At 70.9% G+C, this 43,149-nt stretch carries 41 protein-coding genes, 1 tRNA gene and 1 pseudogene; 23 read left to right on the top strand and 20 right to left on the bottom strand.

Going from position 1 to position 43,149, the window contains the following annotated elements:
* A partial coding sequence (locus tag IM725_RS10000) for a hypothetical protein (protein ID WP_193780442.1) occupies positions 1-200 on the top strand: 200 nt, incomplete at its 5' end.
* Between the two features lie 18 nt (positions 201-218).
* Here the strand turns inward: IM725_RS10000 and IM725_RS09995 are convergent.
* Together IM725_RS09995 and IM725_RS09990 are read right to left on the bottom strand one after the other, a co-directional pair.
* Entirely contained in the window at positions 219-947 is a 729-nt protein-coding gene (locus IM725_RS09995; RefSeq protein WP_227753727.1) for a pseudouridine synthase, read from the bottom strand.
* Positions 948-1,212: 265 nt separating this feature from the next.
* Positions 1,213-1,950, bottom strand: coding sequence for a Crp/Fnr family transcriptional regulator (locus IM725_RS09990; protein ID WP_193780440.1), 738 nt, complete (start codon positions 1,948-1,950; stop codon positions 1,213-1,215).
* Positions 1,951-2,083: 133 nt separating this feature from the next.
* Between IM725_RS09990 and IM725_RS09985 the strand changes: the two genes are divergently transcribed.
* The 8 genes from IM725_RS09985 (at position 2,084) to IM725_RS09950 (ending at position 11,551) form a co-directional block, all read left to right on the top strand.
* Positions 2,084-4,030, top strand: a complete 1,947-nt coding sequence (locus tag IM725_RS09985; protein WP_193780439.1) for an AMP-dependent synthetase/ligase — start codon at positions 2,084-2,086, stop codon at positions 4,028-4,030.
* Positions 4,027-4,860 (top strand): ABC transporter ATP-binding protein, encoded by an 834-nt coding sequence (locus tag IM725_RS09980; protein ID WP_193780438.1) that lies wholly within the window; start codon positions 4,027-4,029, stop codon positions 4,858-4,860. Before IM725_RS09985 ends, IM725_RS09980 begins: the two co-directional genes overlap by 4 nt.
* Positions 4,860-5,789, top strand: coding sequence for a branched-chain amino acid ABC transporter permease (locus IM725_RS09975; RefSeq protein WP_193780437.1), 930 nt, complete (start codon positions 4,860-4,862; stop codon positions 5,787-5,789). Before IM725_RS09980 ends, IM725_RS09975 begins: the two co-directional genes overlap by 1 nt.
* Positions 5,790-5,796: 7 nt before the next feature.
* Positions 5,797-6,873, top strand: a complete 1,077-nt coding sequence (locus IM725_RS09970) for a branched-chain amino acid ABC transporter permease (protein WP_193780436.1) — start codon at positions 5,797-5,799, stop codon at positions 6,871-6,873.
* Between the two features lie 46 nt (positions 6,874-6,919).
* Positions 6,920-8,251, top strand: a complete 1,332-nt coding sequence (locus IM725_RS09965) for an ABC transporter substrate-binding protein (RefSeq protein ID WP_193780435.1) — start codon at positions 6,920-6,922, stop codon at positions 8,249-8,251.
* A 111-nt stretch (positions 8,252-8,362) separates the two neighbouring features.
* Positions 8,363-9,169 carry an ABC transporter ATP-binding protein gene (locus IM725_RS09960; RefSeq protein WP_193780434.1) on the top strand — a complete coding sequence of 269 codons (807 nt, stop codon included), beginning with the start codon at positions 8,363-8,365 and terminating at the stop codon, positions 9,167-9,169.
* Positions 9,170-9,185: 16 nt separating this feature from the next.
* On the top strand, positions 9,186-10,433 hold the full coding sequence (locus tag IM725_RS09955) for a phenylacetate--CoA ligase family protein (protein ID WP_193780433.1): 1,248 nt from the start codon (positions 9,186-9,188) through the stop codon (positions 10,431-10,433).
* A 116-nt stretch (positions 10,434-10,549) separates the two neighbouring features.
* The gene (locus IM725_RS09950) at positions 10,550-11,551 is read left to right on the top strand and encodes a Bug family tripartite tricarboxylate transporter substrate binding protein (protein ID WP_193780432.1); all 1,002 of its coding nucleotides are present in this window, start codon (positions 10,550-10,552) and stop codon (positions 11,549-11,551) included.
* A 79-nt stretch (positions 11,552-11,630) separates the two neighbouring features.
* Here the strand turns inward: IM725_RS09950 and IM725_RS09945 are convergent, their stop codons facing one another.
* Genes IM725_RS09945 through IM725_RS09935 form a run of 3 tightly spaced genes read right to left on the bottom strand, consistent with a single transcriptional unit; the run spans position 11,631 to position 14,544 of the window.
* Complete coding sequence (locus tag IM725_RS09945; RefSeq protein WP_193780431.1) at positions 11,631-12,890, bottom strand: MFS transporter; 1,260 nt, start codon at positions 12,888-12,890, stop codon at positions 11,631-11,633.
* Positions 12,891-12,934: 44 nt separating this feature from the next.
* Positions 12,935-13,258, bottom strand: a complete 324-nt coding sequence (locus tag IM725_RS09940; RefSeq protein WP_193780430.1) for a DUF1840 domain-containing protein — start codon at positions 13,256-13,258, stop codon at positions 12,935-12,937.
* On the bottom strand, positions 13,258-14,544 hold the full coding sequence (locus IM725_RS09935) for a class I SAM-dependent methyltransferase (protein ID WP_193780429.1): 1,287 nt from the start codon (positions 14,542-14,544) through the stop codon (positions 13,258-13,260). The genes IM725_RS09940 and IM725_RS09935 overlap by 1 nt, the downstream gene beginning before the upstream one ends.
* Before the next feature lie 171 nt (positions 14,545-14,715).
* On the opposite strand from IM725_RS09935, the gene IM725_RS09930 reads away from it, so the two are divergent.
* Genes IM725_RS09930 through IM725_RS09900 form a run of 7 tightly spaced genes read left to right on the top strand, consistent with a single transcriptional unit; the run spans position 14,716 to position 22,218 of the window.
* Positions 14,716-15,201, top strand: a complete 486-nt coding sequence (locus tag IM725_RS09930) for a MarR family winged helix-turn-helix transcriptional regulator (RefSeq protein WP_193780428.1) — start codon at positions 14,716-14,718, stop codon at positions 15,199-15,201.
* Entirely contained in the window at positions 15,198-16,814 is a 1,617-nt protein-coding gene (locus tag IM725_RS09925; RefSeq protein WP_193780427.1) for an AMP-binding protein, read from the top strand. The genes IM725_RS09930 and IM725_RS09925 overlap by 4 nt, the downstream gene beginning before the upstream one ends.
* Positions 16,815-16,859: 45 nt before the next feature.
* Positions 16,860-18,080 (top strand): type II secretion system inner membrane protein GspF, encoded by a 1,221-nt coding sequence (gspF, locus tag IM725_RS09920; RefSeq protein ID WP_193780426.1) that lies wholly within the window; start codon positions 16,860-16,862, stop codon positions 18,078-18,080.
* A gap of 8 nt (positions 18,081-18,088) precedes the next feature.
* The gene (locus IM725_RS09915; RefSeq protein ID WP_193780425.1) at positions 18,089-18,994 is read left to right on the top strand and encodes a 5'-nucleotidase; all 906 of its coding nucleotides are present in this window, start codon (positions 18,089-18,091) and stop codon (positions 18,992-18,994) included.
* A gap of 40 nt (positions 18,995-19,034) precedes the next feature.
* Positions 19,035-20,678: an ABC transporter ATP-binding protein/permease gene (locus IM725_RS09910; RefSeq protein WP_193780424.1), complete on the top strand. Its 1,644-nt coding sequence runs from the start codon at positions 19,035-19,037 to the stop codon at positions 20,676-20,678.
* Positions 20,576-21,529, top strand: coding sequence for an SGNH/GDSL hydrolase family protein (locus IM725_RS09905; protein ID WP_193780423.1), 954 nt, complete (start codon positions 20,576-20,578; stop codon positions 21,527-21,529). The genes IM725_RS09910 and IM725_RS09905 overlap by 103 nt, the downstream gene beginning before the upstream one ends.
* A 23-nt stretch (positions 21,530-21,552) precedes the next feature.
* Complete coding sequence (locus IM725_RS09900; RefSeq protein WP_193780422.1) at positions 21,553-22,218, top strand: OmpW/AlkL family protein; 666 nt, start codon at positions 21,553-21,555, stop codon at positions 22,216-22,218.
* An 18-nt stretch (positions 22,219-22,236) separates the two neighbouring features.
* Here IM725_RS09900 and miaB read toward each other — a convergent pair whose 3' ends face one another.
* The 3 genes from miaB to IM725_RS09885 all read right to left on the bottom strand — a co-directional run bounded on the left by miaB (position 22,237) and on the right by IM725_RS09885 (position 24,627).
* Entirely contained in the window at positions 22,237-23,568 is a 1,332-nt protein-coding gene (gene miaB, locus IM725_RS09895; protein ID WP_193780421.1) for a tRNA (N6-isopentenyl adenosine(37)-C2)-methylthiotransferase MiaB, read from the bottom strand.
* A gap of 19 nt (positions 23,569-23,587) precedes the next feature.
* On the bottom strand, positions 23,588-23,986 hold the full coding sequence (locus IM725_RS09890; RefSeq protein WP_193780420.1) for a hypothetical protein: 399 nt from the start codon (positions 23,984-23,986) through the stop codon (positions 23,588-23,590).
* A 107-nt stretch (positions 23,987-24,093) separates the two neighbouring features.
* Positions 24,094-24,627 (bottom strand): fasciclin domain-containing protein, encoded by a 534-nt coding sequence (locus IM725_RS09885; protein WP_407692515.1) that lies wholly within the window; start codon positions 24,625-24,627, stop codon positions 24,094-24,096.
* 222 nt (positions 24,628-24,849) lie between these two features.
* Here IM725_RS09885 and IM725_RS09880 point away from each other — a divergent pair, with 222 nt between their 5' ends.
* Together IM725_RS09880 and IM725_RS09875 are read left to right on the top strand one after the other, a co-directional pair.
* Positions 24,850-25,344, top strand: coding sequence for a cupin domain-containing protein (locus IM725_RS09880; RefSeq protein WP_193780418.1), 495 nt, complete (start codon positions 24,850-24,852; stop codon positions 25,342-25,344).
* An 11-nt stretch (positions 25,345-25,355) separates the two neighbouring features.
* On the top strand, positions 25,356-25,802 hold the full coding sequence (locus tag IM725_RS09875) for a DsrE family protein (RefSeq protein WP_193780417.1): 447 nt from the start codon (positions 25,356-25,358) through the stop codon (positions 25,800-25,802).
* Between the two features lie 36 nt (positions 25,803-25,838).
* Here the strand turns inward: IM725_RS09875 and IM725_RS09870 are convergent, their stop codons facing one another.
* Genes IM725_RS09870 through IM725_RS09860 form a run of 3 tightly spaced genes read right to left on the bottom strand, consistent with a single transcriptional unit; the run spans position 25,839 to position 30,491 of the window.
* Positions 25,839-28,088 carry an ATP-binding protein gene (locus IM725_RS09870; RefSeq protein WP_193780416.1) on the bottom strand — a complete coding sequence of 750 codons (2,250 nt, stop codon included), beginning with the start codon at positions 28,086-28,088 and terminating at the stop codon, positions 25,839-25,841.
* Positions 28,085-28,630 carry a YfiR family protein gene (locus IM725_RS09865; protein WP_193780415.1) on the bottom strand — a complete coding sequence of 182 codons (546 nt, stop codon included), beginning with the start codon at positions 28,628-28,630 and terminating at the stop codon, positions 28,085-28,087. The genes IM725_RS09870 and IM725_RS09865 overlap by 4 nt, the downstream gene beginning before the upstream one ends.
* 7 nt (positions 28,631-28,637) lie before the next feature.
* Entirely contained in the window at positions 28,638-30,491 is a 1,854-nt protein-coding gene (locus IM725_RS09860) for a TonB-dependent receptor plug domain-containing protein (protein ID WP_193780414.1), read from the bottom strand.
* 219 nt (positions 30,492-30,710) lie between these two features.
* Between IM725_RS09860 and IM725_RS09855 the strand changes: the two genes are divergently transcribed.
* Entirely contained in the window at positions 30,711-31,496 is a 786-nt protein-coding gene (locus tag IM725_RS09855) for a COG4705 family protein (RefSeq protein WP_193780413.1), read from the top strand.
* A gap of 28 nt (positions 31,497-31,524) precedes the next feature.
* Here the strand turns inward: IM725_RS09855 and IM725_RS09850 are convergent, their stop codons facing one another.
* Positions 31,525-31,962: an RcnB family protein gene (locus tag IM725_RS09850; RefSeq protein ID WP_193780412.1), complete on the bottom strand. Its 438-nt coding sequence runs from the start codon at positions 31,960-31,962 to the stop codon at positions 31,525-31,527.
* Between the two features lie 195 nt (positions 31,963-32,157).
* On the opposite strand from IM725_RS09850, the gene IM725_RS09845 reads away from it, so the two are divergent.
* Positions 32,158-33,537 carry a class II 3-deoxy-7-phosphoheptulonate synthase gene (locus IM725_RS09845; RefSeq protein WP_193780411.1) on the top strand — a complete coding sequence of 460 codons (1,380 nt, stop codon included), beginning with the start codon at positions 32,158-32,160 and terminating at the stop codon, positions 33,535-33,537.
* A 7-nt stretch (positions 33,538-33,544) separates the two neighbouring features.
* On the opposite strand, the gene IM725_RS09840 is transcribed toward IM725_RS09845, so the two are convergent.
* The 6 genes from IM725_RS09840 to IM725_RS09815 form a co-directional block, all read right to left on the bottom strand.
* On the bottom strand, positions 33,545-34,300 hold the full coding sequence (locus IM725_RS09840; protein ID WP_193780410.1) for a bestrophin-like domain: 756 nt from the start codon (positions 34,298-34,300) through the stop codon (positions 33,545-33,547).
* A gap of 4 nt (positions 34,301-34,304) precedes the next feature.
* On the bottom strand, positions 34,305-36,194 hold the full coding sequence (locus IM725_RS09835) for a recombinase (RefSeq protein ID WP_193780409.1): 1,890 nt from the start codon (positions 36,192-36,194) through the stop codon (positions 34,305-34,307).
* Between the two features lie 142 nt (positions 36,195-36,336).
* Positions 36,337-37,599 carry an amidohydrolase gene (locus IM725_RS09830; protein WP_227753722.1) on the bottom strand — a complete coding sequence of 421 codons (1,263 nt, stop codon included), beginning with the start codon at positions 37,597-37,599 and terminating at the stop codon, positions 36,337-36,339.
* A 131-nt stretch (positions 37,600-37,730) separates the two neighbouring features.
* On the bottom strand, positions 37,731-38,531 hold the full coding sequence (locus IM725_RS09825; RefSeq protein WP_193780407.1) for a type IV pili methyl-accepting chemotaxis transducer N-terminal domain-containing protein: 801 nt from the start codon (positions 38,529-38,531) through the stop codon (positions 37,731-37,733).
* Between the two features lie 222 nt (positions 38,532-38,753).
* Positions 38,754-38,830, bottom strand: a tRNA-Met gene (locus IM725_RS09820).
* A gap of 46 nt (positions 38,831-38,876) precedes the next feature.
* Positions 38,877-39,656: an enoyl-CoA hydratase gene (locus IM725_RS09815; protein ID WP_193780406.1), complete on the bottom strand. Its 780-nt coding sequence runs from the start codon at positions 39,654-39,656 to the stop codon at positions 38,877-38,879.
* A gap of 103 nt (positions 39,657-39,759) precedes the next feature.
* On the opposite strand from IM725_RS09815, the gene IM725_RS09810 reads away from it, so the two are divergent.
* The 3 genes from IM725_RS09810 to paaK are packed head-to-tail and all read left to right on the top strand — an operon-like array spanning position 39,760 to position 42,285.
* Positions 39,760-40,557, top strand: coding sequence for an enoyl-CoA hydratase-related protein (locus IM725_RS09810; RefSeq protein ID WP_193780405.1), 798 nt, complete (start codon positions 39,760-39,762; stop codon positions 40,555-40,557).
* 2 nt (positions 40,558-40,559) lie between these two features.
* Positions 40,560-40,988 carry a hydroxyphenylacetyl-CoA thioesterase PaaI gene (gene paaI / locus IM725_RS09805; protein ID WP_193780404.1) on the top strand — a complete coding sequence of 143 codons (429 nt, stop codon included), beginning with the start codon at positions 40,560-40,562 and terminating at the stop codon, positions 40,986-40,988.
* Position 40,989: 1 nt separating this feature from the next.
* Positions 40,990-42,285: a phenylacetate--CoA ligase PaaK gene (paaK, locus tag IM725_RS09800; RefSeq protein ID WP_193780403.1), complete on the top strand. Its 1,296-nt coding sequence runs from the start codon at positions 40,990-40,992 to the stop codon at positions 42,283-42,285.
* Between the two features lie 37 nt (positions 42,286-42,322).
* On the opposite strand, the gene IM725_RS09795 is transcribed toward paaK, so the two are convergent.
* Together IM725_RS09795 and IM725_RS20400 are read right to left on the bottom strand one after the other, a co-directional pair.
* Positions 42,323-42,952 (bottom strand): DUF3108 domain-containing protein, encoded by a 630-nt coding sequence (locus IM725_RS09795; protein ID WP_193780402.1) that lies wholly within the window; start codon positions 42,950-42,952, stop codon positions 42,323-42,325.
* Between the two features lie 2 nt (positions 42,953-42,954).
* Positions 42,955-43,133: pseudogene (locus tag IM725_RS20400) on the bottom strand (FAD-dependent monooxygenase); the annotation flags it as partial.
* Positions 43,134-43,149 lie beyond the last annotated feature (16 nt).

Here is a 43,149-nt window from a genome sequence, read left to right as displayed (position 1 = left end):
TCTCCACCCTGCCCCCGGCGGGCCCCGCCGCCACGCCGGCCCCGGTCGCCCGGCTGACGCTGCCGGTCGCGGTGCCGGCCCGGGTTCACCAGGGCCTGGCGGGCCGCGTGAGCCTGCAGGCCAAGCCCCGGGTGACGGGCTGGGACCACGTGGCGGTCGCGCCGGCACCGGCCTGGGTCGGCGTGGTCAGCCTGCGCTGAACGCCGGCGCGGGCCCGGCTAGAAGCGCTCGTCCGGCGCCAGGTAGCGCCACTGGCCCTGGGGCAGGTTGCCCAGCATCACCTGGCCGATGCGGATGCGCTTGAGGCCCACCACCTGCAGCCCGACCAGCTCGCACATGCGGCGGATCTGCCGCTTGCGGCCTTCCTGCAGCACGAAGCGAAGTTGCTCGGGGTTCTGCCAGTCCACGCGGGCGGGCCGCAGCTCACGCCCATCCAGCGAGAGCCCGTGGCGCAGGCGGGCCAGTTCCCCGGCCGGGAAACGGGCCTGCACGTCGCGCTCCACGCCCTGCCAGGTGACGCGCACCAGGTATTCCTTCTCGACCTCGCTGTCCTCGCCGATGAGCTGGCGCGCCACGCGACCGTCCTGCGTGAGCACCAGCAGGCCGGTGGAATCGATGTCCAGCCGGCCCGCCGGCGCCAGCCCGCGCAGCTGCTGCGGCGAGAAGCGGGTCGCGCTGCGGTCCTCGCGCCAGCGGCTCGCGGCCTGCACCAGCGTGACCGCGGGCTGGTAGCCGTCCTCGGCCTGCCCGCTCACGAAACCCACCGGCTTGTGCAGCAGGATGGTGACCTGCTGGGCCTGGTGTCCCCGCGCTTGCGGGGCGATGTCGATGCGGGCCTGCGGCCCCACCTGCAGGCCCATGGTGGCCGGCTGGCCGTCCACCTGCACCCAGCCCCGGGCGATCCATTCGTCGGCCTCGCGCCGGGAGCACAGCCCCAGCTCGGCCATGCGCTTGTTGAGGCGGCTGGTGCCGGGGGCGGCCTGCGCCGGGGCGGTGCCAGCGTCGCGGGCCGACAGCGGGGACTGCGCCGGGCCGGGTCGTCGCACACCGGCGGGGGCCCGGGCGGGCCCGTTGGCCCTGGGATCCGGCGCGGGCCTGGACGGGGACGCCGGCCGGCCCTTCGCGGCGGCAGGGGCGGGAGCAGCGGCCGCGCGGCGCGGCGGCGGCGGTGCGGGCGTGCGCGCGGGCACGGACAGCACGCGGCGCGGAACTTCAGGCGGGGGCATGCGCCGATCCTACCCGCCGCACCTCGCCGCTGCGCAGCGAGGGCAGGTCCAGCACGCGCACGCCGCCGTACTCGACGCGGATGCTGCCTTGCGCCTCCAGCGCCGCCAGCGCCTCGTTCACGCGCTGGCGCGACAGGCCGACCAGGTAGGCCAGCTCCTGCTGGGTGATGCGCAGCACGTCGCCCACGCCGGGGTAGAGCACCGGGTTGACCAGGGCCGCGAGGTTGCGCGCCACGCGCAGGTCGGGGCTGGTGAGGCGGTCGATCTCGCGCGCCGCGATGAACTGCGCCAGCCGCTCGTTGAGCTGGTTCATCACGAAGCGGTTGAAGCCGATGGAGCTGTCCAGCAGCTGGTGGAAGGTGTCCACGGGCAGGCCGGCGACCACGCTCTTGCGCAGGGCCTGGATGTTGTAGCGGTAGCTCTCGCGCTTGAGCACCGTGCCCTCGCCGAACCAGCCGCCGGGCGTGAGGCCGCTGAAGGTCATGGTGCGGCCCTGCTCGCTGTCGCTGGACATCTTCAGCAAGCCTTCGACCACGCCGAACCAGTAGGTCACCGGCCGGCCGATGCGGCACACCAGGTCGCCAGGCATGGCGTCGCCCACCTTCAGGTCGGCCAGGGCCTGCTCGCGCTCCAGCGGCTTCAGCACTTTCAGCCAGGGGATGCCCGCGAGTTCCTCCGGCGCAGGGGCACGCCGGCGTTGGTGCAGGGTCAGCTCGTTCGCCATGGGAAAACCCCTTCAGGACTATCCCTAGGATTGTCATTACAAAGACAACCCGACGTCAAAGGCATTCCTAGCATTCCTTGAGTCCCCGCAAAGGGATGAGAAGCAGTTCCCGAGTTTTGCGTTCGAGGAGCCCATGGAGACGACCTTTCCGCGCCTGCTGATGAAGCACGCCGAACAGCGCCCTGGCGATGCCGCCATGCGCGAGAAGGAGTACGGCATCTGGCAGACCGTCACCTGGCAGCGCATGGCGGCCCTGGTGGAGGACATCGCCTGCGCCCTGCACGTGGCCGGGCTGCGCCGTGGCGAGCACATGGTCGTGGTGGGCACCAACCGCCCGCGCCTGTACGCCACCATGCTGGCCGCCCAGTCGCTGGGCGCCATCCCCGTCCCGCTGTACCAAGACGCGGTGGCCGCCGAGTGCGTGTTCCCGATCAACAACGCCGGCGTGCGCTTCGCCCTCGCCGAGGACCAGGAACAGGTCGACAAGCTGATCGAGGTGCGCGCCCAGTGCCCGCAACTCGAGTGCATCTTCTACGACGACCCGCGCGGCCTGCGCAACTACAGCGAGCCCGGCCTGCAGGCCCTGGACGCGCTGATCGCCGCCGGCACCGTGTTCGCGCGCGACAACCCCGATTTCTTCAAGTCCGAGGTGAACCACGGCACGGCGGACGACGTCGCCGCGATGTTCTTCACCTCTGGCACCACCGGCAACCCCAAGGGCGTGGTGCACACCCACCGCGGCCTGCTCGACCGCGCCCAGGCGGGCGCCGAGTTCGACCGCCTCACGCACCGCGAAGAGGTTCTGGCCTACCTGCCGCCGGCCTGGATCGGCCAGAACATCTTCAGCTACGCCCAGTGGCTGGCCTGCGGCTACGTGGTCAACTGCCCCGAGTCGGCGGGCACGGTGGCGATCGACCTCAAGGAGATCGGGCCCACCTACTACTTCGCGCCGCCGCGCGTGTTCGAGGGCCTGCTCACCTCGGTGATGATCCGCATGGAGGACGCCGGCTGGGTCAAGCGCACGCTGTTCCATGCCTGCATGTCGGTGGCCCGGCGCGTGGGCCCGGCCCTGCGCGACGGCAAGCCCGTCGGCGGCCTGGACCGCCTGAAGTACGCGCTGGGCGACCTGCTGGTCTACGGCCCGCTGCGCAACAACCTGGGCTTCTCGCGCGTGCGCGTGGCCTACACCGCGGGCGAGGCGATCGGCCCCGACCTGTTCACCTTCTACCGCTCCATCGGCATCAACCTCAAGCAGCTGTACGGCTCCACCGAGACCGCGGTGTTCGTGTGCCTGCAGCCCGACGACCAGGCCCGCGCCGACACCGTGGGCGTGCCGGTGCGCGGGGTGGAGATCAAGGTCGCCGAAAACGGCGAGATCTTGGTCAAGTCGCCCGGCCTGCTCAAGGAGTACTACAAGAACCCCGAGGCGACCGCCGAGGTCAAGACGGCGGACGGCTGGTACCACACCAGCGACGCCGGCTTCATCGACGCCCACGGCCACCTGAAGATCATCGACCGCGTGAAGGACGTGGGCCGCCTGCAGGGCGGGCCCAACGACGGCGCGATGTTCGCGCCCAAGTACGTGGAGAACAAGCTCAAGTTCTTCCCCTACATCAAGGAGGCGGTGGCCTACGGCGACCGGCGCGACAAGGTCTGCGCCATGGTCAACATCGACTTCGACGCGGTGGGCAACTGGGCCGAGCGCCGCAACCTGCCCTACGCCGGCTACACCGACCTCGCGGCCAAGCCCGAGGTGGCCGAGCTGATCAAGGGCTGCGTGGAGAAGGTCAACGCCGACCTCGCCGCCGACGAGCTGCTGGCCGGCTCGCAGGTCAGCCGCTTCCTGGTGCTGCACAAGGAGCTGGACGCCGACGACGGCGAGCTCACGCGCACCAACAAGGTCCGCCGCGGCTACATCGCCGGCAAGTACCAGCCGCTGGTGGATGCGCTCTACGAGGGCAAGCCGGAGCAGTACATCGAGACCCAGGTGAAGTTCGAGGACGGCCGCACCGGCAGCGTGAGCGCCACGCTGAAGATCGTGGACGCCCAGGTCTTCCCGCCGCTGAGGGCCGCCGCATGAACATGATGACCGAGGCCGCCCTGCTGGACGGCGCCGCGCCCCGCGGGCCGGAACGCCGCTTCGGCGACGTGATCCTGGACGTGCAGAACATCTCGCTCGCCTTCGGCGGCGTGAAGGCGCTGACCGACATCTCGTTCAACGTCCGCGAGCACGAGATCCGCGCCATCATCGGCCCGAACGGCGCCGGCAAGAGCTCCATGCTCAACTGCATCAACGGCGTCTACCAGCCGCAGCAGGGCACCATCGCGTTCCGCGGCAAGACCTTCAGCCACATGAACAGCCACCAGGTGGCGCAGATGGGCGTGGCGCGCACCTTCCAGAACCTGGCCCTGTTCAAGGGCATGAGCGTGCTGGACAACATCATGACCGGCCGCAACCTGCGGATCAAAAGCAACCTGTTCCTGCAGGCGCTGCGCATCGGACCGGCCGAGCGCGAGGAGATCCGGCACCGCGAGTTCGTCGAGCACATCATCGACTTCCTGGAGATCCAGGCCTTCCGCAAGACGCCCGTGGGCCAGCTGCCCTACGGCCTGCAGAAGCGCGTGGACCTGGGCCGCGCGCTCGCGATGGAGCCGCAGGTGCTGCTGCTGGACGAGCCCATGGCCGGCATGAACGTCGAGGAAAAGCAGGACATGTGCCGCTTCATCCTGGACGTGAACGACGAATTCGGCACCACGGTGGTCCTGATCGAGCACGACATGGGCGTGGTGATGGACATCAGCGACCGCGTCGTGGTGCTGGACTACGGCAAGAAGATCGGCGACGGCACCCCCGACGAGGTGCGCAACAACCCCGACGTGATCAACGCCTACCTGGGGACTTCTCACTGATGGGCTTCTTCCTCGAGACCCTGACCGGCGGCCTGATGGCCGGCATGCTCTATTCGCTGGTGGCGCTGGGCTTCGTGCTCATCTACAAGGCCTCGGGCGTGTTCAACTTCGCGCAGGGCGCGATGGTGCTGTTCGCGGCGCTGGCGATGGCCCGCTTCGCCGAATGGCTGCCCGGCTGGACCGGCATCCAGAACAAGGTCGCCACCGACCTGATGGCCTTCGTGATCGCCGGCGCGATCATGTTCGTGGTCGCCTGGCTGGTGGAACGCCTGGTGCTGCGCCACCTGGTGAACCAGGAGGGCGCCACGCTGCTGATGGCGACGCTGGGCATCGCCTACTTCCTCGAGGGTGCGGGCCAGGGCCTGTTCGGCAACAGCATCTACAAGATCGACATCGGCATGCCCAAGGACCCGATCTTCGTGCTGGAGAACATGTTCCAGGGCGGGATCCTGGTCAACAAGGAAGACCTCTACGCCGCGCTCATCGCAGCGGTGCTGGTGGCCCTGCTCTCGGTGTTCTTCCAGAAGACCGGCACCGGCCGCGCGCTGCGCGCGGTGGCCGACGACCACCAGGCCGCGCAGTCCATCGGCATCCCGCTGGCGCGCATCTGGGTCATCGTGTGGTGCGTGGCCGGCGTGGTGGCGCTGGTGGCCGGGATGATCTGGGGCAGCAAGCTGGGCGTGCAGTTCTCGCTCGCCACCGTGGCGCTGCGCGCGCTGCCAGTGGTGATCCTGGGCGGGCTGACCTCGGTGCCGGGCGCCATCATCGGCGGGCTCATCATCGGCGTGGGCGAGAAGCTCTCCGAGGTCTACATCGGCCCCCTGGTCGGTGGCGGCATCGAGATCTGGTTCGCCTACGTGCTGGCCCTGGGTTTCCTTCTCGTGCGGCCGCAGGGGCTGTTCGGCGAGAAGATCATCGACCGCGTGTGAGGACGCCATGATCTACCGCGAAAACGGCCAGTTCAAGACCAGCTACCGCGCCGACCAGCAGATCTTCCCGATCCTGCAGGACCGCATCGTCATCGCCCTGCTGCTGGTCGCCGCCTTCGCGGTGGTGCCGCTGCTGGCGAGCGACTATGTCTTCCGCGCCATCCTGATCCCCTTCCTGATCATGTCGCTGGCGGCCCTGGGGGTGAACATCCTGGTCGGCTACTGCGGCCAGATCTCGCTGGGCTCGGGCGCCTTCATGGCGGTGGGGGCCTACGGCGCCTACAACTTCTTCGTGCGCGTGCCCAACATGCCGCTGGTGCCCGCGCTGCTGCTGGGCGGGCTGTGCGCCACCTTCTTCGGCATCCTGTTCGGCCTGCCCAGCCTGCGCGTGAAGGGCCTGTACCTGGCCGTCGCCACGCTGGCGGCGCAGTTCTTCGCCGACTGGATGTTCCTGCGCATCAAGTGGTTCGTGAACGACGAACCCTCGGGCTCGGTGTCCGTGAGCGACCTGCAGGTCTTCGGCCTGCCGGTCGAGAGCGCCGTCTCCACGTACTGGTTCTGCCTGGCCATCCTGTGCGTGATTGCGCTGCTGGCCAAGAACCTGGTGCGCAGCGCGATCGGCCGCGAATGGATGGCCATCCGCGACATGGACGTGGCGGCGGCCGTGATCGGCATCCGGCCGGTCTACGCCAAGCTCACCGCCTTCGCCGTCAGCTCCTTCATCGTCGGCGTGGCCGGCGCGCTCTGGGCCTTCATCTACCTGGGCGCCTGGGAGCCGGCGGCGTTCTCGGTCGACGTGAGCTTCCGCCTGCTGTTCATGGTGATCATCGGCGGGCTGGGGTCCATCACGGGCGGCTTCTTCGGCGCCGCCTTCATCGTGGTGCTGCCCATCTTCCTGAACCAGTTCCTGCCCGCCGCCGCCGCCATGGCCGGGCTTTCGGTTTCCACCGCCGGCGTCTCGCACGCCGAGCTCATGGTGTTCGGCGCGCTGATCGTCTGGTTCCTGGTCGTGGAGCCGCACGGACTCGCCAAACTCTGGTCCACCGGGAAGCAGAAGCTGCGCCTGTGGCCCTTCCCGCACTGATCGCAGTGACACGCTTCATCCAAGATTTTTCCAACAGGAGACGCACATGAGACTTCGCAGTTTGATCCTCGCGGCAGCGGCCCTGGCGGCCGGCGCCTCGTCGCTGGTCTCCACCAGCGCGTTCGCGCAGGCCAAGGAGCAGTTCTTCCCGCTGCTGTCCTACCGCACCGGCCCCTACGCGCCCAACGGCACGCCCTGGGCCAACGGCAAGCAGGACTACCTGAAGATGATCAACGCCCGCGACGGCGGCGTGAACGGCGTCAAGCTGACCTGGGAAGAGTGCGAGACCGGCTACGCCACCGACCGCGGCGTGGAGTGCTACGAACGCTTGAAGAGCCGCCCGGGCGTCACCCTGATCGACCCGCAGGCCACCGGCATCACCTTCGCGCTGACCGAGAAGGCCCCGGTCGACAAGATCCCGCTGCTGACGCTGGGCTACGGCCTGTCGGTTTCGCAGGACGGCAACGCCTTCAAGTGGAACTTCCCGCTCATGGGCAGCTACTGGACCGCGGCCGACGTGCTGATCCAGGCGATCGGCAAGCGCGAAGGCGGCCTGGACAAGCTCAAGGGCAAGAAGATCGCCCTGGTCTACCACGACTCGCCCTTCGGCAAGGAACCCATCCCGCTGCTGCAGGAGCGCCAGCGCATGCACGGCTTCCAGCTCGACCTGATCCCGGTCACGGCGCCCGGCGTGGAGCAGAAGGCCGCCTGGCTGCAGGTGCGCCAGCTGCGTCCGGACTACGTGCTGCTGTGGGGCTGGGGCGTGATGAACTCCACCGCCCTGAAGGAAGCCCAGGCCACCGGCTACCCGCGCGACAAGATGTACGGCGTGTGGTGGGCGGGTGCCGAGCCCGACGTGAAGGACGTGGGCGAAGGCGCCAAGGGCTACAACGCGCTGAACCTGAACACCTCGGGCACCCAGCCCAAGGTGATCCAGGACATCCTGAAGTACGTGCACGACAAGGGCCAGGGCACCGGGCCCAAGGACGAAGTCGGCTCCGTGCTCTACACCCGTGGTGTGATCATCCAGATGCTGGGCATCGAAGCCGTGCGCCGCGCGCAGGAGCGCTTCGGCAAGGGCAAGGTCATGACCGGCGAGCAGGTGCGCTGGGGCCTGGAGAACCTGGCGCTGGACCAGAAGAAGCTGGACGCGCTGGGCTTCGCCGGCGTGATGCGGCCGCTGTCCACCAGCTGCGCCGACCACATGGGTTCGACCTGGGTGCGCGTGGAGACCTGGGACGGCAAGAAGTGGAACTTCAGCTCCGACTTCATGCAGGCCGACGAGCAGATCATCAAGCCCATGGTCAAGGCCGGTGCCGACAAGTACCTGGCCGACAAGAAGATGCAGCGCCGTCCGGCCAGCGACTGCAGCTCCTGAGCGTGTGATGCGCCCGGGTGCCGGCACGGGCCGGCCCCGGGCCCCAGGCGGTGGCTCCCCGGAGCCGCCAAACGCAAGGCCCGCGCCTTGCGTTTGGTGAAGGCAGATCCCATGGACAACAGCGTCGTTCTCAACGTCAACGGCATCGAGGTCATCTACAACCACGTGATCCTGGTGCTCAAGGGCGTGTCCCTGCAGGTGCGCGAGGGCAGCATCGTGGCGCTGATGGGCGGCAACGGCGCCGGCAAGACCACCACCCTGCGCGCGATCTCCAACCTGCTGGCGGGCGAGCGCGGCGCCGTGACCAAGGGCTCCATCGAGCTGCGCGGCGAACGCATCGAGAACCTGACGCCCGCCGACCTGGTGCAGCGCGGCGTGGTGCAGGTGATGGAGGGCCGGCACTGCTTCGCCCACCTCACCATCGAGGAGAACCTGCTCACCGGGGCCTACACGCGCCACAGCCGCGCCGAGGTCGCGGCCAACCTGGAGAAGGTCTACAACTACTTCCCCCGGCTGAAGACGCGGCGCGGCTCGCAGGCCGCCTACACATCGGGCGGCGAGCAGCAGATGTGCGCCATCGGCCGCGCGCTCATGGCCAGCCCCAGCATCGTGCTGCTGGACGAACCCTCCATGGGCCTGGCGCCGCAGATCGTGGAGGAGGTCTTCTCCATCGTGAAGGACCTGAACAGCCGCGAACGCGTCACCTTCCTGCTCGCCGAGCAGAACACCAACATGGCGCTGCGCTACTCCGACTACGGCTACATCCTGGAGAGCGGGCGCGTGGTGATGGACGGCCCCGCCGCCGACCTGGCCAGCAACGAGGACGTCAAGGAGTTCTACCTGGGCGTGGGTGGCGGCGAGCGCAAAAGTTTCCGTGAAGTCAAGAGCTACCGCCGGCGCAAGCGCTGGCTCGCCTGAAGCAAGGGATTGCAGGATGTCTGAGTTTCTGGACGCGCTCGAAACGCGCGATACGGCCGCGCGCGAAGCCGCGTTGATGGCGGCCCTGCCGCGGCAGGTGGCGCATGCCCAGGCGAATGCGCCCGCGCTGGCCCGCATCCTGGCCGGCGTGGACGCCGCCGCCATCACCAGCCGCGAGGCCCTGGCCCGGCTGCCGGTGACGCGCAAGCACGAACTGCTGGACCTGCAGCGTGCGTCGCGCGCGAGCGACCCCTTCGGCGGCTTCGCCGCCATCCGGCGCGGCGCGGCCATGCGCCGCGCCTACGCCTCGCCCGGGCCGATCTACGAGCCCGAGGGCATGGCCGCCGACTGGTGGCGCTGCGCGCGCGCGCTCTACGCCGCCGGCTTCCGCGAGGGCGACCTGGTGCACAACGCCTTCAGCTACCACATGACGCCGGGCGCCTTCATCATGGAATCGGGCGCGTTCGCGATCGGCTGCACCGTGTTCCCGGCCGGCGTGGGCCAGACCGAGCAGCAGCTGCAGGCCATCGCCGAGCTGCGGCCCACGGCCTACACCGGCACGCCCAGCTTCCTGCGCATCCTGGTGGAGAAGGCCCAGGAGAGCGGCACCGACATCGGCAGCCTGAAGAAGGCCCTGACCGGGGGCGAGGCCCTGCCGCCCACGCTGCGCGACTGGTTCGCCGGCCACGGCCTGGCGGTCTACCAGAGCTATGCGACCGCCGACCTGGGCCTGATCGCCTACGAGACGGCGGCCCGCGAGGGCCTGGTGGTGGACGAAGGCGTCATCCTGGAGATCGTGCGGCCCGGCACCGGCGAGCCGGTGGCCCCGGGCGAGGTCGGCGAGGTGGTGGTCACCGCGCTCAACCCCGACTACCCGCTGGTGCGCTTCGGCACGGGCGATCTCTCGGCCGTGCTGCCGGGGCCCTGCCCCACCGGCCGCACCAACATGCGCATCCGCGGCTGGCTGGGCCGCGCCGACCAGACCACCAAGATCCGCGGCATGTTCGTGCACCCCAGCCAGGTGGCCGACATCGTGCGGCGCTTTCCCGAGGTGCAGCGCGCGCGCCTGGTGGTCTCGGGCGAGATGGCCAACGACGTGATGACGCTGCGGGTGGAGGCCGGCACGCAGGCGCAGGGCCTGCGCGAACGCATCGCCGAGGCGATCCGCGACGTCACCAAGCTGCGCGGCGAGGTCGAGGTGCTGGCGCCCGGCAGCCTGCCGAACGACGGCAAGGTGATCGAGGACGCGCGCAGCTACAAGTAGCGGGCGGCGGCAAGGGGGCAAGCGCGGGCGCGCGGGGCGCCCCGGTCACCCTGCGGCAAAATCGGCGGGCAGCTTCCGCCGATCACGGTGGAAAGCGGCACATCCAGGAGACGATGATGACGAAGTACCCCACCCGCCGCGGCGCCCTGCAAGGCCTGGCCGCCCTGGCCGCCACGGCGGCCGTTCCCGCATTCGCGCAATCGGCCTGGCCCAGCAAGCCGGTGCGCATCATCGTGCCCTTCGCGGCCGGTGGCACCACCGACATCCTGGCCCGCGCGGTCGCGCCCGAGCTGGGCAAGGCCTTCGGCCAGAGCTTCATCGTCGACAACCGGCCCGGGGCCGGCGGCAACGTGGGCGCCGAGATCGTGGCCCATGCCCCGGCAGACGGCTACACCCTGCTCATGGGCACCGTGGGCACGCACGGGATCAACCGCGCGCTGTACGCGAAGCTCCCCTACGACCCCATCAAGGACTTCGCGCCCATCACCATGGTGGCCGGCGTGCCCAACGTGATGGAGATGCAGACCGAGAAGGCCAAGGCCCTGGGCATCAACAACGTCAAGGACTTCATCGCCTACGCCAAGGCGCACCCGGGCAAGCTGAACATGGCGTCCAGCGGCAACGGCACCTCCATCCACCTGGCGGGCGAGCTGTTCAAGGCCCGCACCGGCACCTACCTGGTCCACTTCCCGTACAAGGGCTCGGGCCCGGCGCTGGTGGACATGGTGGGCGGCACGATGGACGTGATGTTCGACAACCTGCCGTCCTCCCTGGCACTGATCAAGGCCGGCCGGCTCAAGGCCTTGGCCGTCACCAGCAAGGAACGCTCCACCGCCCTGCCCGACGTGCCCACCATCGAGGAAGCCGCCGGCCTCAAGGGCTTCGACGCCACCTCCTGGTTCGGCCTGCTGGCCCCCGCCGGCACGCCGGCCGACATCGTCAACCGCATCCAGCACGAGGTGGCCAAGTCGCTGAACACCCCGGCGGTGAAGGACAAGCTGGTGGCCCAGGGCGCCATCCCCAGCGGCAACACCCCGGCCGAGTTCGCCAAGCTGATCGCCGACGAGCACAAGAAGTGGGCCGAGGTGGTGAAGGTCTCGGGCGCGAAGGTCGACTGACGCGGGCCCGGAGCGCCCTGCACCGGGGCCCGCCCGCTGCGCGGCGGCGGCGGGTGGCGTCCCGGGCGCCCCGCGAGCTTCAGCGTGCCGTGGCCAGCCGCCGCGGCAGCCCCAGGCGCCCGCCCGCGCGGCGGAACAGCCAGGTGGCGATGCTCACGTTCATCAGGTTGAAGGCGATGCCGTTGATGAACGCGGCATGGTAGGAGCCGGTGAGGTCGAACACCTTGCCCGACATCCAGCCGCCCAGCGCCATCCCGATCAGCGTGCCGAAGATGATGGTGCCCACCCGCGCGCCGGCCTCGTCGGCCGGGAAGTGCTCGCGCACGATGAGCGCGTAGGAAGGCACGATGCCGCCCTGGAACAGGCCGAACAGCGCGGAGATCACGTACAGCGGCACCAGCCCGTCGAAGGGCAGGAAGAGGAACAGGGCCACGCCCTGCAGCACGCCACCCAGCAGCAGGGTGCGCAGGCCGCCGATGCGGTCGGAGATCCAGCCCGAGGCCAGCCGGCTCACGATGCCGCAGCCCAGCATCAGGGACAGCATGGTGGCGCCCTGCGCGGCGCCATAGCCCAGGTCGGTGCAATAGGCCACGATGTGCACCTGGGGCATGGACATGGCCACGCAACAGCCGATGCCGGCCACGAAGAGCGCCAGTTGCGCCTGCCCGGGCGCCAGGCCGAAGGGCCGGCTGCCGGGCGCGACGGCCGGGCGCCCCGGCGCGGACGGCGCCGCGGTCGCCAGCGGCGGACGCTGGCGCAGCCGCAGGCTGAGCAGCAGCATCGCCAGCCCGCCGGCCAGGCCCAGGGCCATGTAGGTCGGCCGCCAGCCGAAGTGCGCCACGCCCCATTGCACCAGCGGCGGCCACAGCGCGCCCGCGGTGTAGTTGCCGCTCGCGCAGATCGCGACGGCGAGGCCACGGCGGCGCATCCACCACAGCGAGGTGTCCGCCATCAGCGGCACGAAGCCGCTCGCGGCCGCCAGCAGGCCGATGAGCAAGCCGTGCGCCAGCCCGAACCAGAGCATGGAAGGCGCCAGCGCCGCCCCCACGTAGCCCGCCGCCATGCCCAGGGCGCCGAGCTGGATCACCCGGGCCAGGCCGAAGCGGTCGGCCCAGCGGCCGCACAGCATGCCGCCCACGCCGAAGCCCAGCATGGTCAGGGTGTAGGGCAGCGAAGCACCCGCGCGGTCGACGCCGAAGTCGGCCTGGATCGAGGGCAGGACCACCGCCAGCACGTACATGCCGCTGCTGGCGATGGTGCCCACCGCCAGCGCGGCGGCCAGGCGCCAGGCGGCGTGGCGGGAATCGATGAGGGAGGGGTCGGCCGGTGCGTTGTCCATCACCGGAAGATGCTAGCGGCAGGCCCGCCGGGACGCACCCGGACTTACACGCCCCAGACGATCTCCGCGCCGGCCTTCTCGCAGCGCCGCAGCATGTCCATGAAGGGCAGCGCGCGCTGGCGCAGCGAAATGCCGGCGAACTGCGGCGGCACCTCGCCGCGGGCCTTGGCCTCGGCGACGGCGGCCTTCTGCTCGGACTCCTCGCGGGCGATGGCGGCTTCCAGGGCGGCCAGCCCGCCAAGCATCTGCTCGGGCAGGATGATGCCCTTCTCGCCCGGGTCCTTGCCCATGATCTCCAGCACACGGCGGCCGTTCGGCTCCAGCATGATGAGGTCGCCGGCGGCCTTGGACTTGAACTTGTAGAGCATCAGCGGGTGGCGGCGCCGGGAAGGTCCCGGTACATGTAGTCGCGGTTGTAGGGATACAGCGATTGTGCGCCCCGCATCGCGCCCGTGGAAAGCTTGCCGTCGGGCCGCGCCGCCAGCACCTGGTGCAGGGCGATCCAGCCCTGCTCGAAGCACATCGCGCAGCCCGCCAGGTAGAGGCGGTAGGCCCGCAGCACGCGCTCGGCGCCAGCCGCGTCGCCCGTGCTCTCCAGCACCCGCCGCGCCTCGTCCAGCTGCGACTCCAGCGCGTCGGACCAGGCCCAGAGCGTGCGCGCGTAGTGCGGGCGCAGGTTCTCCACGTCCGTCATCTCCAGCCCGGCGAGCGCCATGTCGCGCAGCACGTGGCTGATGTGCAGCAGCTCGCCGCCCGGGAAGATGTACTTCTCGATGAACTCGCCCATGCCGGCGCCCAGCTGGCCCGGCTTGGTGCCGCCCGCGGTGATGCCGTGGTTCATGATGAGCCCGCCCGGCTTGAGCAGCGACTGCACCTTGGCGAAGTAGGCCGGCATCTGGGCCTGGCCCACGTGCTCGAACATGCCGACGGAGGCGATCTTGTCGTACAGGCCCTCGCCCGCCAGGTCGCGGTAGTCGCGCAGCTCCATGCGCACCCGCCCGGCGAGGCCGCGCTCGGCGATCAGCTGGTTCACGTGGGCGTGCTGGTTCTTCGACAGGGTGATGCCGGTGGCGTCCACCCCGTAGTGCTCGGCCGCCCACAGCAGCAGGCCGCCCCAGCCGGCGCCGATGTCCAGGAATTTCTCGCCCGGGCGCAGCGCCAGCTTGCGGCAGATGTGGTCCAGCTTGGCCTCCTGGGCCTGCGCCAGCGAGAACTGCGGCTCGCGGAAGTACGCGCAGGAATACACCCGCCGCGGGTCCAGCCAGAGCGCGTAGAAATCGTCCGAGACGTCGTAGTGGAACTGGATCTGCTGCGCATCCTTCAGCGGGGTGTGCAGGGCCAGCGAGCGGGCCCGGCGCACGACCTGCGTCCACCAGTTCGTGTCGCTTTCCACCGGGTGCCCGGGCAGCAGCTGCACCGCGACGGCCATGATGTCGCGCATGCTGCCCTCCAGCACCACGCGGTCCTCCACGTAGTCCTCGGCCAGCCTGCCGACCTGGCCCGAGGCCAGGGTGGCCAGGCTGGACCAGTCGCGGAAGGTGACCCGGACGTCGGACTGGGCCCGTCCCAGGCGCTGGCCGCCCGGCAGGAACACGGCCACGGACGGGGTGAGGACGTCCAGTTGCGACTGGACCCGGGACAGCAGCATTTCCATCCGGAAATTCTGGGTGGACCCAAGCTGGGCCGTCAACTGGACGGCCTGTAGGACGTGGCCGGCAGTTCCCGTCTCCTGCGTGTCGGCGCAGCGCGCTGGGACAGCTGCGAGATTGACAGGGATTGCTTCAAGCCTAAACTATTCACACCCATCTTTTCCCGAGGACATGGCATGGACATGGAGGCGCGCGCGCACAGCGAGCACCCCGAGGCATTGCGCCTGTGGCTGCGGCTGCTCACCTGCACGCAGCTGATCGAGAAGCAGGTGCGCAGCCGGCTGCGCGAGCAGTTCGACACCACGCTGCCGCGCTTCGACCTGATGGCCCAGCTGGAGCGTGCGCCGCAGGGCCTGAAGATGAGCGAGCTCTCGCGCCGCATGATGGTGACCGGCGGGAACATCACCGGCATCACCGACCAGCTGGTCGCCGAGGGCCTGGTGGACCGCGTGGCGGTGGCCGGCGACCGCCGGGCCTACCGGGTGCGGCTCACCCCGCGCGGCCGCCGCGCCTTCGCCGAGATGGCAGCACGGCACGAGGCCTGGATCGTCGAGGCGCTGGGCGGCCTGGGCGAGCGCGACATCGCCACCCTGTACCGGCTGCTGGGCAAGCTCAAGACGCATGCGCGCGGGGTCCAGGCGCCCAACGAGGCCCCGTCGTGAACGCAGCGTCCGCCCAGGTCGATCGCTTCGTCCACGACCGGCTGCCGCCGCGCGCCGCCTGGCCGCAGTTCCGCTACGAGCGGCCCGAGCTCCAGCTGCCGGGGCAGGTCAACCTGGTGCAGGCCCTGCTGGACCAGGCCCTGGCACGCGCCGGGGCCGGCCGGCCGCTGCTGCGCTCGGCCCAGCGCGAGCTCAGCCATGCGCAGGTGGACGAGCAGGTGGACCGCATCTGCCGCGTGCTGGTCGAGGACCTGGGCCTGGTGCCGGGCAACCGCGTGCTGCTGCGCGGCGGCAACTCCATCGCCATGGCGCTGGCCTGGCTGGCCGTGGTCAAGGCCGGGCTGGTGGCCGTCGCCACCATGCCCCTGCTGCGCGCCCGCGAGCTGGGCGAGATCATCGACAAGGCGCAGCCGGCCGCGGCCCTGTGCGACGCGCGGCTGCTGGAGGACCTGGAGGCGGCGCGCCAGGGCCGGCCGGTGCTGCGGACGGTGCTGGCCTTCAACACGGACGCGGCCGGCTCGCTGGCCGCGCGGACGGCGGCCAAGACCGGCGGCTTCAGCGCCTGCCCCACGGCGGCCGACGACATCGCCATGCTGGCCTTCACCTCGGGCACCACCGGCAAGCCCAAGGCCGCCGTGCATTCGCACCGAGACATCCTCGCGGCCTGCGAGACCTGGCCGCGCCACGTGCTGCGCGCCACGCCCGAGGACATCGTGGTCGGCTCGCCGCCACTGGCCTTCACCTTCGGCCTGGGCGGCCTGCTGGTGTTCCCGCTGTGGGCCGGCTGCAGCGTGTACTTCCCCGACGCGCCCTACACGCCGGAGACCCTGGTGCGCACCATCGACGCCGTGGGCGCCACCGTCTGCTACACCGCGCCCACCTTCTACCGCCAGATGGCGCCCTTCGCGCGCACCCTGGGCGTGGGCCGGCTGCGCACCTGCGTGAGCGCGGGCGAGGGCCTGCCGGATGCGACGCGCCAGCTGTGGCGCGAGGCCAGCGGCATCGAGATGACGGACGGCATAGGCGCGACCGAGATGTTCCACATCTTCATCTCGTCCGCGCCCGGTGCGGTGCGGCCCGGCGCCATCGGGCAGGTGGTGCCGGGCTACACCGCGCGGGTGGTGGACGACGAGGGCCACGAGCTGCCGCGCGGCACCCTGGGCAAGCTGGCGGTGGTCGGCCCTACGGGCTGCCGCTACCTGGACGACGCCCGCCAGGCGAGCTACGTGCGGCAGGGCTGGAACCACCCCGGCGACGCCTTCATCCAGGACGCCGACGGCTACTTCTTCTACCAGGCCCGGGCCGACGACATGATCATCACGGCGGGCTACAACGTCGGCGGCCCCGAGGTCGAGGACGTGCTCATGCGGCACCCGGCGGTGGCCGAGTGCGGCGTGATCGGCAAGCCCGACGAGGAGCGCGGGATGATCGTCAAGGCCTTCTGCGTGCTGCGGCCGGGCTTCAGCGGCGACGAGGCCCTGGTGCGGGCGCTGCAGGAGCACGTCAAGGCCACCATCGCGCCCTACAAGTACCCGCGCGAGGTCGCCTTCGTGGCCGCGCTGCCGCGCACCGAGACCGGCAAGCTGCAGCGCTTCCGGCTGCGCGAGCTCTGACGCGGGCGGCCGCGGCGGCCCGCGGGCGGGGGACATAATCGCCCCATGCCGGCCTATTCCTTCGAAGCACTGGACGCACAGGGAGACACCCGGCGCGGCGTCATGGAGGCGGACACCGCCAAGTCGGTGCGTGCCATGCTGCGCCAGCAGGCGCTGGTGCCCCTGAGCGTGACCCCGGTGGGCAGCGGCGGCCCCACCGCCGGCGCGGGCGGCGGGCTGTTCCGCCGCCAGGTGTTCGGCGGCACGGGCCTGGCCATCTGGACGCGCCAGCTGGCCGGCCTGGTCGGCTCCGGCCTGCCGCTGGAGCGGGCGCTGACGGCGCTCACCGACGAGGCCGAGGACGAGCGCCTGCGCAACCTGGTGGCCGCGCTGCGCGCCGAGGTGAACGCCGGCTCGCCTTTCGGCAAGGCCCTGGCCCGCTTCCCGCACGAGTTTCCCGAGGTCTACATCGCCGTCGTCAGCGCCGGCGAGCAGGGCGGCAACCTGGGCCGGGTGCTGGAGCGCCTCGCCGACGACCTGGAGAACCGCCAGGCCCTGCAGGCGCGCCTCATGGGCGCGGCCCTGTACCCGGCGATCGTGACCGTGGTGGCGATCGCGATCGTGCTCTTCCTGGTCTCCTACGTGGTGCCCCAGGTGGCCAGCGTGTTCGCCGGCAGCAAGCGCGCCCTGCCCTTCCTCACCACCGCCATGCTGGCCATCAGCGGCGCGGTGCGGCACTGGGGCTGGGCGGCGCTGGCGGTGCTCGTGGCGGCCGGCGTGGCGCTGCGCCTGGCACTGCGCAACCCGGCCACGCGCGAGCGCTTCGACGCCGGCTTCCTGCGCCTGCCCCTGGTGGGCCGCCTCGCGCGCGGCTACAACGCGGCGCGTTTCGCCAGCACCCTGGCCATGCTGGCCGGCGCGGGCGTGCCCATCCTGCGCGCGCTGCAGGCCGCGGCCGAGACGCTCAACAACCGGGCCATGCGCGCCGACGCGCTGGACGCGCTGGTGCTGGTGCGCGAAGGCGCGCCGCTGGCCTCGGCCATGGCGCAGAAGAAGCGCTTCCCCGGCCTGTTGCCCATGTTCGCCCGCATGGGCGAGCAGACCGGCCAGCTGCCCGAGATGCTGCAGCGCGCGGCCACGCAGCTGGGCACGGAGGTGCAGCGCCGGGCCATGCAGATGGCCACCGTGCTGGAGCCGCTGCTGATCGTGGTCATGGGCTTGGTGGTGATGCTGATCGTGCTGGCCGTGCTCCTGCCCATCATCCAGCTCAACACCTTCGCCCGCTGAATCCCCCCATGGCGACGACCCTGGACGACAAGCTGGTGGTGGCGATCTCCTCGCGCGCGCTCTTCAACTTCGAGGAAGAGAACTCGATCTTCGAGGGCGGCGACCCGCAGGCCTACATGCGCACGCAGCTGGAGCGGCTGGACGAGCCGGCCCGGCCCGGCATCGCCTTCTCGCTCATCAAGAAGCTGCTGGCCTTCAACGACACCACGACCCAGCGCGTGGAGGTGGTCATCCTCTCGCGCAACGACCCGGTCTCCGGCATGCGGGTCTTCCGCTCGGGCGAGGCCAACGCCATCCATCTGCTGCGCGGCGTGTTCACCCAGGGCAGCCCGCCCTTCCGCTACCTGCGGCCCTTGCGCGCGCACCTGTTCCTGTCCGCCAATGCCGAGGACGTGCGTGAAGCCCTGGCAGCGGGCTTCCCGGCCGCACGCGTGCTGACCGAATCCGTGCTGGCCGCGAGCCAGCACCCGCACGAGGTGCGCATCGCCTTCGACGGCGACGCGGTGCTGTTCTCCGACGAGGCCGAGCAGGTGTTCCAGGCCGAAGGCCTGGATGCCTTCCAGGCGCACGAGACACGCCATGCCTCGCGCCCGCTTCCCGACGGCCCCTTCAAGCCCTTCCTGTCCGCCCTGCACCGGCTGCAGCAGGCCGGCACGCCCGCCATGCGCCTGCGCACCGCGCTGGTCACCGCGCGCAGCGCACCGGCCCACGAGCGCGCCATCCGCACGCTGATGCACTGGGGCATCCGCGTGGACGAGGCCATGTTCCTGGGCGGGCTGCCCAAGGGCGAGTTCCTGCGCGAGTTCGAGCCGGATTTCTTCTTCGACGACCAGACGCGCCACGTCAGCCATGCGGCCGAGCACGGGGTGCCGGCCGGCCACGTGGCCGCGGGCGTCGCCAACGCCAAGCCCTGATTGGCCCTAGGATGGGCCCCTCGCCAAGGGGCTCATCCGCATGCCGTTCGCAATCCTGAACAACTGGGCGGCCATCGCGCGCCGCGTGATGGTGCTGTCCGCACCGTATTTCCGTTCCGAGGAGCGCTGGCGCGCCCGCGGCCTGCTGGCCGCGATCGTGCTGCTCAACCTGGGCGCCGTGTACATGCTGGTCCAGCTGAATGCCTGGAACCGCGTGTTCTACGACGCGCTGCAGAACAAGGACCAGGCCGTGTTCTGGCAGCAGATGCTGCGCTTCGTGCTGCTGGCCTGCGGCTACATCCTGATCGCCGTCTACAAGTTCTACATCACCCAGCTGCTGGAGCTGCGCTGGCGCGCCTGGATGACCCGCCACTACCTGGACCGCTGGCTGGGCGGCCAGGCCTTCTACCGCATGGAGCTGGCCCGCTTCGGCCGCGAGGGCGCGCCCGACAACCCGGACCAGCGCATCCAGGAAGACCTGAACCTGTTCACGACCTACAGCATCTCGCTGTCCATGGGCCTGCTGAACGCGGCGGTGACGCTGCTCAGCTTCGTGGGCATCCTGTGGTCGCTGTCGGGCGCCTTCGATTTCCACGTCGCCGGCCGCAGCTGGGAGATCCCCGGTTTCATGGTGTGGGCCGCCGTCGCGTACTGCGCCGCGGGCAGCGTGATCACGCACTACATCGGCCGACCCCAGATTCCTCTGAACTTCCAGCAGCAGCGCCTGGAGGCCGACTTCCGCCACCACATGGTGCGCGTGCGCGAGTACAGCGAAGCCATCGCCCTGGACCGGGGCGCGGCGGTGGAGCGCGGCCACCTGGAACTGCGCTTCACGCACGTGCTGGCCAACTACCTGCAACTCATCCGCAAGCAGAAGAACCTGGTCTGGTTCACCTCCTTCTTCGGCCAGGCGGCGGTGGTGTTCCCCTACATCGTGGCGGCGCCGCGCTTCTTCTCGGGCGCGATCCAGCTGGGCGAGCTGATGCAGATCGGCTCGGCCTTCGGCCAGGTCCAGGACTCGCTCTCCTGGTTCGTGGACAACTACAGCAATTTCGCCACCTGGCGCGCCACCGCCGATCGCCTGAGCAGCTTCGAGGAGAGCGTGCAGGCGGGCGAGTCGCGCGACCAGGGCGCGCAGCTCACGCAGGGCGCGGGGCTGGCGGTGCAGGACCTGTCCATCGCGCTGCCGAACGCCAGGCCGCTGCTGGCCCACGCCACCGCCCGCGCCAGCGCCGGCGACACCGTGGTGCTGCGCGGGCCCTCGGGCAGCGGCAAGTCCACGCTGCTGCGGGTGTTCGCGGGCATCTGGCCCTTCGCGCGCGGCGGCGTGGAGCGCCCGGCCGACACCATGCTGGTGCCCCAGAACCCCTACTTCCCCGACGGCCCGCTGCGCGACGCGCTGGCCTACCCCGAGCCGTCCAGCGCCTACAGCCGCGAGCAGTTGCAGGAGGCCCTGGCGCAGGCCCTGCTGCCGCAGCTCGCGCAGCGCCTGGACGACGAGGACGCGTGGACGCAGAAGCTCTCCGGCGGCGAGCGCCAGCGGCTGGCGCTGGCGCGGGTGTTCCTCAAGCGGCCGGCCTGGTGTGGCCCGAGTTCCTGGCGCAGAGCCTGCACCTGCCGGCGCCCTGCCCGGCAGAGACCGGCCTGCTGCCCAACATCCCCAATTTCGTCGGTGCGCCCGTGACCGAGCACACCGAGTGCACGAACTTCGCCCAGGGCTCCTCGCGCGTCAGCGGGATCTTCGCGCCCTCCAGCGCATCGCTGCAGGCGGCGCCCTTCAGCCAGGTCAACATCGGGCTGATGGCGTCCCCGGTGACGTCCCAGATGGCCAGCTACCTCACCCGCATGGGCGGCAGCTACAAGGGCACCGAGCTCGTCACCGTGCTGGCGGGCGGCAACGATGCGTTCATGAACATCAACGGCGTGGCCGACGCCGCGGGCGGCGGCGCGACGGCCGTCGGCGCGGCCATCACCGCCGGCTGGGACGCCACGGTGCAGAACGCCGTGGCAGCAGGCGGCGCGGCCGCCGTGCAGGCGGCCGCCACCGCCGCCGTCACCTCCATGGGCACCGCGGGCGCGCAGCTGGCCGGCCTGGTCGGCAGCCAAGTGGTGGGCAAGGGCGCGAAGTACGTGGTGGTGGTCAACTTGCCCGACATCGCCCAGACGCCCTTCGCCGCCTCGCTGGATGCCACCACGCGCGGGCTGATCAACCAGATGGTGACCACCTTCAACAGCCAGCTGGCCGCCGGCCTGCAGGGCATGCCCGGCGTGATCCTCGTGGATGCGTACACCCAGGGCCATGACCAGAACGCCAACCCCGCGCAGTACAACCTGAGCAACGTCACGGCGACGGCCTGCGACCTGGCCTCGCCGGCCAACCCGCTGGCCAGTTCGCTGGGCTGCACCGCCGCCAGCCTGGTGGCCGGCGACCCCAGCCACTACGAGTTCGCCGACACCGTCCACCCGACGCCCTATGCCCACCAGCTGCTCGCGCAGTTCGTGGCCGTGCAGATGGCCAAGGCCGGCTGGCTCTGAACCCCACGCAGGAGTAATACGACATGAAGCACATCGCCATGCACGCCTTGGCCGCCGCCGCCCTGCTCGCGGCCGGCGCCGCCCAGGCCCAGAGCGCCGGCACCTGGATGGTCCACATCGGCGCGACCACCATCGACCCGCAGGTCAGCAGCGGCAACCTCACCGCCCCCAGCCTGCCCAACACCCAGGTGGACGTGAAGAAGAACACGCAGCTTTCCGGGGGCATCGGCTACATGCTGTCCGACCAGTGGGCCGTCCAGGTGCCGCTGGCGCTGCCCTACCGCCACGACATCGTGGGCGCAGGTGCCATCGCCGGCGCCGGCAAGCTGGGCGACGTGAACGTGGTGCCCGCCACCGTGTTCGTGCAGTACTTCTTCGGCGCCCCCGGTGCCAAGGTCCGGCCCTACCTGGGCGTGGGTCCGACCTACGCCAAGAGCTACCACGAGCGCAGCACCGGCACGCTGTCGGCCCTGACCGGCGGCAACCCGACCACCTTCAGCGTCGATTCGCGCTGGGGCGTGACGGCCGAAGCCGGCGCGACCATCGCCTTCGGCGAGCGCTACTTCGTGGACCTCATGGTGGGCAAGACCCTGCTCAAGACCACCACCCACCTGTCCACCGGGCAGCAGATCACGACCAAACTGGACCCGCTGGTGCTCTCGGTCGGCGTGGGTATGAGCTTCCGCTGAGCCTGCGGCCGCCGGGGCTCAATCCCCGGCGGTCAGCACCTCGGCCCGCAACGAGTGCGGCAGGGCCTGCGTGATGGTGACGTCCACCATCTGCCCGACGAGCCGGGGCTGGCCCTTGAAGTTGACGATGCGGTTGCACTCGGTGCGGCCCATCAGTTCCGCCGGGTCCTTGCGCGAGGGCCCTTCCACCAGCAGCCGCTGCACGGTGCCCACGCGGCTCTCGCTGATGCGGCGCACGTTCTCCTCCAGCACCGCCTGCAGCCTGTAGAGGCGCTTGAGCTTGTCCGCCTGCGGCGTGTCGTCCTGCAGGTTGGCCGCCGGCGTGCCCGGGCGCGGGCTGAAGACGAAGCTGAAGCTCGCGTCGTAGCCCACGTCCTCCACCAGCTTCATCATCTTCGCGAAGTCGTCCTCGGTCTCGCCGGGGAAGCCGACGATGAAATCGCTGGACAGCGAGAGGTCCGGGCGCAAGGCGCGCAGCTTGCGCACCGTGCTCTTGTATTCCATGGCAGTGTAGCCGCGCTTCATCGCCATGAGGATGCGGTCGCTGCCGTGCTGCACCGGCAGGTGCAGGTGGTTCACCAGCTTGGGCAGCCGCCCGTAGGCCTCGATCAGGCGCGGCGTGAACTCGTTCGGGTGGCTGGTGGTGTAGCGGATGCGTTCGATGCCGGGGATGTCGGACACGTACTCCAGCAGCAGCGCGAAGTCGGCGATCTCGGCGGTGTCGCCCATGCGGCCGCGCCAGGCGTTCACGTTCTGCCCGAGCAGCGTCACCTCCTTCACGCCCTGGTCGGCCAGGCCGGCGACCTCCACCAGCACGTCGTCCAGCGGCCGCGAGACCTCTTCACCCCGGGTGTAGGGCACCACGCAGTAGCTGCAGTACTTGGAGCAGCCCTCCATGATGCTGACGAAGGCAGTGGCGCCCCCCACGCGCGCCGGTGGCAGGTGGTCGAACTTCTCGATCTCCGGAAAGCTGATGTCCACCTGCGGCCGCTTCGCCTCGCGGCGCTGGCGCAGCATCTCGGGCAGGCGGTGCAGGGTCTGCGGGCCGAACACCACGTCCACGTAGGGCGCGCGCTCGATGATCGCGGCGCCCTCCTGGCTGGCGACGCAGCCGCCCACGCCGATCAGCACGCCCTTGCTCTTGAGGTGCTTGACGCGGCCCAGGTCGCTGAACACCTTCTCCTGCGCCTTCTCGCGCACCGAGCAGGTGTTGAAGAGGATCAGGTCGGCCTGCTCCGGGTCGTCCGTGGCCTCGTAGCCTTCGGCCGCGGCCATCACGTCGGCCATCTTGTCCGAGTCGTACTCGTTCATCTGGCAGCCGAAGGTCTTGATGAAGACTTTGCGGGTCATGGTCATCGCCTCGCCGCGCTCAGGGCCGGGTGCCGAAGATCAGGGCCAGCACCTGGGCCACCTTGCGGGCCGCGTCGCTGCCCGAGCCCACCGAGGTGACCTTGGCGTATTCGTCCTCCGTGAGTATCCACACCTCGTGCACCAGGCCGGCGGCGTCGCGCCGGTAGACCACGGGCACGGTCGTGCCCGCGAGCGTGGCGGAGAGCACCACCATGTTGTTCAGGTCGCGGATGCGGGCGCCCGGCGAGAGGCGGTCGGCGGTGCCGTCCAGCTGGATCTCGGGGGCCTGGGTGACGGTCATGCGCGCGGGCTTGACGTCGACGGGGGCTTCGCGGCGCATCGTCTGCGCGGCGACGGGCAGGGACATGGCGAGGGCGGCCAGGGTGAGGCCGGCCCCGAAATGCATGCAGCGGTTCATGGTGTGGATCCAGAGGCTGATGGGCGGGCGCGCAAGGCCCGGGGGAGCCGCGATTCTACCGGGCGCCCCGCGCGGGCCCGCCAGCCCGCGCCCCACGGAACCCAGGATCAGCCCGGCAGCAGGACCTTGTCCACGACGTGGATCACGCCGTTGGACTGGTAGACGTCGGCGATGGTGACGTGCGCCATGCCACCCTTGGCGTCGGTGACGACCACGCCGTTGCCCTGCAGGGTCACGGTGAGCGTGTCGCCGCTGACGGTCTTGAGCATGGCCTTGCCACCCCCGGCCTGCACCTGGCGCATGAGCGCGGCCGCGTCCAGGCGGCCCGGCACCACGTGGTAGGTCAGCACCTTGGTCAGCATCGGCTTGTTCTCGGGCTTCAGCAGCGTGGGCACGGTGCCCGCGGGCAGCTGGTCGAAGGCGGCGTTGGTGGGCGCGAACACGGTGAAGGGACCCGGGCCCTGCAGCGTCTCGACCAGGCCGGCGGCCTTCACGGCGGCCACCAGGGTGGTGTGGTCCTTGGAGTTGACCGCGTTCTCGACGATGTTGCGGCTGGGCAGCATGGGCGCGCCGCCCACCATCTTGGTGCCGTCCATGCTGGACGCCATGGCGCTGTGGTCCATGGCCATGCCGTCATGCATGCCGCCGGACATGCCAGCACAACCGGCGACGAGGAAGGCGGCGCAGGCGGCCGTGATGAGGGAAGTCTTCATGATGCGTGTTGCTCCTTGAATGGTTCGGATCGGAACGCAGATGCGTCCTGCCTTCAATACGCAGCGATCGGCCCGCTGGATGCAGCCGCCGCGCCCGGGTTGCCCGCCATGCGCAACGCGTGCTAAGTTCCCCCGCTCCAGGGAGGCCCCATGAGCGTGAACGACCGGGTGATCAACATCGACGAGCTGGCACTCGAGCACCAGAAGCAGGGTGAGCGTTTCGAGACGCGCGCCGCGCGCGTGGGCCCGCGCGTGGGAGCGCGCGACCTGGGCTACTCCTTCGACGTGGTGCCGCCCGGCAAGACGGCCTGCCCGTTCCATTCGCACCGCGCCGAGGAGGAGATGTTCTTCATCGTGCGCGGCACCGGCCTGCTGCGCTACGGCAGCCAGACGCGCGCGATCCGGGCCGGTGACGTCATCTGCTGCCCGACCGGCGGGCCGGAGACCGCGCACCAGATCGTGAACGACTCCGACGCGCCGCTCGAGTACCTGTCCGTCAGCACCATGATGCCCGCCGAAATCTGCGAGTACCCGGATTCCGGCAAGATCGCAGCTTTCGGCGGCGGGGTCCGCCACATCGCCCGGCCCGACCAGTGCCTGGATTACTGGGACGGCGAATCGCCCCCGCCTGCCGCCCAACCTTGAAGAAGTTGTCCATGACCGAACCCACCCGACGCTCGCTGCTGGGCACCGTCACCCTGGCCGCCATGGCCGTCGCGCCGGCCGCCGCCCGCGCCGCCGAGACCAGCGGCAGCGCGAAGCCGCGCCTGCTCATCCATGTCAGCGAGAACGAGCCCGCACGCTGGAACATGGCGCTGGGCAACGCGAAGAACGCGCAGGACGAGGTGGGCGGCCCCGGCAAGATCGAGATCGAGATCGTCTCCAACGGGCCCAGCGTGCTGATGCTCAAGAACGGCACGCCCCTGGCCGAGCGCCTGGAGGAGGCCACCCGCAGCGGCGTGAAGATCGTCGCCTGCGAAAACTCCATGAAGGGGCTGAAGCTGGCCAAGTCGGAGATGCACCCCAGCGTGGGCTACGTGCCGGCGGGCATCGTCGAGCTCATGAAGAAACAGCAGGAAGGCTGGGCCTACGTCCGCCCCTGAGGCGGCCTCTCACCCGCGGGCCGGGCGGCCACCCGCTCAGGCCGGCCGCGCGGCCCCGGGCTCGCCGCGGCGGCGTGCCCGCAGCAGGATCGATTCCACCGCCGCGAACTCCACCGGCTTGGTCAGGTGCTCGTCAAAGCCGGCGTCCGCCGTGCGGCGCCGGTCGCCCTCGGTGCCCCAGCCGGTGACCGCAACCAGGTGCACGCCGCCGACCACCGGGTCGCCCCTGAGCCTGCGCGCCACCTCGTAGCCGGGGATGTCGGGCAGCCCGATGTCCAGCAGCACCAGGTCGGGCACGAACTCGCGCGCGGCGGGTAGCACCGAATTGCCGTCGTGCACGCGGCGCGTGGTGCAGCCCGTCATCTCCAGCAGCGTGGCCAGGGTCTCGGCGGCGTCCACGTTGTCGTCCGCGACCAGCACCCGCAGGTCGGCATGCGAGAGCACCGGGCCCGCGCCGTCGCTCGCGGGGGCGGCTTCCGCCGTCTGCGGCAGGCAGGGCAGGCGGACCGTGAAGGTGCTGCCCTGGCCCACGCCCGGGCTGGCGGCCACCACGCTGCCGCCGTGCAGCTCGACCAGGCTGCGCACCAGGTACAGGCCGATGCCCAGGCCGCCTTGCGCGCTGTGCAGCGTGCGCCCGACCTGGGTGAACAGGCTGAACACGCCTTCGAGCATGTCCGCGGGAATGCCCACGCCGCTGTCCTCGATCTCGATCACCGCCCAGGCCGCCTCCTGGCGGGCGGACAGCCGGATGCGCCCGCCCTCGGGCGTGTACTTGGCCGCGTTGTGCAGCAGGTTGCCCAGGGCCTGGGCCACGCGCGTGCCGTCGGCCATCATCTCGATCTCGCGCGGCGGCAGTTCGATCTCCAGCCGGTGCCCGCGCTCGTCGATGATGGGCCGGCTGATCTCGACCGCCGAGGCCACCGCGTCCGACAGGTGCACGCGCGAGGGCGAGAGATGGATCTTGCCGCTGCTGATGCGCGAGATATCCAGCAGGTCGTCGATCAGGCGCACCATGTGGGCCAGCTGGCGCTGCATGGTCTGGCGCACGCGCTCGGCCGCCGGGCTCACGCTGCCGCTGCGGTTCAGGATCTCCAGCCCGGTGCGCAGCGGCGCCAGCGGGTTGCGCAGCTCGTGCGCCAGCGTGGCGATGAATTCGTCCTTGGCGCGGTTGGACTCCTGCAGGGCCTGCTCCACCCGCTTGCGCTCGGTCACGTCGATGACGGAGCCCGCCATGCGCACGGCGCGGCCCTGCGCATCGCGCTCGGACATGCCGGTGAGCTGGAACCAGCGCCACTCACCCGACTTCACCCGCAGGCGGCATTCCACGGTGAAGGGCAGGCCGTCCGCCAGGTGCTGGTCCAGCGCGGCCCGGATCGCGGGCCGGTCGTCGTCGTGCATGACGCCGCGCAGCGAGTCCGCCCGGTCGGGAAACTCCTGCTCCGAATAGCCGAGCAGCGTGCGCAGGCGGGGCGCGAAGAACATGGTGTCGGTGGCCATGTCCCAGTCCCACAGGCCGGCGCTGGAGCCGCGCACCACCAGCTGGTAGCGCTCGTCGCTGGCCCGCAGCGCAGCCACCGCCGACTCCAGGCTGCGTGAGCGCGCCCCGAGTTCGTCCAGCATGGCGTTGAGCGTGTCGGCCAGGTCCCCGATCTCGTCGTCGCTGGTGCGCGACACGCGCAGGTCGAAATTGCGCTCGGCGCTCACGCGGCGGGCCACGGCGTTCATGGACAGCACCGGCCCGGTGATGACGCGCTGCATGCGGTGGGCGATCAGCAGGGCCGCCGCGAGGCTGCCGCCCAGGATGACCAGCAGGATGCCCGCGTACTCGAAGGCGCGCGGCACCAGCCGGTGCTGGGCCTGCAGGTAGAGGCTGCCCGCACGGCCGCTGCGCGAGACGATGGGCCGCCACACGCGCACGAATTCGCCGTCGATCTGCACCGGCGCCGGTGCGGCGCGCGGCGGCGGCAGCAGTTCCACGGCCGAGGACACGTAGGAGGCGAAGAGCTGGCCCCGCGCGTCGTAGACCGCGGCCACCAGCACGTCGGGCTTGGCGCGCAGCACGCTCAGGTTCTCCCCGGCGGCGCGGCGGTCGTCGAACTCGAGCGCGGCCAGGTTGGACAGGGCGAGCACGTCGGCCTGCGCGATCAGGTCGTCCTCGATGGAATGGATGCGGCTGCGCAGTTCGAGCGCGCCGATCGCCGCCCCCGCGATCAGCAGCGCGATCACCGTCGTCAGCGCCAGGATGCGGTTGAGCTTGCGGCCGATGGAGGAGCGTGCGTTGCTCATGGCGCGCGGCCCTCCACGTTCTGCGCCACCGCGAGCAGACGCGAACTGAGCTTGAGCCGGCGTGCCTGAGCGGCCGTGAGCGAGGCGGCGAAGCGGATGCGCCCATCCTCGTGCGAGAAGTTCAGCACGCTGCCCAGCTTCAGCGCGTCGGGCTGGTCGGTCACCAGCAGCACCGGCCCGGCCACCGCCGCCAGGTTCTCGCGCAGCCGCTGCTCGCGCTGCGTGCCCACGTACAGCACGTGCACGCCCGTCACCGGGCCGTTCTCAGGCACGCGCCGGACCACCACGGGGTGGCTGTCGACGTGGCGCCCCGCGGCGATCTGTTCCAGGTCCGCCGCCACGGCCTCGTCACCTGCGACCCCCATGGCCAGGGGCTGGTCGGGACGCTGGAAAACCCCCGCGGGCCACTCGACGAAGGAGGCGAACTTGAACAGGAATGCGGCCTTCACCGCGCTCTCGCTCAGGGGCGGCTGGCCATGGGCCCGCCGCGCGGCCGGCAGCAGCGCACCCAGGACCCACCGCAGCAGTGAGCGTCGGCGCATGGGCGGCCTACATGCGCCAGGTGGCACTGAGGAAGACGCGCCTGGGGATCTGGCTGGCGACCGGCACCGCGTTGAACTCCACGTGGCGCGGGTCGAACAGGTTCTGCCCGAAGACGGCCAGTTCGAGTTGCGGCGAGACCTTCCAGGCGAAGCGCGCGTCCACCGCCGTGTAGGCGGCCACCTGGGGCAGGGGCAGCGCCCCGACGCGGCGGATGGCGATGTCGAACTGCCCGGCCGCGCCGATGTCGTGGCTGGATCGCAGGCTCCACTGCTCCTGGGGGTCGTTGCCCAGGCTGGCGATGCCCGCGGGGTCGGGCGTACCGCGCGTGGTGTCCAGGTGCTTGCGCAGCGCGAGCAGGCCGGCGCCCAGGCGCCAGCCGGGACGGACCTGCCAGTTGCCCCAGGCTTCCACCCCGTCCACGTGGCCCTCGATCTGGTTGATGAGCATGGCCGGTGCCGTCGAGGTGCCGCTGCGCAGGTGGCCGTAGTCCTGGCGGAAGGCGGTGATCGAGTAGCTGATGCCCGAGGCCAGGTAGCCGCGGTGCCCCAGCTCGGTCACGGTCGCGACCTCGGAGATGAAGTCGGGTCCGCCGGCGATCACGTAGGGCGCACGGCCCGGCGAGTAGAACTCGCGGTCCAGGCGGGCCGGGGCGCGAACGGCCCGCGACACGGCCGCCCAGGTCATCGCCGTGGGCGAGTGCTTGTACGACAGCCGCAGGTTGGGCATGAACTCCACGCCCGTGTAGACATTGCTCTCCAGCTTGCCCCCCAGGGTGAGCTGCCAGGCCGGCGTGAAGCGCCAGTCGTCCTGCACGAACACGTTGCCCCAGCGCAGCGCCCGGTCCATGGGGATGAAGGCCACCGCCGGGCTGGGCGGGTTGTGCTCCTGGGTGTCGCGCAGGCCGAAGCCCCACAGCAGCTGGTGACCCGCCGGCATGGCCGGTTCGCTGCTGAACTGGAGGTCCGCCGTCGAGGCCCGCTCGCGGAAGGCGTTGACGTCGTCACGGTGCACCTCGTCCAGGTAGCCCTGCAGCGTGAACGGCGCGCCACCGGGCAGCCGGCCCTGCCAGCGGGCCAGCAGGTTGCCGCCCGACATCAGCGGCGCCAGGTTGCTGGCGGGCCGCTTGCCCCCTTCGTAGGCGTCCCCCTGCAGGGTCAGGCTGCCGTCGGCGGTGGGCCAGTCGATGCGGAAGCCGGCCTGGTGCTTGGCCGCCGCATCCGCGCGCGCCACGTGGTCGGCGCGGAAGGTGTTGCCATGGTCCATCGCCATGGCGTACACGCGCCAGCTCACGCCGTCCGCCGTCGTTCCGCCCTGGCGCACGGCCTCGTAGCCGCCGCTGCCCGAGCGCGCGCTGCTGGCCAGCAGGCCCTGGGTGTCGGCCGCCGGCCGCGTGATGATGTTGATCACGCCGTTGACGGCGTTGGCGCCCCACAGCGTGCCGCCCGGCCCGCTGATCACCTCGATGCGCTCGATGTCCTGCAGCATGACGTCGTTCTGGTCCCAGAACACGCCGGAGAACAGGGGCGAGTAGATGGTGCGCCCGTCGACCAGGACCAGCAGCTTGTTGCCGATCGCGTTGTTGAAGCCGCGCGCGCTGATCGCGTACTGCGAGGCGTTGAGCTGCGCGACCTGCAGGTTGGGCGCAAGCCTGAGGGCCTCGGGGAGACTGGTGGCGGCGGAGCGGCGGATGTCGTCGGCCGTGATGACGAAGATGGAGGCCGCCGCATCGGAGATGCTCTCGGGACGGCCCGACACGGAAGTGACCTGGATGCTGCTGAGCTGCTCCAGCGTGAGGTCGGCCAGGCCCGCCACCGAGGCCATGTCCTGCGCGCTGGCGACGCGCGCGAAAGCGGCCAGCAAGGCCGTGCACAAGAGGCGCTGTCTCCGTTGTTCTACTGCCATCGTCACCTCGTCGCAGCGAGTATAGGGGCCTCGCCTGAGCCGCGCAGGCGGCGCCCAAGGCTGAGTTGGGCCCGCGCGACTGCGGATGTCGCTGGGCGCCAGCCACCCCACGCCGGGTCCCGGCTGCTGCAAGATGGGGGCCCGGCGCCGCATCGCAGGCCGCCCACACCGCCGACGATGGACCCGCACCACGACCACCCCTTCAGCGACGCCAAGGTCCCCGCGATCACGCTGGGGTTCTGGATCACCAAGATCGCCGCCACCACCCTCGGTGAAACCGGCGGCGACTGGGTGACCATGTCCTTGCAGCTCGGCTACCTGGTGGGCTCGGGCATCTTCGCGGCATTGTTCGTGGCCCTGGTCTCGGGGCAGGTCCGCACGGGCCGCTACCACCCGCTGCTGTACTGGGCGACCATCGTCGCCACCACCACGCTGGGCACCACCCTGGCGGATTTTTGCGACCGCTCGCTGGGCATCGGCTACCCCGGCGGCGTGGCCGTGATCGTCGTGCTGCTGATCGCCAGCCTCGCGTCATGGCACCGCGTCGAGGGCACGGTGTCGGTGCAGAGCGTGCGCACGCCGCGGGCCGAGTGGTTCTACTGGGCCACCATCCTCTTCTCGCAGACCCTGGGCACCGCGCTGGGCGACTGGTGGGCGGGCGACGACCGCGGTGGCCTGGGCCTGGGCTACGAGAAGGCCGCGGCCCTGTTCGGCGCCCTGCTGCTGGTCGTCGCCCTGCTGTATGCGACGACGCGTCTGTCGCGCACGCTGCTGTTCTGGCTCGCCTTCGTGCTTACGCGGCCCTTGGGCGCCACCGTCGGCGACCTGCTCGACAAGCCGCGCGCGGACGGCGGCCTGGCGCTGAGCCGGCTCCATGCCTCGGCCGCGCTGGTCCTGGTGATGGTGCTGTGCATCCTGCTGTTCCCGCAGAAGCCTGCAGCGCCGGGGTCGGGACCCGGCTGACAACGTGCAGCGCTGCGCGGGGCAGCGCTCAGCGGTTGCCGATCACCAGCTGCGCGATGATGCCCGTGCCTATCGCCACCAGCAGGTAGTCGCCCCCGTACTGCATCCACTGGTAGCCGCGCGGCGGCGGCGCCAGGCGGTGCACACGCCAGTCGTCGACCACGTAGTTGCGGTGCCGGTACTCGGGCGGCAGCCGGTCGCCGCGGTGCCAGGCATGGTCCGGACCGGCGCCCCAGTCACCGCGCCGGTCGCGGTCCGCGTCACGGCGTGCGCGATCGTCGCGATCGCGCGGGTCGCGCCAGTTGCCGCGCGGGTCCTGGTCCATGCCGCGCTGGCCTTCCCAGCGCCTGTGCTGGCGTTCCCAGTCGCGCTGGTTCTGCTGGCGGTCGTCGTCCTGTGCGAAGGCCACGCCGCACAGGACCAGGGACAGCGCAAGCCCGGCGCCCAGCCGTTTCGAACTCGACATCTGCTGCATGGTGCACCTCCTGATGCGGCTCGAGCATGGCCCCAGCAAGCCCGGCTGCGCGTAGGCGCAGGCCGCGCCAGGGCCCTGGCGAGCGCGACCGCGCGGGCGGGCGGCGTCCGACGGCCCGCCCAGCCGGCCCGGTGACAGGGCCGGGACGATGCCGCAGAATCGCGGCCACACACCAGGGGGCCCAGGATGAGGAAGGATTCGACCGGCGACGCAGCAGTACAGGCCTGGAGTCCGGCCTCCTGGCGCGCAAAGCCGGCGCTGCAGATGCCGGCCTACCCCGACGCGCAGGCGCTGGCCGCTGCCGAGGCGCAGCTGGCGTCGCTGCCGCCGCTCATCTTTCCCGGCGAGGTGTCGCAGCTGCGCGAGCGGCTCGCGGCGGTCGCGCGCGGCGAGGCCTTCCTGCTGCAGGGCGGCGATTGCGCGGAGAGCTTCGATGCGCTGGGGCAGGCTTCGGTGGAATCGACCTTCCGCGTCATCCTGCAGATGGCCGTGGTGCTGACCTATGCCGCGTCCTGCCCGGTGGTGAAGGTCGGCCGCATCGCCGGCCAGTTCGCCAAGCCGCGCTCCTCGGACACGGAGACCGTGGGCGGGCTGAGCCTGCCCTCCTACCGCGGCGACATCGTCAACGACAGCGCGTTCACCCCGCAGGCGCGGCAGCCCGATCCGTCCCGGCTGGTGACGGCCTACTCGCATTCGGCGGCCACGCTGAACCTGCTGCGGGCCCTGGCCCAGGGCGGCTTCGCGGACCTGCACGAGGTGCACCGCTGGACCGCCGACTTCGTGCGCAACAGCCCCCAGGGCGAGCGCTTCGAGGCCCTGGCGGACAGGATCACGCAGTCGCTGGCCTTCATGCAGGCCTGCGGCTTCGACGCGGCGCGCACGCCCCAGCTGCATGCGGTGGAGTTCTACACCTCGCACGAGGCGCTGCACCTGCATTACGAAGAAGCGCTGACCCGCTTCAACGAGCGCGACGGCGCCTGGTACGGCGGCTCGGCGCACATGCTCTGGCTGGGCGAGCGCACGCGGCAGGTGACGGGCGCCCATGTGGAATACCTGCGCGGGCTGCGCAACGTCATCGGCATCAAGCTGGGGCCCACGGCGGACGCCGACGACGTGCTGCGCCTGCTGGACGTGCTGGACCCGGACCACGAGCCCGGCCGCATCGTGCTGATCAGCCGCATGGGCAGCGACAAGGTCACCGAGCGCCTGCCGCCCCTGCTGCGCGCGGTGCACGCAGCAGGTCGCACGCCCGTCTGGTGCTGCGACCCCATGCACGGCAATACGGTCACCGCGACCAGCGGCTACAAGACCCGCGACTTCGCGCGCATCCTGCACGAGGTGCGCGGCTTCTTCGCCGCCCATGCGCAGGAAGGCACCCACCCGGGCGGCCTGCACTTCGAGATGACCGGCGAGGACGTGACCGAGTGCCGGGGCGGCGCCCAGGCGCTGACGGACGAGGGCCTGGCGATGCGCTACCAGACCGCCTGCGACCCGCGCCTGAACGGCTCGCAAAGCCTGGAACTCGCGTTCCTGATCGCGGACGTGCTGAAGGCGGCGCGGCGCTAGGGCGGCCCTAGCGCATGGACCGCAACAAGTCGCGCAGCAGCGCGTCGGACGCTTCGATGCGCACCAGCCCCATCCGCGGGAACTCGAGCTCCACGATCACGTAGATCGTGATGGCCGTCACCAGCGCGAAGGCCAGCATGTGCAGCCAGGGCAGCGCGGGCCGCGCGCCCATGGCGTGGCCGGCCAGCAGGGCCGAGCCCAGGGCCAGCGCCACCAGCAGGAGATAGACCACCCCGGGCGGGTGCATGCGGGCCGCCGACTCGCGCGTGGTCGTCAGGTCGATCAGCTCGTTCAGCGCCGGCAGCAGCAGCACAGGGCCGCCCTGCACGCTGGCGACGCCCTGCACGCAGTGGGACCACAGCGCCTGCTGCAGCGAGGCTGCGCGTTCGCCCGCGGCCGCCGCGCCGTCCGCCTCGCTGGTGGCCACCAGGCGCTGCTGCACGTACTCGCGCAGCAGCGCACGGGCGCGCGGCTGGTCCGGCGCGGGCAAGAGGTCCAGCCGCAGCCAGACGGTGCCTATGGCGTTGGCCTCGCGCGCGATCAGCTCCCGCCGGTGGTCGAAGCGTTCGGCAGCGCCGGTGAAGGTGAAGGCCAGGATCAGGCCGAACAGCGCGAACATCGAGCCTTCCACCGCCGCGACCCCGCGGTCCTCGCCGCCCGGCAAGGCCCAGCGGCGACCCAGCCGGCGTCCCGTCTCCATCACGAGCAGCAGCGCCGCGACCAGCAGCACCACGAGCGCGGGCGTGCGCAGCAGCCAGTCCATCGCGTCAGGCCTCCTGGGCTGCCGCCGCGGGCGGGGGCAGGAAGAACTCGCGCGGGCTGCGTACGAAGCGCCGCAGCACCGTGCGCAGCACCGTCCATTCCGAGGTGATGGCCAGCCGGCGCGAGCGCAGGGCCACGGCCAGGGCGAGCGCGAAGGACACCGCCAGGTTCACAATCCCGATCGCCACCAGGCCGGCGAGCGCCATCGCCCAGTCGCGCCAGCCCAGGTCCAGGGACACGGCGGCGATGCCGAGGTTGGCGCTGGAGAAGGTCACGTGGCGGATGTCCAGCGGCAGGCCCAGGAACTCGCCCAGCACGCCCATGGACCCGAGCAGGAAGCCCAGCACCACGTTGCTCGCGATCCCGCCCAGGTTGGCGGCGGCCCAGGCCGCGAATCGCTCACGCCGCGCCTCGCCCAGCAGCCGGCCCAGCCCGCGGTGGCGGGCGAGCCGCGCCTGCAGCCGCCGGTCTGCCGCACGGTTGTCGTAGAAGCCCGCCACCAGCCCCGAAAAGAACAGGCAGGCGCCGGCGATGGCGGCGTGCAACAGGGCCAGGCTGTGCAGCGGGTCCAGGTCGTGCACCAGGTGCGCCGCCTTGGCCGGACCGGCCAGCGGGGTGCCCGTGGCCGCACCCCAGGCCAGGGCCAGGAGGGCGGCGCAGGGCAGCGCCACCACCACATTGCCGACCACGGCGATGAACTGCGACCGCAGCACGCGCACCACGAGCTCGGCGACGTCGCCCAGGCGCTGCTGGCCGTGGTCCAGGGCCTGCGCGATCAGCGCGGCGGTCATCGCCGGCTGCTTGGTGGCGATGGTGAAATGCAGCAGGTACACCAGCACGAAGCCGGCCGCGTAGTTCAGCCCGTAGGCGAGCGCGACGCCGGCCGGCGCCAGCGCCGCCGCGGCGAGCAGGGTCTTGACCAGGGCCAGCACGCCCACCACGGCGCCGGCGCCCAGCGCAGCGCGCAGCATGCCGAACCATTCGCCGCGGTCGTTGGCCACGTAGTGCTCGCCGGTGCGGCTCGCGCACTCGGTCACCTGCAGGGCAAGGTGAGCAGTGTTGGTGTCCACCAGGTCGCGCAGGCTGGCGCGCCGCGCATCGGCGGCGGCCAGCGTGGCCAGCAGGCGCGCCAGCACCGGGAAGGGGTCGGCGGCCTGCAGGGCCTGCACCAGCACCCGCATGCGGCCGATCGACTGCGACGCACGCAGCAGCAGCCGCGTCAGGGTGACGGAGATGCCGCTGCTGCGGCAGTGGTGCTGGACGACGCCCAGCAGGCGCTCGCAGCCGTCCAGCGCCGCCAGCAGCGGGGCGGTATCGTCCGCGGCGCCGGCACGCGCGGCGACCCAGGCCTGCACCGCCTGGGCCTGCACCTGGAAGGGGCTGTCCAGCCGGGCGCAGGCCGGGTCCTTGCGCGCCAGTTCCGGGTCCAGGCCGATGGCGGCGACCCGCACCGACAGCACGGCCAGCGCTTCCTGCGCTTCGCTGCGGGCCCAGTCGCGCAGGCGCAGGGCGGCGACGTCGCTGCCGCCGCCCAGGGAGCGCAGCACGTCGGCCAGGGCGTCCGGGTGCGCCTGCATCCAGGCCGCATCGCCTGGCGCCAGCGCGTCGTGCAGCACGGACTGCAGGTCGGCCTCGACCGGCTCGGGCGGCAGCAGCTTGAGCACGGCGCGCCGCCGCGCCGCGGCCCAGAAGCCCACGCCCAGCGTGATGCCGGTGTCCGCCAGCAGGGAGCGTGCCGTACAGCGCACCAGCCCCTCCGCCAGCGCGGTGCGGGCCGGGCCGGCCGCGAGCCGCAGGGCCGCATCGCGCAGGTGGCGCCGCACCGCGTCGGCCGAGGCGCCGCGCGGCGGTCGCAGGGTGGTCACGAAAGGCGGGAAAAGCTCTTGCATGGGCATGCGCTGCCGATGATGCCTGCAAGCGCGGCCGGGTGTCGAGCCGGGGGCATCCCGGGAATCCGGCAGGGTGGGGCCCGCAGCGGGCCGTCGCACGGGGCCGCACAGGGACCGGCCAGGCGGCCCCGCGTCGGGCCGCGCGTCCTCAGTGCGTCGCCAGCCAGTCCCAGGCCACGTGGGCCAGCGCACGCACGCCCAGCGACAGGCTGGCCTCGTCGACCTTGTAGCGCGGCGAGTGGTTGGACGGCGCCTTGGCCGGGTCCAGCCCTTTCTCGGTGGAGCCGACGAAGAAGAACAGCCCGGGGATCAGCTGCTGGTAGTACGAGAAGTCCTCCGCGCCGGTGACCTTGGGCACCTCGTGCACGTGCTCGTCGCCGGCCACCCGCTGCAGCGTGGGCACCATCTGCGCGGTCAGGGCCGGGTCGTTGTAGGTGACGGGGTAGTTCTTGTTGATGCAGACCTGGCAGCCGGCGCGGTTGCCCTTGGCGATGCCCTCGGCGATGTCGGTCATCTGCTCGTGGATGTCGTCGCGCATGCCCTCGTCGAAGGTGCGGATGGTGCCTTTCATCATCACCTCGTCCGGGATGATGTTCTCGCGGTTGCCGCCGCGGATCATGCCCACCGTCACCACCGCCGGCTCGCGGGTGATGTCCTGCCCGCGCGAGACGATGGTCTGCAGCCCGAGCACGATCTGCGAGGAGACCACGATGGGGTCCACGCCCAGCCAGGGCGCGGCGCCATGCGTCTGGCGCCCGCGCACGGTGATGCGGAAGCGGTCGGAGCTGGCCATGGTCGGCCCCGGCCTGTAGCCGATCTCGCCGACGTTCAGGCGCGAGGTGACGTGCAGGCCGAAGATGACCCTGGGCGTCGGCTTCTCCAGCGCGCCCTCGGCGATCATCATCTTCGCGCCGCCGTCCTCACCATCGGGTGGCATCTCCTCGGCCGGCTGGAAGATGAACTTGACCTGCCCGCGCAGCGTCGCGCGCAGCCCGGCTAACACCTCGGCGACGCCCATCAGGATCGCGACGTGGCAGTCGTGCCCGCAGGCGTGCATGACGCCGACCTCCTCGCCGTTCCACTGGGTGCGCACCTTGGAGGCGAACGGCAGGTCCACTTCTTCGGTGACCGGCAACCCATCCATGTCGGCCCGCAGCGCGACCACCGGGCCGGGCAAGGCGCCCTTGAGCAGCCCGACCACGCCGGTGTGCGCCACGCCGGTGCGCACCTCGTCGAAGCCCAGACGGCGCAGGTGGTCCGCGACGATGCCGGCGGTGCGGAACTCGCGGTTGCCCAGTTCCGGGTGCGCGTGCAGGTCGCGCCGCCAGGCGAGCACCCGGCCCTCCACCTGTCGTGCAGCCTCCTCGATCAAATCGGCGGCGGCGTGCTGGGGGTCCAGGCGGTCGTTCATGGGGCGGGCTCCTGCGAAGCGCTCATTACAACACCGGCCCGTCCGGGCCGGCATGCTGCGCTGCGCTGCGTTGCGCCCCGGCCCGGACAGCCGTGCGCCGGGTGGCCCGTCACCCGGCACATGGCGGCGCTTCAGGCGACCTTCGCGTACAGGCCGGTCACGTTGTCCATGACCTGGAGGATGCGTTCGCTGGTGGTGAAGACGTTGGCCTCGTTCTGCGGGTTCTGCACGCTGGGCTGCAGGGTCATCAAGGCCGCGTCGAAGAAGACGAACTGCGTCTCCGCCAGGCCCAGCTCTGCACGGATCGCGTCGGTGGCCTGGGGGGCCGTCTTCAGCACCTGGTGCGCCTTCAGGAACTCTTCCTTCAGCGCCTGGATTTCGGCCTTGGACTGCGCCACCTGGATCCCCCAGGTGGCGCCCAGGTACAGGGCCGCCATGCGCTGGCTCAGCATCCGCTGGCGTCCGGAGAGGTTGACCAGGCGGCCCAGGTCCTTGCCGGACACGGCCTCGAGCTGCAGGGTGCCCTTGTTCGCCAGCGCCAGGATCTGCCCGGACAGGGAGAGCACGGTGTCGGCGGCCCCCCGGCTCGCGGCCGTGCCTATGAGTGCGGTCTTGTAGTCGGCCCAGCGGGCCTCGAGCTGCGCGTAGGTGGCACGGATGTCGCCCGTGGGCGCGAAGGCCTTCAGCTCGACCAGCTGCCGGTCGAACAGCGCGAGGGAGGCATCGAGGATGCGCTCGGCCGAGTCGGTCTGGACCTTCTGCCCGAGCGCCATGTAGCTCTTGGCCAGGCGCTGGCTCAACATGCGCTGGCGGCCGGCCTTGTTGATAGCGTCGTTGATGTCGATCACCTGGGGCACGGCCGCCAGGGGCCAGGCCCCCAGGACCGGAAGACACGCCGCGGTCAGGCGAAGGAGTTTGCGTCGTTGCACCATGGTCTTGAAGGGATGGAGGTCCTTGGGCTGGGTGGGGCGCCCGCGGGGCGCGGGGCACGCAACCATGAAGCAAGGATCATGCAAAGCCTGTCGAGGCAGGCCAGGCCGCGTCGGCATGCGCCATCCACCCTGGGCAGGCCGGTGCCGCAGGGCAGCCTCGAAGGACCGCCCGGGCAAAGAAAAAAGCCTTGCAAGTCGTTGACTTACAAGGCTTTCGGGATCTGGTGGCGCTTCACGGACTCGAACCGCGGACCTGTGGATTATGATTCCATCGCTCTAACCGACTGAGCTAAAGCGCCATCCGGTGGCTGGGCCACCGAGCCCTCCATTATAGGGCAAAAAACTTCACTGGTGCTTGAACTGCGGCGGCCGCTTGTTCACGAAGGCGTCCATGCCCTCTTTCTGGTCGCTGGTGGCGAACAGGGCGTGGAAGAGCCGGCGCTCGAACATCACGCCGTCCGAGAGGCCGCTTTCGAACGAACGGTTCACCGATTCCTTGGCCGCCATCACCGCCACCTGCGAGTAGCCGCAGATCGTGAGCGCGGCCCCCAGCGTCTCCTCCATGAGCTTGTCCAGCGGCACCACCCGGCTCACCAGCCCGGCCCGCTCGGCCTCGGTGGCGTCCATCATGCGGCCGGTCAGCGCCAGGTCCATGGCCTTGGCCTTGCCCACCGCGCGCGGCAGGCGCTGGGTGCCGCCGGCGCCGGGGATGATGCCCAGCTTGATCTCGGGCTGGCCGAACTTCGCGTTGTCGGCGGCGATGATGAAGTCGCACATCATGGCCAGCTCGCAGCCGCCGCCCAGGGCGAAGCCGCTCACGGCCGCGATCACCGGCTTGCGCACCGAGCGGATCGTTTCCCAGTTGCGGGTGATGTAGTCGCCCTTGTAGACGTCGGCGAAGCTGTAGCTGGCCATGGCGCCGATGTCGGCGCCGGCGGCGAAGGCCTTCTCGCTGCCCGTCACGATCATGCAGCCGATGGCCGGGTCGGCATCGAAGGCCTTGAGCGCCTCGCCCATCTCGTCCATGAGCTGGTTGTTCAGGGCGTTCAGCTGCTTGGGACGGTTCAGCGTGACGATGCCGACGCGGTCGCCTTCCACGCGGGTCTGGATGTGCTCGTAGGCCATGGTTTTTCTCCGTTCTTCGGGCTGGGAAGCCGCACTATACCCAAGCGAAAACCATGAGCCGACCGAGCGGTCGGTTAATGTAGAGTGCTCCCAGGAGACCCCCATGTCCGAACCCACCGTCCTTTTCGAGACGCGCGGCGCCGTCGCGCTCATCACCCTGAACCGCCCCGCGGCCCTGAACAGCTTCACGCGTGCCATGCACAAGGACCTGTGGGCCGCGCTGGACCGCATCGAGGCCGACACAGCCCTCCGTGCGGCCGTCATCACCGGGGCCGGCCGGGGCTTCTGCGCCGGCGCCGACCTGGCCGAGTTCGATTTCGAGCCCGGCCCGGACCTCGTCAAGCGCGCCGACCCCGGGCCCGTCATCGAACAGGCCTTCAACCCCACGGTGCGCCGCCTGATGGCCCTGCGGGTGCCCACCGTCGCGGCGGTCAATGGCGTCGCCGCCGGCGCCGGCGCCTCGCTGGCCATGACCTGCGACCTGGCCATCGCGGCCGAGTCTGCGAGCTTCATCCAGGCCTTCAGCAAGATCGGCCTGGTGCCGGACGCGGGCGGCAGCTGGTTGCTGGTCAAGAAGATGGGCCTGGCCCGCGCCATGGGCTGCGCGATGCTGGGCGACAAGCTGCCCGCCAAGGACGCCAGGGAATGGGGAATGATCTGGGACACCACCGCCGGCGACGTGGTCGAGGCGGCGATGCAGCTGGCCCAGCGCCTGGCCGTGATGCCCACCCGCGCCCTGGTGGAGACGCGCCGGCTGCTGCGCGGCGCGGCCACGAACGAGCTGGACCGCCAGCTCGACCTGGAGCGCGACACGCAGTCGGGCCTGGGCGCCACGCACGACTACATCGAGGGCGTGATGGCCTTCCGCGAAAAGCGCGCGCCGCAGTTCAAGGGCGAGTGAGCATGGACGCGAAGGAACGCGCCGCCCGCGTGGGCGAAGCCATGTTCGCGGTCGACGCCGCCAGCAAGGACTTCATGCAGATGGAGCTCGTCACCTGCGAGCCGGGCCGCGCCGTGATGCGCATGGCGGTGCGCGAGCCCATGCTCAACGGCCACCAGATCTGCCACGGCGGCTTCATCTTCACGCTGGCCGATTCGACCTTCGCCTTCGCCTGCAACAGCCACAACAAGGTGGCGGTCGCGGCGGGCTGCCAGATCGAGTTCCTCAAGCCCGGCAAGCTGGGCGACGTGCTCACCTGCGAGGGCGTGGAGCAGGTGCTGCAGGGCCGCCACGGCCTCTACGACATGCGGGTGACCAACCAGCATGGGGACGTGATCGCCATGTTCCGCGGCAAGAGCGCGCAGATCGCCGGCCACATCATCGAGGAATGACATGAACGCCTTCGCACTCGAGCCGATCGAGACGGCCTCCGTCGACGAGCTGCGGGCGCTGCAGTTCAAGCGCCTGAAGGCCACGCTCTTCCACGCCTACGAGAACTCGCCCGTCTACCGCGCGAAGTTCGACGCGGCCGGCGTGCACCCGACCGACCTGCACACCCTGGCCGACCTGGCGAAGTTCCCCTTCACGACCAAGAAGGACCTGCGCGACAGCTACCCCTTCGGCATGTTCGCGGTGCCACGCGAGCGCTGCGCCCGCATCCACGCCTCCAGCGGCACCACCGGCAAGCCCACGGTGGTGGGCTACACGAAGAACGACATCGACACCTGGTCGCACGTGATGGCGCGCAGCATCCGCGCCTCGGGCGCGAAGCCGGGCGACATGGTGCACGTGAGCTACGGCTACGGCCTGTTCACCGGCGGCCTGGGCGCGCACTACGGGGCCGAGAAGCTGGGCCTGACGGTGGTGCCCTTCGGCGGCGGGCAGACCGAGCGCCAGGTGCAGCTGATCCACGACTTCCGGCCCGACATCATCATGGTCACGCCCAGCTACATGCTGGCCATCGCCGACGAGTTCGAGCGCCAGGGGCTGGACCCGCGCGAATCCAGCCTGCGCATCGGCATCTTCGGCGCCGAGCCCTGGACCAACGACATGCGCCTGGCCATCGAGCAGCGCATGGGCATCCGGGCGGTGGACATCTACGGCCTGTCGGAGGTGATGGGCCCGGGCGTGGCCAACGAGTGCATCGAGACCCAGGACGGCCCGACCATCTGGGAAGACCACTTCTACCCCGAGATCATCGACCCGGAGACCGGCGAGCCGGTGGCGGACGGCGAGTTCGGCGAACTGGTGTTCACCAGCCTCACCAAGGAGGCGTTGCCGATCATCCGCTACCGCACGCGCGACCTCACGCGCCTCTTGCCCGGCACCGCGCGCACCATGCGCCGCATGGAGAAGATCACCGGCCGCAGCGACGACATGATGATCGTGCGCGGGGTCAACGTCTTCCCCACGCAGATCGAGGAGCTGATCCTGCAGACCGACGTGCTGGCGCCGCACTACCTGTGCATCCTCACGCGCGAGGGGCCGCTGGACGAACTCACGGTGGTGGTGGAGACGCACATGGACATCCACCACGAGTCGCGGGAAGCGCAGGCCGCCGCCCGCGACCTGGCGCAGAAGATCAAGGCCTATATCGGCACCAGCGCGCGCATCGAGCTGCGGCCCACGGGCGGCATCGAACGCAGCGTGGGCAAGGCCCGGCGCGTGCTGGACCAGCGCCCGCGCTGAAGGCGCACGGCGGGGCGCGCCAGGCCCCGCGGCGCACTCAGATCTTCGGCCCCGGCGCCGGCCCGGGCGCTTCCGGCTGGACGCCGGGCGGCACGGGCGTGGGCTCGCCGCCCTGCTCGATCTGCCGCACCGTCAGCTCCAGCCAGGCCTCGTCGCCCTTGCGCATGCGCACCTTCACCGGCAGGTATTGCAGCGAGGGCGCGAACCACATCTCGGCGGTGATGTCGCCGCGCGGCTTGTCCAGCGGCCGCGGCGCCACGTGGTAGGCCTCCACCGGGCCCAGCTCGGGCGTCTGCAGCACCACCTTCTCGGTGACGTCGTAGACCCACAGGTCCACGCCGCCCGGGCGCGCCAGCCAGAGCTGCACGCTGTGGCCCACCTCCAGCGCGTCCTGCCCGGTGGCGAAGCGGTGCGAGAGCTCGGCGAACTGGCTGGCCGTGTCCTGCACGCCGGCCGGGCGCGGCACGGTGCGGCCGTCGTTGAGGCGGATGCTGTCCTCGCCCAGCTCGACGGCGCGGACGCCGCCGGGCCGCTCTTCCTGGAAGGCCTGCGGCACCAGCCCCTGCGGCGTGACGCTGCCCTGCGAGACCAGCGCGAAGCTGAGCAGCACGGCCACGTCCACGTCCACGCGCACCTGGTAGCGGTCCTGCTGGCGCTGCCACTGCACGCGGGCGCGGCATGCTGCGCGTCCGGCCAGGCCCGCACCTGTTCCAGAAGGTCGCGCGCGGAGGCATTCAGGGCGTAGGCCCGCCGCGCACCAGCCCCACGCGCAGTCGGTCACGCGCCAGCAGGAGGGCGAGCGTGCGCCCCACGATGCCGGCGCCGCGTATGCATACATCGAGGACCATTCCGGCATTGTAGGAT

The sequence above is a fragment of the Ramlibacter aquaticus genome (assembly GCF_015159745.1).
GTDB classification, from domain to species: Bacteria; Pseudomonadota; Gammaproteobacteria; order Burkholderiales; family Burkholderiaceae_C; genus Ramlibacter; species Ramlibacter aquaticus.
The sequence above is the reverse complement of the archived record's forward strand: the minus strand, read 5'-3'. Positions and strand labels throughout refer to the sequence as shown.

Bases quoted from the DNA above. Each gene is read 5' to 3' on its own strand.
- gspF (WP_193780426.1), top strand. From the start codon at position 16,860: ATGCCGGCCTATTCCTTCGAAGCACTGGACGCACAGGGAGACACCCGG.
- IM725_RS09950 (WP_193780432.1), top strand. From the start codon at position 10,550: ATGACGAAGTACCCCACCCGCCGCGGCGCCCTGCAAGGCCTGGCCGCC.
- IM725_RS09825 (WP_193780407.1), bottom strand. From the start codon at position 38,531: ATGGTGCAACGACGCAAACTCCTTCGCCTGACCGCGGCGTGTCTTCCG.
- IM725_RS09970 (WP_193780436.1), top strand. From the start codon at position 5,797: ATGATCTACCGCGAAAACGGCCAGTTCAAGACCAGCTACCGCGCCGAC.
- IM725_RS09865 (WP_193780415.1), bottom strand. From the start codon at position 28,630: ATGCGCCGACGCTCACTGCTGCGGTGGGTCCTGGGTGCGCTGCTGCCG.
- IM725_RS09835 (WP_193780409.1), bottom strand. From the start codon at position 36,194: ATGCCCATGCAAGAGCTTTTCCCGCCTTTCGTGACCACCCTGCGACCG.
- IM725_RS09955 (WP_193780433.1), top strand. From the start codon at position 9,186: ATGTCTGAGTTTCTGGACGCGCTCGAAACGCGCGATACGGCCGCGCGC.
- IM725_RS09830 (WP_227753722.1), bottom strand. From the start codon at position 37,599: ATGAACGACCGCCTGGACCCCCAGCACGCCGCCGCCGATTTGATCGAG.
- IM725_RS09945 (WP_193780431.1), bottom strand. From the start codon at position 12,890: ATGGACAACGCACCGGCCGACCCCTCCCTCATCGATTCCCGCCACGCC.
- IM725_RS09880 (WP_193780418.1), top strand. From the start codon at position 24,850: ATGAGCGTGAACGACCGGGTGATCAACATCGACGAGCTGGCACTCGAG.
- IM725_RS09935 (WP_193780429.1), bottom strand. From the start codon at position 14,544: ATGGAAATGCTGCTGTCCCGGGTCCAGTCGCAACTGGACGTCCTCACC.
- IM725_RS09815 (WP_193780406.1), bottom strand. From the start codon at position 39,656: ATGGCCTACGAGCACATCCAGACCCGCGTGGAAGGCGACCGCGTCGGC.
- IM725_RS09900 (WP_193780422.1), top strand. From the start codon at position 21,553: ATGAAGCACATCGCCATGCACGCCTTGGCCGCCGCCGCCCTGCTCGCG.
- IM725_RS09960 (WP_193780434.1), top strand. From the start codon at position 8,363: ATGGACAACAGCGTCGTTCTCAACGTCAACGGCATCGAGGTCATCTAC.
- IM725_RS09870 (WP_193780416.1), bottom strand. From the start codon at position 28,088: ATGAGCAACGCACGCTCCTCCATCGGCCGCAAGCTCAACCGCATCCTG.
- IM725_RS09875 (WP_193780417.1), top strand. From the start codon at position 25,356: ATGACCGAACCCACCCGACGCTCGCTGCTGGGCACCGTCACCCTGGCC.
- IM725_RS09885 (WP_407692515.1), bottom strand. From the start codon at position 24,627: ATGCATGACGGCATGGCCATGGACCACAGCGCCATGGCGTCCAGCATG.
- IM725_RS09995 (WP_227753727.1), bottom strand. From the start codon at position 947: ATGGCCGAGCTGGGGCTGTGCTCCCGGCGCGAGGCCGACGAATGGATC.
- IM725_RS09840 (WP_193780410.1), bottom strand. From the start codon at position 34,300: ATGGACTGGCTGCTGCGCACGCCCGCGCTCGTGGTGCTGCTGGTCGCG.
- IM725_RS09930 (WP_193780428.1), top strand. From the start codon at position 14,716: ATGGACATGGAGGCGCGCGCGCACAGCGAGCACCCCGAGGCATTGCGC.
- IM725_RS09915 (WP_193780425.1), top strand. From the start codon at position 18,089: ATGGCGACGACCCTGGACGACAAGCTGGTGGTGGCGATCTCCTCGCGC.
- miaB (WP_193780421.1), bottom strand. From the start codon at position 23,568: ATGACCCGCAAAGTCTTCATCAAGACCTTCGGCTGCCAGATGAACGAG.
- IM725_RS09990 (WP_193780440.1), bottom strand. From the start codon at position 1,950: ATGGCGAACGAGCTGACCCTGCACCAACGCCGGCGTGCCCCTGCGCCG.
- IM725_RS09975 (WP_193780437.1), top strand. From the start codon at position 4,860: ATGGGCTTCTTCCTCGAGACCCTGACCGGCGGCCTGATGGCCGGCATG.
- IM725_RS09845 (WP_193780411.1), top strand. From the start codon at position 32,158: ATGAGGAAGGATTCGACCGGCGACGCAGCAGTACAGGCCTGGAGTCCG.
- IM725_RS09940 (WP_193780430.1), bottom strand. From the start codon at position 13,258: ATGCTCTACAAGTTCAAGTCCAAGGCCGCCGGCGACCTCATCATGCTG.
- IM725_RS09910 (WP_193780424.1), top strand. From the start codon at position 19,035: ATGCCGTTCGCAATCCTGAACAACTGGGCGGCCATCGCGCGCCGCGTG.
- paaI (WP_193780404.1), top strand. From the start codon at position 40,560: ATGGACGCGAAGGAACGCGCCGCCCGCGTGGGCGAAGCCATGTTCGCG.
- IM725_RS09850 (WP_193780412.1), bottom strand. From the start codon at position 31,962: ATGTCGAGTTCGAAACGGCTGGGCGCCGGGCTTGCGCTGTCCCTGGTC.
- paaK (WP_193780403.1), top strand. From the start codon at position 40,990: ATGAACGCCTTCGCACTCGAGCCGATCGAGACGGCCTCCGTCGACGAG.
- IM725_RS09985 (WP_193780439.1), top strand. From the start codon at position 2,084: ATGGAGACGACCTTTCCGCGCCTGCTGATGAAGCACGCCGAACAGCGC.
- IM725_RS09855 (WP_193780413.1), top strand. From the start codon at position 30,711: ATGGACCCGCACCACGACCACCCCTTCAGCGACGCCAAGGTCCCCGCG.
- IM725_RS09965 (WP_193780435.1), top strand. From the start codon at position 6,920: ATGAGACTTCGCAGTTTGATCCTCGCGGCAGCGGCCCTGGCGGCCGGC.
- IM725_RS09890 (WP_193780420.1), bottom strand. From the start codon at position 23,986: ATGAACCGCTGCATGCATTTCGGGGCCGGCCTCACCCTGGCCGCCCTC.
- IM725_RS09980 (WP_193780438.1), top strand. From the start codon at position 4,027: ATGAACATGATGACCGAGGCCGCCCTGCTGGACGGCGCCGCGCCCCGC.
- IM725_RS09810 (WP_193780405.1), top strand. From the start codon at position 39,760: ATGTCCGAACCCACCGTCCTTTTCGAGACGCGCGGCGCCGTCGCGCTC.